Source organism: Agrobacterium sp. InxBP2, assembly GCF_026191755.1.
Lineage (GTDB): Bacteria > Pseudomonadota > Alphaproteobacteria > Rhizobiales > Rhizobiaceae > Agrobacterium > Agrobacterium pusense.
This window is the reverse complement of record NZ_JAINDY010000020.1, coordinates 54,504-107,154: the sequence shown is the minus strand read 5'-3', so window position 1 is coordinate 107,154 and position 52,651 is coordinate 54,504. Positions and strand designations below refer to the sequence as shown.

Here is a 52,651-nt window from a genome sequence, read left to right as displayed (position 1 = left end):
GCAAGCTTTCCGGTCAGGCCGCGTAAAATGCGGCAAAGAATTGCGGATTAGCAATTTTCCGCTTGCCGGGATGTGTGAAAAGCGCCATCCCGCACCTACATGGGTATAAGCTCTGCCCCGGCCGACGGCTCGGAGCGATTTGCCCGAAGATGAATAAGGCGGCTTTCCGCCTTGATACGTTGACAAGCCACCGGACCTTGGCTCCGGCGAGATTGGAGAACGACATGGCAGCGGTTCAGGAAACGATCGATCAGGTCCGCCAGATCGATGTGGACCAGTATAAATACGGCTTCGAAACCAATATCGAAGTCGACAAGGCCCCGAAGGGTCTTTCGGAAGAGGTGATCCGTTTCATCTCGGCCAAGAAGCAGGAGCCGGAATGGATGCTGGAATGGCGTCTTGAGGCTTACAAGCGCTGGCTGACGATGGAAGAGCCGACCTGGGCGCGCGTCAGCTACCCCAAGATCGACTTCAACGATCTCTATTATTATGCCGCGCCGAAAAGCACCCCCGGCCCGAAGTCGCTCGATGAAGTCGACCCGGAGCTGCTGAAGGTCTATGAAAAGCTCGGCATTCCGCTGAAAGAACAGGAAATCCTCGCCGGCGTCGAAAAGCGTCAGGTCGCTGTTGATGCCGTGTTCGACAGCGTCTCCGTCGTCACCACCTTCAAGGCGGAACTGGCGAAGGCCGGCGTGATCTTCATGTCGATCTCGGAAGCCGTGCGCGAGCATCCGGAGCTGGTGAAGAAATATCTCGGCTCGGTCGTTCCGACGACGGACAATTTTTATGCGACGCTGAACTCCGCCGTCTTCACCGACGGTTCCTTCGTGTTCGTGCCGAAGGGCGTTCGTTGCCCGATGGAGCTTTCCACCTATTTCCGCATCAACGAGAAGAACACCGGCCAGTTCGAGCGCACGCTGATCATCGCCGAAGAGGGTGCCTACGTCTCCTATCTGGAAGGCTGCACCGCTCCCCAGCGCGACGAGAACCAGCTTCACGCCGCCGTTGTTGAACTCGTGGCGCTCGATGATGCCGAAATCAAATATTCCACCGTCCAGAACTGGTATCCGGGCGACAAGGAAGGGAAGGGCGGCATCTACAACTTCGTGACCAAGCGCGGCGATTGCCGTGGCAACCGCTCGAAGATCTCGTGGACGCAGGTGGAGACCGGTTCGGCCATCACCTGGAAATACCCGTCCTGCATCCTGCGCGGCGATGACAGCCGTGGCGAGTTCTATTCGATCGCGGTCTCCAATGGTCACCAGCAGATCGACAGTGGCACCAAGATGATCCATCTCGGCAAGAACACGTCGAGCCGCATCATCGCCAAGGGCATCGCCGCCGGTTTTTCGGAAAACGTCTATCGCGGCCAGGTCTCGGCCCACCGCAAGGCGACCAACACGCGCAACTTCACGCAGTGCGACTCGCTGCTGATCGGCGACAAGTGCGGCGCGCATACCGTGCCCTATATCGAGGCGAAGAACTCGTCCGCTCACTTCGAGCACGAGGCGACGACGTCGAAGATTTCCGAAGACCAGCTGTTCTATTGCCTGCAGCGCGGCATTCCCGAGGAAGCGGCGATCGCGCTGATCGTCAATGGCTTCGTGAAGGAAGTCATTCAGGAACTGCCGATGGAATTTGCCGTGGAAGCGCAGAAGCTGATCGGCATTTCGCTGGAAGGGTCTGTCGGTTAACTCTTGCTCGACATCCTCGGGCTTGTCCCGAGGATCTACGGCAAATGGCCTGAGCAGAGACAACCCACTTCCCGGATCCTCGGGACAAGCCCGAGGATGACGGATGAGAGATTTGAGACAAGCCCTGACGGGGCGCACGAGGCGGTCCTTGAAACCGCACCATGAACAGGAACAATATCATGCTTGAAATCATCGACCTGCACGCGAAGATCGCCGATACCGAAACCGAGATCATCAAGGGTCTCAACCTGAAGGTTGCCGCTGGTGAAGTTGCGGCCATCATGGGCCCTAACGGTTCCGGCAAGTCGACGCTGTCCTACATCCTGTCGGGCCGTGAGGACTATGAAGTCACCTCCGGTGACATTCTCTATAACGGCGAAAGCATTCTGGAGCTGGACGCTGCCGAGCGTGCGGCCAAGGGCATTTTCCTTGCCTTCCAGTATCCGGTCGAAATTCCGGGCGTCGCCACCATGCAGTTCCTGAAGGTTGCGATGAACGAGCAGCGCAAGGCGCGCGGCGAGTCCGAGCTGACGACGCCTGATTTCATCCGCCGCGTCAAGGAAGCGGCCGGCGATCTGAAGATCGACATGGAGATGCTGAAGCGTCCGCTCAACGTCGGTTTCTCCGGTGGTGAGAAGAAGCGTGCCGAAATCCTGCAGATGGCGCTTCTGGAGCCGAAGCTCTGCGTTCTCGACGAAACCGATAGCGGTCTCGACATCGACGCGCTGAAGATCGTGGCTGACGGCGTCAACGCGCTGAAGTCGCCGGATCGCGCCACCGTTGTCATCACCCACTATCAGCGCCTGCTCGACTACATCGTGCCTGACAGCGTTCACGTTCTCTACAAGGGCAAGATCATCCGCTCGGGTGACAAGGCTCTCGCGCTGGAACTGGAAAACAACGGTTACGCCGACATCATCGGTGAAGCGGCCTGATCGAAGGCCAGGAGGTGATGTCCATGAACATTCAAGCTACCAACCGGCTGACGCCAGCGGAAACCGCGCTGGTCGATGCCTATACCGCCAAGTTCAGCGAGCTGCCCGGCGATGGCGCCGTGGTTGCCGCGCGTGACGTGCTGTTCGACGATCTGAAGACCGGTGGTCTTCCGACACGCCGCATCGAGGCCTGGCACTATACCGATCTGAAGAGCCTGCTGCGCACGGTTCCGGAAGACCGGCCCGCGCCTGTCATCGAGAAGGCTGCGTCGATTATTGCCGGTTCGCCTGTGGCTTACATGCTGCATGGCACGGCCGATATCGGCAAAGTCGATGGTGTCAGCGTATCGCGCTTTGCCGACAGCCTGCTCGACGGCTCTGCCGCGGCTGGTCTGGCGGAAGCGAGCAAGGATGACACGATTGGCCGCATCAATGGCAGCTTCGTGCGTGACGGCCTCGTGGTCGAAATTCCCGCCGATGCGGAGCTCGACAAGCCGATCGAACTGCAGGCGATCCATGGCGCAGGCCAGGTTCACAGCCGCTTCCCGGTGCGCTTCGGCAAGGGTTCGAAAGCGACCGTCATTGAACGTCACCTTTCGGTGACGTCTGATGCGGCGCTGGTCTCCTCGGTCAGCGATATCGTCGTTGAGGATGGTGCGGAAGCAACCTGGATTCTGTTGCAACAGCAGGGTGCCGCCGATATTCACCTTGGCCAGTTGCGCATCAAGCTCGGCGCGGAAGCCAAGTTCCGTCTCTTCCTGATCAATGCCGGCGGCAAGCTGGTGCGTCAGGAATTGCGCATCGATGTGGAAGGCGAGGGCACTGATCTCATCGTTCGCGGCGTCAACCTTTTGGGTGGCGAAACCCATACGGACGTGACGATGGTTCTTGGCCACAACGTGCCGAACACGACCTCGACGGAAGTTTTCCGCAACGTGGTGTTCGACCGTGCAAAGGGCATTTTCCAGGGCATGATCCGGGTCGCACCGGATGCCCAGAAGACCGACGCGAAGATGGCGTGCAACACGCTGCTGATGTCTGACGATGGCGAGTTCTCGGCAAAGCCGGAACTGGAAATCTTCGCCGACGACGTCCAGTGCGGCCATGGCGCGACGGTTGCCGATATCAGCGACAACCATCTCTACTACCTGATGGCGCGCGGCGTTCCGCGGGCAAAGGCACGGGCGATGCTCGTCAACGCCTTCGTCGCCGAGATCGTCGAGGAACTGGAAGAAGAAAATCTGGTAGAGGCGCTGGAGACGATCATTTCCTCCTGGCTGGAGCATCACGCTTAGTAACCTCTCCGTCGTCATCCTCGGGCTTGTCCCGAGGATGACGTGAAGCAGCGGTAACGGCTGCAAAACCCGGAGCTCTCTAGAAGAGCACCATGAAAGGGCCCGAGAAATGGACCAGACCGCAATGGCGGCCCCTTATGACATCGAAGCCGTGCGCAAGGATTTCCCGATCCTGTCGCGCGAAGTCTATGGCAAGCCGCTGGTCTATCTCGACAACGGCGCGTCCGCTCAAAAGCCGCAGGTGGTGATCGACGCCGTTTCGCATGCTTATGCAAATGAGTACGCAAACGTGCATCGCGGCCTGCATTTCCTCTCCAATGCCGCAACCGATGCCTATGAGGCGGCGCGCGAAAAAGTGCGCCGGTTCCTCAATGCCGGTTCGGTGGACGAGATCGTCTTCACCAAATCCTCCACCGAGGCGATCAATACGGTCGCTTACGGTTATGGCATGCCCAAGATCGGCGAGGGCGACGAGATCGTCATCTCGATCATGGAGCATCACTCCAATATCGTGCCATGGCATTTCATCCGCGAACGGCAGGGCGCCAAGCTCGTCTGGGTGCCGGTTGATGATGACGGCGCATTTCATATCGAGGCTTTCGAAAAGAGCCTGACGGAGCGCACCAAGCTCGTTGCCATCACCCATATGTCGAATGCGCTCGGCACCATCGTGCCGGTCAAGGAAATCTGCCGTATCGCGCATGAGCGTGGCATTCCGGTGCTGATCGATGGATCACAGGGCGCTGTTCATATGCCGGTGGATGTGCGCGATATCGATTGCGACTGGTATGTGATGACGGGTCACAAGCTTTACGGCCCCTCGGGCATCGGCGTGCTCTATGGCAAGGCCGACCGGCTGCGCGAGATGCGGCCGTTCCAGGGCGGCGGCGAGATGATCCTTGACGTCTCCGAAGACAATGTCACCTATAACGAGCCGCCGCATCGTTTCGAAGCGGGTACGCCGCCCATCGTGCAGGCGATCGGCCTCGGTTATGCGCTCGATTACATGGACAATCTCGGCCGTGCCGCGATTGCTGCACACGAGGCCGATCTTGCCGCTTATGCCGCCGAGCGGCTGCGCGAGATCAATTCGCTTCGCATCATCGGCAACGCGCCTGAGAAGGGCGGCATTTTCTCCTTCGAGCTTGAGGGCATTCACGCCCACGACGTCTCGATGGTGATCGACCGGCGCGGCGTTGCCGTGCGGGCCGGCACCCATTGCGCCATGCCGCTCTTGAAACGCTTCGGCGTCACCTCCACATGCCGGGCATCGTTCGGCCTTTACAATACCCGCGCCGAAGTAGACTCTCTTGTCGAGGCGCTGGAATATGCGCGCAAATTTTTCGCCTGATATCGCAGCTTGAAATCAGGATTGAGGTTTAAGACCATGACTGCCGATGCCACTGCAAAGACCCAGGATGCGACCGAAGCTCAGGAAAAGGTATCCACCATTCCGCCGGACGAGCTTGCACGCCTCAGCGACGATGTGATCGCGGCGCTGAAGACCGTTTATGACCCGGAAATTCCGGCCGACATCTTCGAACTCGGGCTGGTCTACAAGATCGATATCGAAGACGACCGGATGGTCAAGATCGTCATGACGCTGACGGCCCCCGGTTGCCCCGTCGCTGGCGAAATGCCGGGCTGGGTGGAGAACGCCGTTGGCGCCGTCGAAGGCGTTTCCGGTGTCACCGTCGAAATGACCTTCGATCCGCCGTGGACGCCGGACCGCATGTCGGAAGAGGCGCAGGTCGCCGTCGGCTGGTACTGATTTGATTTTGACTGGTGTCATCCCTTGATGACATTGTCAGGCGCACTTAAATTGAATTCCATAAGCATCGAGCCTTGAACTCGATTGTCGAAGGAGAATGGGCCCATGGGCTTTGCAATCATGACCATGACCGGGGCTGCTGCCTCGCGCGTTAAAGCGATCGTCGAAAATTCCGGACCGGACGCCAAGGGCGTGCGCGTCGGCATCAAGAAGGGCGGTTGCGCGGGCATGGAATATACCATCGACCTCGTGACCGAGCCGGATGCGAAGGACGATCTGGTGGAATTCGAAGGCGCGAAAGTCTGGGTTCAGCCTTCCGCGGTGCTTTATCTGCTCGGCACGCAGATGGATTTCGAAGTGACCAAGATGCGCTCCGGTTTCACCTTCAACAATCCGAACCAGACCTCTGCCTGCGGCTGCGGTGAATCGGTTGAGCTGAAGCCTGCGGATCTCGCCGCGCTTGCAAAGCAGCGTGAGGCAGAAGCCAGCGTCTGATTGGCTGCACTATCTCTGCGATGGATAGTTAGATATTCTTTTGCACCCAGCGCTCCTACAAACGCGACGTCATCCTTGGGCTTGACCCGAGGATCCATCCCCGCCAAATCGCTTGGGACGTTTGTAGATTCTCGGGTCAAGCCCGAGGATGACGGACGAAAAGTTTCAGGGTTTTTTCCGCAGACTGCGTCTCACGCAAAGTCAACTTCCCAAGGATCATGACTGCTGTTTGAAGGCTTCGATGAAATCGGCCAGCGGATGGATTGATGGCGTGGTCATCAATAGCGGTTCGAGAGCCGCGGCGACCTCCCGGCAATCTTCTGCAGAGAGTGGCCGCAGGCTTGACGTGATCCTGTTATAGTCAGGCGTCCCGCGCGATGCGAGCGAGCGATGGATCACAAACACTTCCGTCTGCCCGACCTGTCGCTCCACAAAAAGGGCAAGCGATCCGCCGTCTGCAGCCGCAGCGCTATCGGATACGGATTTGAACATCGAGACTCCATGCGGTAGATTTCCGGAGAGCCTATCCGATTGACGTCATGGAGCAAGATTGAATGCGGATGGTTTCAGTGAGGGGGTAGCCGGCGTGGGGAATAGCAGTAGCTCGATTGATGTCTGGACACTTGGCCTCGTTGCTGCCGGCATTCTGGTCGGCCTGACGTTGGTTGTCGGTATTCTTTTCCTCTCCTTTTCTTGGGAGGCTAAAGCACGCAGGCGCGTGTCATCAGCCACCACGGAAGGCGTTCAGTTCGAACGAACCGAAGGCGGCGAGTGGCCAACGGTGCGTGGAGACGGGGGCCATCATTGAACGGGCGGTTCACGTGATGAGACCGGCAGGGGAGATCACGGCCACGGCAAGGGGGGCGGTAAAAGCTGCTTTCGCGCACGTCACCCTAGGCGGCGGTGTGGGTCTTCGTGAGGCCGCCGCGATTGATGATTACGCGAGCCATGATGTGCTTGCCGCCCGCCGCGCCGAGGATGAAAAGGACGACTGGTCTGCGATCACGGTGGAAGACGTGAACCTACACTCCGCCAGTCCTGCGTTTTTTGATGCCGAAGCAATGCGGTTTCATCTACCCGCCTACATGATCGCCGATCTCGACGGTTGTTACCGGCACGAGTTCGTGCCCCACCTGCGCGGCCGCCCGGAGAAATTTGCGCTGTTGAACGACGCTCAAAGGCGGGCCGTTGAATTATATTTGCACGCCCTCCTGCAGCGAAACTACCCGCCGTCTTACCAGACCGATGTAGAACAGGCGCTTGAGGAATGGCGGCAAGCCGCAGATCGTTAGGCCGGATTGATCACTCGTGTCTCAGGGCTTCGATCGGGCTGAGACTCGCCGCCCGCCGCGCGGGAAAATAGCCGAAAATCACGCCGATGGCGGCTGAAAAGGCGAAGGCGAGGAAGATGATCGATGGGCTGGTGACGAAAGGCACGTTGAGGAAGCTGACGACCGCGTAGGCGAGGCCGAGGCCGGTAAGGATGCCGACGATGCCGCCGAAGGCCGAGAGCATCACCGCTTCCACCAGAAACTGTGTCAGCACCTGTTTTTCCAATGCGCCGATGGCAAGCCGAATGCCGATCTCACGCGTGCGCTCCGTTACCGAGACGAGCATGATGTTCATGATGCCGATGCCGCCCACGAGAAGGCTGACGGCGGCGACCGCGCCGAGAAGCCCGGTGAGAAGCGTCGTCGTGCCGGTCATGGCCGAGGCGATCTGTGTCATGTCGTTGACGGTGAAATCGTCCTCGCGGCCGATGTTGATGCGGCGGCGCTCGCGCAGCAGGTTTTGCAGGTCGCTCTGCACCTTGGCGGTGGAAACGCCATCCTGCGCCGAAACCATGATCGAGGAAATGGTGGTGGTGCCGCCAATGCGCCGCTGGTGGATTTTGAGCGGCATGATGATCGTGTCGTCCTGATCGTCGCCGAGGCCGGACTGGCCTTTGCGGGCGAGAACGCCAATGACGGGGCAGGAGATGTTGCTGACGCGGATCGTCTGTCCCACAGGGTTTTCCGCACCGAACAGTTCCTGACGCACGGTTTCGCCGATGATGCAGCCGATCTGACCGCCGCGATCTTCGGCGGGCTGGAAGTCACGACCCAGCGCGATCGTCCAGTCCTGGGCGATCAGGTAATCATTGGTGGTGCCGATGACGCTTGTCTGGTGGTTCTTGCCGCCGAAAATGACGGTTGCTGCGGAACTGCGGTTCTGCGGTGCGACGGCGCGTATGCCTGATATCTGGTTGCGGATCGCCTCGACATCGCGGTCATCGAAGCGCTTGGCTTCAGTGCTGGCGCGGCCGGGGCCGAACTGGCCGGGGCGCACGAACAGCATGTTGGTGCCGAGCCGTGACAGTTCCGATTTTACCTGCTCGGTCGTACCGTTGCCGATGGTGACCATGGCAATGACGGCGGCCACACCAATGACGACGCCGAGCACCGTGAGAAAGGAGCGCAACAGGTTGCGGCTGATGGCGCGCAACGCAAGACGCGATGTTTCAAAGAACATCCAATGTCTCCTTATTATCCGCGGCGCTATCGGAGGCGAGGTGGCCGTCGACAAAACGCAGCAGGCGCCCGGCATAAGCGGCGATATCCTCCTCATGGGTTACCATGACGACGGTGATGCCCTTGTCGCGATTGAGCGAGGTTATCAGTTCCATGATTTCGACGCTGGTCTTCGTATCGAGATTGCCGGTCGGCTCGTCGGCCAGAAGCAGCGCGGGGCGGGTGACGATGGCGCGGGCAATGGCCACACGCTGCTGCTGGCCGCCGGAAAGCTCCTGCGTGGTGTGATCTTCGCGGCCTTTGAGGCCCACCTGCGCCAGCGCCTCCATGGCGCGCTCCCGACGCTCTGAAGCTTTCATGCCCCGATAGATAAGCGGTAGTTCGACATTTTCCACCGCAGAGGTGCGGGAGAGAAGGTTGAAGCCCTGAAACACGAAACCGAGCATGTGCCGGCGCAGCAGCGTCAGATGTTCGTTATCGAAGCCGCTGGTCGGCACGCCCTGGAAGAGATATTCGCCAGCCGATGGGACGTCCAGACAGCCGATGATGTTCATCGAGGTGGATTTACCCGATCCCGACGGTCCCATGATGGCGACGAATTCCTTCTCGCGGATCGACAGGCTGACGCCGTCGAGCGCGCGGATCGTCGCTTCGCCGCGACCATATTGCTTCACGACATCACGGAACTCGATGAGCGGCGGCTGTTGCATGCGCTTGTCCTCCGTCAGCCGGCGTTACGGGCCGTTGCGTCGGTAATTACCTGGTCATCGGCTTTCAGTTCGCCAGATTTCACCACGGTATGCTGGCCGTCGGTGGAGCCAGTTTCGATTGCGACGGAAACCGGATTGTTGTTGCGCAGCACCCAGACCGTCCTTTTACCCTGGGCGGCCTGGCCGGCATCGCGGTTTTGCGAGCGGCCCATGCGGGGCGGGCGGAACAGGCTCATCAACCCACCCGCACGCGAAGCGGATTCGCGCGGCGGTGTATAACGAAGCGCGGAATTGGGTACCAGCAGGGCGTCCTTGATCTCTTCAACGATGATATTGGCGGTTGCCGTCATCCCGGGGCGAAGCAGCAGTTCTGCATTGTCGACCGTCAATATGCCCTTGTAGGTCACCACGTTGGATACGGTTTCCGAGGCGAAGCGCACGGTCTCGATCTCGGCCGGGAAGCTGCGGTCGGGATAGGCATCGACGTTGAATGTGGCCTTCTGCCCGGTTTCCACCTTGCCGACATCGGCCTCATCCACCGAGACCTGCAGCTCCATGTGGCGCAGATCGCCGGCGATGGTGAAGAGAACAGGGGCATTGAGCGAGGAGGCGACCGTGGCGCCGGGATCGACGCTGCGGGTGAGGATAACGCCATCGATGGGCGAAACGATCTTGGCCTTGCCCAGATTGACCTCGGCGAGCCGCAGATCGGCTTCCGCCGACAGCACGGTCGCCTCATTGACCTCAAGCGTTGCGGCCGCCGCATCATGGGTGAACTGCGCGGCGTCCAGATCCTGCTGGCTGGAGACGCGGTTCTGAACCAGGGATCGCAGGCGCTCCATGGATGTCTTTGCCGAGCCAAGGTCCGCGCGGGCCTTCAGCACATTGGCCTTGGCGGAAGCGAGCTTGGCGCGGGCGCTCTGCACGTCGGCTTCCAGCTTGTTGGTATCCAGCTCCGCCAGAACGTCTCCGGCCTTGACCGGGGTGTTGTAGGTGACGTTGACCTTGCGCACCGTGCCGGACAGTTCGCTCGATATATCAACCTGATCCGTCGGCTGAACCGAGCCGGTGGAGGTGACGATGACCGAGAGATCGCCCTGACGCGCTGCTTCCGTGGTGTAGCTATAAGCCACACCGCCTGCGCGTGACTGGTAATAATAACCAAGACCGCCGCCAATCAGCACAATGGCTGCTGCCACATAGAGGAACCGACGCGACTTTTTCTTGCGGCCGTTTCTGGTCGTACCCAAAATCTCGCGCAGATCGGGCTGGCTGTTTTTGGTATCGCTGCCACTGGTATTGGCGTCATTCATTCTCGTCACCCGCAAAGTTCAAAATACTACAGAGAGTTGCCGCCGCTCTCCGGTTTGTTCGTCCGTCTGTCGCCGTTATATTCCTCTGATTGTGGGAAGTGACATAGCTTGCCCCAAGGGTGAAGTGAAAACTTGGTAATATTTATGATAGTTCTGGTCTGCTAGAGATAGGTATTCGAAAAGCCGATGCCACAGATGCGGCAGAGGTTTCAGCAGCGACATTCAGGACGATGATGAAATGAACGACAATGTGGTGAAGTTCCGCAAACCGGTGCCGCCGAAGAAGCCGCGCGAACCGCTCGGGCCAAAAGCGAAGAGGGCATTGACGATTGCGGCTGTCATATTGTTTTTCGCCGCCGCATGGGGCTATTTCACGCTGATGGGGCAGGGGTAGAGCAAAGTGCTGGCATAGGCGTTCTGCTTGGGAGCAGGATGGAAGTATGCAAATCGGCTAAAGCGATGGGCCTCCGCCGCTCATTCCGATCACGGGGATTGGCCAAGGCGGTTGTCGGGCGACTACCGTGGCGCCCGACAAGTTGCCCTTAGCCGACTAGCCGCAAACGGGCATTTTCGAACGGATAACCTTCATCATCAATCGCGCGACGGGAAAGCTCCTGAAAGCCGAGCGATCTATAGAAGCCCATCGCCTGCACGTTTTCAGTATAGGCTTCAAGCGAAAGCTCGCCCTTCAAATTCAGCGCGTGCGAAACGAGTTTACGCCCGATACCGAGGCCTTGATGGCACGGGGAAACAAATAAGCCGCCTATGAAAGTGTCGAGCAGGCTGATAAAGCCCGCAGCTTGGCCGTTTAATGTTGCGACCCACGTTTGGGCGCCAGGCAAATATTGTTCCTCAATAAGTGCCTTTTGCTCCATCAAACGACGCTCGCCGATAAACGGATGAGCAAGCAACGAGGCTTCGAGCCAGATGTTGGAAAGTTTTACTGTGTCCGAGGCCTCGAAAGGCCGGATGATAACGTCCTCGAATTTCATGAGAACTCCGCAGAAAAGATATGCAAAAAGGTCCGGCTACCGATACTGGTGCCAGGTGAAGCCGCAAATTGCGGTCGAAATCACAAGCCTCTGCGCATAAATCTCCTCTGCTATTGGTCGGCTTTTAGGGGACAGCAAACAATTAATCAATGACCGCAATTGGCGCTTCTGCGCGATTATGGCCGTCAGCCCTAAGCGGACGGCAAAATTACGCCGGCGCGCGATTTCCATTCCGAAGCAAGAACCGCGTAAATATACTCGTCTCCCCAGACGTCTCGGAAGCGGTCGTTCTGGATCAAATGCGCTTCTCGACGCAGTCCAAGGCGCTCAACAACGCCGACCGAACCCTTGTTCGCAGCGTCCAGCCGCGCGAAGATTCGATGAAATCCGATTGACGAGAAGCCTATGCTGACCATCGCGCCAACAGCCTCCGTTGCATACCCGTTCCCCGCGAATTCTGGATTGAAAATATATCCAACCTCTCCCTGAAGTGCATCAACACTAGCCAGCTTCAACAGGACTTCACCGACCAGTGCGTTGTCAGCCTTTCGCTCGACGGCCAGTCGATAGGTGTCGCCATCCTTCTCAAATGGTGCCGCCAAAATCGCCGAGAACTGCTCTCGCAAAGCATCTCCAGTTGGAGGTGCAGCGTAAAGATACCGGTAAACCTCCTGCAGAGAATGGTAGGCTGAATAGCCGGGGAAATCGCCTCTTGTGAATTCGCGCAGGACAAGGCGGTCGGTCGAAAGCGGTGCACCTAATTTTTGAAGTTGCATCAAGTACCTGATTGATTTTTGTCCCTCCGGGAACTCCGGGGCGGCCTCGTTAAACTCGGCCTCTAGGTAGGTCGTCTTCCGTCGCTTACAATGGACCGACCCCGGCGCAATCCCGCCCGATCGATAACTTGCCGTGGCGGCTGCAAAAGGCGTTTGCCAACGGCATCATATCCAATACCTATCAACACGGCCAAGGGAGTGGATCGCATGAAAGGCTTTCGCGACAGTGTGTTGTTTCCGATCACCGTCTTGATCGGCGGCGTTATCGCGTTTTTTCTCTTTCTTTACCTGACTGGCCACGATCCGGACGAGCGACCTCTGACTTTGGTGGAATGGGTTATCGGCGGCGCGCTGATCGGACCGGGTTTCGGTTATCTCATAAAATGGAGAAGAGCGAAGGATCGCCGGAGCGCAAATAAGGACTGAAACCGTATCTGCGATCGAACCCAAACCAGTCATTTGTGGGGAATTCAAGAAAGCGGTGGCGACCCCTGCAGGACTCGAACCTGCGACCTACTGCTTAGAAGCTAGGTTTTTATGTAATGATTGTGAAAAGCTGAGAACAAACTGCTTCTAATATCTGCTGCCGAAAATCAATACGTTACAATTCGTTTGCAAACTGCTCTGCGTTTGCCTGACTGTATTTTTAAGATAGCGCGCCTCAACCTGTCGTGGCAAGCGCGGAATGAAAAAAGCCCGCATCAAGCGGGCTTCTTATTTGGCGTTGCGCGGTAATCTTCTAGCTTCTTTATGGCCTCCTCGGCGAGGGCGGCCTTGCCGCCAAGGTAGTGGGCATCGAGGATGCCCTCGACGTCTTTGAGGCTATGGCCGGTGATCGCTGCGATCTGCGCCACTGAACAGCCTGCGATCGCCAGCCGTGTGACTGCCGTACCGCGGAGGTCGTGGAAGGTAAGATCCGTGATACTCGCCTTGGCTTTCGCCTTCGTCCAGCTTGTGTTGAACCCGTCGGAGGTCCACGGCCGCTTGTCGCGTTTGTTGGTGAGGATGGTGGGCGAAATCCTCGGCATGCTATCCAGCAGCTCTCGAAGCTCGGCGCCAGCCGGTATCTTGACGCGTGCGCCGGTCTTTCCCTGCTTCACCTTGATGTGCGAGCCGTCGTAGTCGCTCCACGGAGCCTTGAGGATGTCTCCCTTACGCTGGCCAGTCCAAAGCGCCATGATAACTGCAGCTTTGATCTCGTCGGACGCCACAGCGAAAAGGCGCGCCAGCGTTTCTTCGGTCCAGATGTTTTCATTGCGATCGACGCTGTAAATGCGCCCGCCGCGTTCTGCCTGGTTAATCGAGATCCGGCCACGGTCCTTTGCCACCGACAGAATGCGTGCAAGCACCATCCATGCGAAGTCGGCGCTGCGAGGCTTATCAGCCATACTGTCACGCCACTCCTTGAACTTGCCGCGAGCGCGCTTGTCCTGGATAGCGACAAGGCTCATCGTGCCGAAAGCGTCGCGCACCTTGTCGATGTAGCGGCTGTATTCCTTCTGCGACTTCGGGGAGAGGCCGGTAAAGTCCGTTGATGATTTGTACTCCGTGATCAGCCGGTTCATGTTGTCGGTCTGGTCGACGAAACGATCCTTCGTAGCCTCTACGAACGCCCGCATGAGCAACGGGTCGCCCGGTTGCAGGGGACGGCCGGCCTTGTCCTTCAAGAGCGGACCGCCGCGCCAAGCGTAGCAGTATGTGATTGTCTTGCCGCTTGCGAGCCGCTTCTTGACCCTAGCTAGACCTTTGAGCTTTTCGCGCATTCTGCTCGCGCTCCCATCGTTCGAATTCATCCTCGGTATTGTCGTTTGCGGGCTGCAGGCCGCTTATCTCATCGAGCTTAGCGTCAATCGCGCGCTTGTCCCACTTGCGAGTGCCGGCAATAGCTGCCGGCATCTTGTGGGTCGACACCCACAGCGAGAACGTTGACTGCCCTATGCCGAGATAAGCCGCGGCTTCTCTTCTGCCCATGAGGCGAGGGGCGTTGTCATTTGCTGGTGACATGGTCGCCCTCCGATTGCAGGGCGCTCTCCGCCTTGCCTTGAAGCTCGCGAACAATCTCGTAGGCGGCACTTGTTCCCTCATCGAAGGTGTTGGGCAAGCCTTTATCTGCGAAGCCATGATACCAAGCGCCAATCACGAAAATTGCTTCGGCGGCATCTCCGATCGCCTTCGCCCTTGCCTCCATCTCGCGCTTCTGTGCTTCGGATAGGAGTTGGCGGAGGCGGGTGATCTCGGCCACAAGTACCCTATCCTCTCCGTCGCGTAAGAATTGTTTTACAGGTGGCGCGTCTCTGTAGCGGCACAGTATTTTGTTTGTCCAAGGTTCTGGATCTGAAATCTTTTGCTCGATCATATCGTCCACGTCTCAGCCCTCCTGCTTTTCGTGGGCTGCGGCGAGAACCTTGTGGATTTGCGACTGAACATCTCCTTCCAAGGTTTCCGTAGCGCAATCCCAATTAATCGACTGCGGATCAACTTTTAGAACCTCGCAAAGCTGTGTCATCGCAAAATCAATGCCAGCATTCCATCGCTCGTCTTGCGCTGGGTCGTCGCGCCAGTTTTCCTCCGCCACGTCCTGCACCTGTGCGGAGAGGGCGGGAAGCACGCGAGACAACGCGTCGTGAAGAATGTCGCCGTTCGGTCGCTCAAGACCCATGCGCTCCATTTCTGCCGCTAGGGCGTGGGCGAGTGGTCCTGCCTTCACGGCCACGGATGGCGCGGGAGGGGCAGCTTCAGGCCGTGGCGCAAGGTAAGAATCGTCTCCTTTAAACACTGCGCCTGCTTCATTCAGCAGATTGAGCGCAACCTCGGCCCAGAGATCGAGACGGTTGAGGTTCCACTTTTCACTCTGCATGGTGTTCGCCTCCTGTGCTGGCGAGGGCGGCCGCAGGCTGTTGCCAAACCCTGTTCACGGATTCCAAGAGAAGCTCTGCACAAGAAACCTCCACGCTGACGTCGTGCTTGGTGCCGGAACTCATCTCGATGATGATCGAAGCTATATCGCTCGGACTATTCATAGGAGAGTAAAAGCGCAGCGACGCAGGGACGTATCGAATAGACGTGGCGGAAATCAGGTGAATGGGGACGCAAACCTTCCTTCCGAACGGAGAGGCCACCTCGAGAAAGTCATTGTATTTCCCCTTAACAACTCGGACCGGCGGCTCGTAGGATAGAGAGCGCTGCACGGCATCTGCATCTTCCTTCATCTTCTTTTTTTGCATCTCTTCGCGTTCTTCGCGCATGAGCTCATACTCTGACTTGAGGGTGACGGCGGAATTTTCGCGCTTCTTCCAAAACATCATCTTCTCCTCCCGTTATCATTAGCCGCGACGAGCTCACGCAGCTTGGAGGCGATAACGCGATTGCGGCCATCCTTCCTGCGCTCGTGCCATTTGGCGACTGCGACGAGAACGGTCGTTGGTGCGGTTGCGGATGAAAGGTTGGCTACGACTTCAAGACCGTCGCCGTCGTACGGGGCAGGGGTGTAGGTGGTGTCGCGTCTTCTCGACATGTTTGATCTCCTCAAGTGGTGTGGTGGTTGGTGGTGTCAGTAAGCCCAGATCAGCACTGCGGTGATGAAGAGCGACAAAGCCAGAAAACTGGCTATGTCCTTCAACAGGTCGGCGTGCTCTTCTGTGATGATCTGCTGGACGGTCGGCTGCTCGATGACAGCCGCGCTCATTCGCCGACCTCCAGCGCCTCGACGCGGCCGACGCGAACGAACACTTCAAAGGTGCCGCCATGCTCTTTGTGGAGGCGTGCGGCTTCAACCATCGCTGAATCGTAGGAGGGATGCTCAAAGGGCCACATGCACGGACGAATTCGTCCAGTGCTGTCGCCGCGGCGGAATACGAAGTGGCCACCGCCGACTTCCTCGCCGTTGCGCGGCTTCTTGGGGAAGCGGCGCATGTATTCGTATTTCGTCTTGGGCTTGCCGTGCTTCTTGGCCGTGTGGTCCGGGCGCTTCATAGGCTCGTCGGACTGGGCAACAGCACCGTGTGGTGCAACAGCGATATCGTCGAATTCTTCGGGACGCGGTCTGTACATGGTGTATCTCCTCTTGTGGTGGCCAGCTTGGTTTGCTGGGTACAAGAGGAGATATAGAACGATACCGGTGCGTCGTCAACCGTTAAAACGGTAAACCGTTATTTCTGTGCGTAGTCAATTTTGTGGATCGAGACGACGTCGTCGCGCGGGTATTTGATTTCCATCGGGGGATTGAACTGGCACACGACCAGAAAGCTTGGCTCCCACCGCACAAACTCTTTGATAAAACCGCGAGGAACGCCATCCTCTTCGTTCGGCGCCAGCTGCACGATAACGTCATCGCCGCGCGCGATTGGCTTTGGCGGATTGGTCCATACCGTCTCGCCTGGCTTGTAACGCGGATACATGCTCTCGCCGTCTACATAAGATGCATATGCCTCGGCGACGCCCGCCAGGTGAGGCGGCCTCCATTCCCAGCCCATGATCTGCCCGTTGAACTCAAACTCACCGTCCGACCCTCCCTTCGACCTGCCTAGAACAGGCACGTCACGCTCCCCGGACGGCGGTTTAGGAGCGGCAATGATACTACCGGTATTAATGACAGGGGCAGTTGCCTGACGCAACGCGGGAATCATGCGCTCGGTCTTTTCCGACTCGGTCGTTGCCTCAGCCATAAGGTCGAGAAACTCCGATTCGCGCAGCCCAAGAGACCCGGCAAGCTTCTGCCAGTTACGCATCATAGATATCTTACCCTTCTCCCAATCGGAGACGGTTGTCTGTTGCGCACCAAAAAGGTTGCCGAACGCCTTCTGCGTTAAGCCCATTTCCTTGCGCTTAGACCTTATGATGTCGCTCAACTTTGCCATGCGCACCGGTATAACGGAAAAATATCAAAAAATAAAACCGGTTTAGAGTTGACACTAAACCGGTAAAGCGGTAGAACCAAAATCAACAGCGGCCAAACAAGAAGCCGACAGGGCAACAGACCCCAAGACGAACCTGCAGCATGAAAGGGAATGCGCATGTTTAAGGATTGCGAAAGAAGACGATCGACGACCCAAGCGCTGATCGGCATGAGCGCCATGACGGCGAGAAGAAGATGGGAGCATGAAGCTCCCGACCGCAGAAGAAGATGGCGGCCAGTGACCGGGCCGCCGTAAACGCCAGCAACCAACTGGCGATAACAAAACCAATAATGCCAGAAGGGGAGACGACTATGAGAAAGACCGCAAACAATGACTTCGAAAACTTAGCGCCGGTGGAGCATGAAGCTCTGCCGGCGTTGTCGTGCATGCAGCGAAAAACGAAAAGGGGCGTAATGAGCCGGCACCACCCGTAACTCCGCCCCTTCTCCGTACTAACACGCCGAGGAGACCTTCGCCGTAAGGCGGGATCAAAGCGCGTATTCCATATCCGCCACCACAGCGGACAATCAATCTCCTACACAAATTTGTAGGAATTGTCAAGCGGCATTCCGAGCCACCACCTCGCTATGCTGTAACCACCCGCTCCGAAAGGACGATGACATGAACAGCTTCCACGTTCTTCACTTCAAGCTGCGATCCATCGTAGCGGCCAAGCTGAACGGCGCCGTTGCTCATTCCTTCGAAGCGCCCGATCCAAGCGAATCCGCCAGAATGGGCCAGAACGTCGTCACCAACGGCGGGCCAGCGGGAGGGGTCGAGCCACGCCTTTACGCCGACGTGGAAGACGGGCTCCATCACTTTCGTGTCAATGATGATCGCGTACCTGCCTTCAGGAATACGTTTGCGGCCATCGTTGATTGGTTCGAATTTGAATTTGCCAGCTTTGCGGTCGGAAATCTTGCCGTAGGTACGGGCAACCGTAATCGGCGTGATGGACGGGGCTGTTTCGGCCGCCTCGCGAGCCATCTCCGCCACATCTTCTTCGGAGACACCGAGGAAGGCGGCAATCGCCGGGAATTGTCTTGGTCTCGGTATGACGCCAGCTTTCCAGGTGCTGAAGGTCTGCTGAGGCACGCCTAACTCTTCGTAGACAGCGCGATCCTTTACGGCTCTCCGCTTCTGTTCTTTCAGTATCGACTGCAGGAGGCGCGACTTAACTTCAGGCATGCATCCACCTTGGTGAAATCTTGACAAATTTGTAAAAATAGTTTAGTTTCATAACCCTGTCGCTTTGTCAACCACAAGGCGGCCACCACCCAGAGGAGACGACATGACGCTTATCACCAGCACTATGCTGGCGGATATGCACGCGCGCCGTGAAAACGGTGAGAGCGTCGCAGATATCGCCGCCAGATACAACGTCAAGCCAATGGCAGCATACCAGCGGCTTCGGCGCACATACGGCTTGCACAAGCAGCGGGACTTCATTCCTGCCAACGACAACAATTCCGAACGAGCCACGCACCTGGCGCCGCACAACGGAGGCTGCTCCACGCTTTCCGGCCTCATGCCGGTTTCGCTCCCGCGCGTTCTTACAGCCGCAAATGACAATGATGAAGATCTGGCGGCCGGGCAGGCGGTCAACGATTACGCGCTGCGTAGTGAGCGGGTGGCGGCATGACCTGCGATTGCGAATTCTTCAATTTCGGCGATCCGGTCCGCAACAGACAAAACCCTCATCTCACTGGCGTCGTCATTGGCGATCGCAACTGGGGCAGCGAGTACCAGGTGCGCCTTGCTGACGGCGCCTCGACGATCTGGTGGCACGGCTTTGAGATCGAGCACGATCCGGAGGGCGAGCCGCCAGCAAAAGAGGATGACGACACCAACGTCGTCAAGGTCGACTTCACACAACGGCGCGCGATGACCGCCGAGACAACAACGGAAGGAGCAGCGTGATGGGTGAGCAGAGATTCAAGGTTGGTGACTGGGTTCGCCGTGTACAGCCAAGCGACTGGCCGGAACAATACGGCGCGGTTGGCTGCATCTACAAGGTGCTGAAGGTCGGCAGTTACGGCATTGCTGTTACTGCTGGCGCAGGTGATGCCGATGCAACTTCATTCGAACCCTGGCAGCCGCGCGTTGGCGAGCGAGTGCGCTACACCGGGAAGAGCGCAGTCTATAGCGAGAAGGAGCTGGTTGGACTGGAAGGCGAAGTCTCCGAATTGAACGACAATCTTGTCAACGTTAAATGGGACAAAGCGATTGTCGATGGCATTCGGACCGGCGGCGCGAAGTACATCGAGAACATCGAACCAATCCTCACCGCAGCCGCACCAGATAAGCCCGCCACCCTCAAAATCGAGGCGGGCAGGTTCTACAAGACGCGCGACGGCCGGAAGGTCGGGCCTATGGCGCGGTGGTCGTATTCAGCTGAGCATCCATGGGAGCAGCAAGGCGGCAGCAGCGTATTCACTAAAGGCGGCGACATCTGGCGCGACGACGGCACCAGCGAATATGATGTCCCACCACTCATCGCCGAATGGATCGACGAGCCCGTGGCGAAGCCCAGCAACGACAACGCGCAGCCGAAGTTCAAGGTTGGTGACCTTATTCGCCACAAGACCCTCAAGTTTGAGGGCGTCGTGAAAGAGGTTGTCGACCAGCGCACAGTTCGCACGCACTGGACGAAAGAGGGTTGGGGTGCGACCGACCCCATAGATAGCATCGAACTAATCACCACCACCACCACCACCACCATCGTCGCCCTCATCGAAAACGGCCAGCCCAAGCCATCCTCAACGCCGCATGTACATTCCTCCACCGGCGCAGCCGAAACGGAAGCCAAGCGCCTCGCGGCGAAGTTCAAGGGCAAGAAGTTCGGGGTGTTTACGCAGACCGCCACGCATGAAGAAGCCGCGCCGGTCTATGACCACAAGTGGCAGAACATGGCGGCGCTGGGCCTCAAGATCGACGCGATCAAGGAGCTGCGGGCTGTTGCCGGGCTCACATTGAAGGGCGCCAAAGACGCCGTCGAGGCGTGGATCGAATACGAAAACGCCGCCTAACCAACGCTAGCGGCTGGCCACCAACCAGCCGCACTTCACCACAACGAGGAGACTATCATGAAGGATGCTTTCGCAATCCTTGGGGCGACGCTCATCGCGCTTGTGCCGCTCAGCGCCATCGTAGCTGCAGTCGCAGCTTGGGTGACGCACGTCTACGTCTGTATTCAGGCAAGCGCGTGGATCCTGCTGGCCTTTGGCTGCGTCGTGGCACCAGTCGGCATCATCCACGGCGTCGGCGTTTGGCTGGGGGCGTTTTGATGACGTCCCCCTGGTACACCGAATCCATCACGGCACCACCGCTCGACCACGTGCCGGTCCCGCCGACACCGCGCAAGTACGTAAAGCGTGGACTGAAACGCGGCGGCATCGCCGCACTCACCGCAGCAGCGGCCGTAGGCCTCATCATGCTGTTTCCTTTCGCTCTCGTTGCGATCGCCGTGCTCGGCGCATTCTGGTGGCTGTTTTGCCGTCTGTTCGCGCGCTGATGTCTAATTGGCGATGGCTGATCGTCATTGCAGCCGCCGCCTACATCGCCGCCATCATTTTCACCGCACCACCACACTGAGGAGGCCTTATGGCTATTTCACTTTCGTCCCTGAAGTCGACGAAGAGAGCAGACCCGCCTGTCATTCTGCTTTACGGCGTCGACGGCATAGGCAAGACCAGCCTAGCTGCCGAATTCCCTGACGCGCTCTACCTGCCGACCGAAGGCGAGCGCACTCCGTCTGACGTTGAGCTCGTCACGCCCGGCACCATCGAGAGCTTCGACGAACTGCTCGACGTCTTCGGCGAACTGCTCACCGAGGAGCACGACCGTAAGACGGTTATTATCGACAGCCTCGACGGCCTAGAGCCTTTGGTCTGGGCAGCTACGTGCCGCCGCATCGGCGTGGCATCGATCGAGGAGCCTGGCTACGGTCGCGGCTACATCGAAACAGACACAGAGTGGAACGAACTCATGGCAGCCGTTGCTGCTCTGGCTCGGCGCGGCATTTGCGTTGTGATGCTGGCGCACCCTGAAATCGTGCGCTTCGACAGCCCTGTCACCGATCCTTACAGCCGCTACCAGCCGAAGCTGCACAAGCGCGCCAACGCTCTGGTCCGCGAGAAGTCGGATATCGTCGCGTTCATGAACTACCGCATCTCCATCAAAGAGAAGGAAGTCGCGCGGCAGACGAAGGTGGCTCACGCTGAGGGCGGCAAGGAACGACAGATACATCTGGTCGAGGGCGCAGGCTTCAACGCCAAGAATCGCTACTCGATGCCGGACGCCGTGCCTTATCGAAAAGGGCAGGGCTATGCCGAGCTGGCAAAGCACTTCCCGGCACCTACGGGAGTGGCAGCGTGACCATGTTCCGCGGCGAATCGTGGTTTGCGTGGCACCCAGTGAAAGCACGTACACGCTCAGGCCAGCTCATTTGGGTCTGGCTAACTCATGTCTGGCGCGACCAGACATCGACGCAATTCGGTAGCGGGCCTTTCCGCTACTACCTCCGCTAACCACCACACCACCACCACAAGGAGACTACGCATGGCATCACTTGGAAAGACGTATGTTTCTGGCGACGTCGATACAACGCAAAGAGACTATGAAGACCTGCCTGCAGGCATCATGCAGTTCGAGATTGAAGCTTCCGAGATCGTCGAGACTGGACCAGAAGACGCGCGCACCGGCGTCGGCTTGAAGTACACCGCTGCAGTTCTGGCGCCAGAAGCGGTGAAGGGCCGAAAGTTCTTCGGCTTCATCAACTTGGAAAACAAGAACCCGACGGCGCAAGAGATTGGCCAACGGGAATTCGGCGCGCTTCGCCGCGCGCTCGGCCTCGACAATGTCAGCGACAGCGAGGAGCTCCACTACATCGCATACACGGTCAAGCTTGGCCTGGGCAAGCCGAGTAAGGACGGCAAGTACCCTGCGCGCATGGAAGTGAAGCGTTATTACTTTCCCGACGAAGGAAACGTCCCAGCCCCGGCTATCGACGCCAACCAGCCTGCGCCACAGCCAGCGGCCGCCAACGACAACCGCCGCACCACCGCCAGCAACGACAACAAGCCTGCCACTGCGGCCGCCGGCACGACGCGTCGGCCTTGGGGGAGCAAGTAAACATCAACGCGGGCTGCCTCACCAGCGGCCCGCTATTTCACCAAGTTTGAGGAGATTTGCATGACGAATTACAAGGCGGAAGCCAGAAAGATCACTGAGAAATGCTACCCGATCCCCGGTGCTTTCGCAGCCGGCGGAGCGGTGACGAGCGTCTTCACCAATCGAGACATCAACGACGTCGATATCTACTTCAAGAGCCGAGAGGCGTTCGAATACGCTGTCGCGGACGCTTACGAAAACGGTTTCTGGTGCGTCTCAACTACAAAGCGCGCCGTGACGTTTGCAGAAAGCGGCGGCACTCCTATCCAGTTCATGCACTTCGATTTCTTCCCGACGGCGAAAGAAATCTTCGACGCGTTCGACTTCACGGTCGTGATGGGCGCGCTGGATTTCGACAGTGACGAATTCTCATTTCACGACGACTTCCTGAAGCACAATTCACAGCGATTCCTGCGATTCCATCCCGGCACCCTATACCCGCTGGCGTCGGCGACGCGCGTCCTCAAGTATCAGGATCGCGGCTACACGATCGGCAAGGGCGATATCCTCAAGATCGTGTTGGCAGGACGTAAGGTGAAGATCGACACGTGGGAGGAGCTGAAAGACCAGATTGGCGGCGCTTATGGCGAGAAGGTTGTTCTCGGTACGGAAGGCACGCCTTTCTCACTCGATGCGGCCATCTCCGCCCTTACAGTTGATGATGAGGGCAAGGAATCGTGGGTGGCAAACGACAACGAAGAGCAGCCAGCCAGCGCGATCGGTTTGTTCAGGAAGATCGCTGAGCTGAAAGGGGAGCAGTTCGACGCGGCTCGATACGACGAAGGCGAGGATGGTCTGGGCTATCCTATCGGCTACGAGCCGCCGAAGAAGCCGTCGCCGTTCTCTTTCGCGGCCTAACAGCCTGCCTGCCGCTCACCACGGCAGGCACCACCACACATCGCGCGGAACAACCCGCGACCAGAGGAGACACCAATGCACCTTGTCATCCACAAGGAAGACCTCACGCGCGCGCTTGCCGCCACGACTAAGGTCGTCGAAGCAAGATCCACCATCCCTATCCTGTCGAGTGTCCAGCTTGCAGCCGCAGGCGATGGCCTCGCGATCACTGCAACCGACCTCGATATCAGCGCCACCGCAGGCGTTCCTGCTGAAGTCGCTAAGCCCGGCAACATTTGCGTCAGCGCCAAGCTGCTCAACGACATCGCCCGCAAGGCGACCGGCGACATCACTATGTCTCTGGAAGGTGATAAGCTTTCGGTGAAGCACGGCCGCTCGCGCTTTTCGCTTTCAACGCTGCCTGCAGAAGACTTTCCGACGCTCGGCGAAGACAAGTTCGATGCCGAATTCGAGATCGATCTGGCCGCACTGTTTGCGCCGGTGTCGTTCGCGATCTCGACCGAGGAGACGCGCTATTATCTGAATGGCGTGTTCTTCAAGGGCGGCAGCAAGTCGGAAGCCGTTGCCACCGACGGCCATCGTCTCGGGCGTCATATCGGCCCGGAGCTGCCGACCTTCGATGGCATCATCGTGCCCCGCAAGACCGTCGGCCTGCTTCCAAAGGGCAAGGTGCAGGTCGCCGTCAGTCAGCAGAAAATCCGCATCGTGTCGAACGACGTGCGCGTCACGTCGAAGCTGATCGACGGCACATTTCCTGACTACGAGCGCGTCATTCCGAAGAGCAACGAGTGCGTCATCACCGTCGATCGTGACGCGCTGATGAAGGCTTCCGACCGCGTTTCGACCGTGTCGTCTGAGCGCGGCCGTGCCGTGAAGTTCAGCATCGCACCAGGCAGCATCGCGCTTGCTGTTGCGGCTGGCGAGGCGTCGGCAAATGACGAAGTCGAGGCGGAATACAGCGGAGAGCCGATGGATATCGGTTTCAACGCGGCATACGTCCGCGATGTCCTGAACGTACTTCCGTCTGGACCGGTCAAGCTGGCTTTGCAGGATGGTGGCACGCCGGGGCTGATCACGTCCGACGGCTTTGAGGGGTTGACGCTCGTTTGCATGCCGATGCGGGTGTAGCCGATGGCGCTGACCAGATTGACACGAGAACTTTCGGTCAACACCGACCACGTCGCCAGCGTCCACTGGGATCGCGGATACGGCAGCACCCAACTTGTCATCACTATTCAGGACGGCACAAAGCACTTCATCAAGGACAGCTCTGGATATACCGGCGGCGATGATTGCTACGCTATCGAAAGGAAGCTGCTCGATGCTTGATATCCCAATCAGTGCAGCAAAGCGCATCGCCGACGATTATGGCTACGACCAAGTCGTCATCTATGCCCGTCGCTGCCACGACAGCCCAGAGCCGCACGGCGAGCACATGACCACCTACGGCAGGACGGTCGAGCATTGCGGCGTAGCGGCGCGAATGGGTGACGTGCTCAAGAAGTTTATGGGGTGGGGCGTTTAATGGCCCCATTACCTCGCGCAGAATCCAGCACAGTCAGAGCAATATACAAAGCCTACGAAGCCGCGGCCTCGTCATGGGACAGCCTCGGCATATCCGTCGGTGAGGCCAACAACCCATGTGATCGCGCTCTTTGGTATGCCTTTCGCTGGGCATCGCCGCTTGAAAAGCATCACGGCCGTCAGCAGCGTCTGTTCGAAACTGGCAACATAGAAGAGGACAGACTCGTTGCCGACCTGGAACGCATCGGCGTCGATGTCTATGGCCAGCAGGACAAGATCAGGCTGGTGCAGGGCCACGTCCGCGGCAAGTGCGACGGCAAGGCGATGGGCGTTGTTGAGGCGCCGAAGACTGAGCACCTGCTGGAGTTCAAATCGAGCAACGCCAAAGGCATGAAGGAGATCATCAAGAAGGGATGCAAGGAAGCCAAACCGCTCCACTACGGCCAGTGTCAGCTCGGTTTACATGCCTTCGGCCTGTCGCGATGCCTGTATCTCGTCAGCTGTAAAGATGACGACACGCTCTATGCCGAGCGCATCGAATACGATCCGGAGTTCTGCCTGCGTCTACTGGCGCGGCTTGAACGCATCATCAATTCGCCAGAGACGCCGTCGCGCATCAATGACGCCGCAGACTGGTTTGAGTGCGCCTTCTGCAAACACAAGCCTGTGTGCAAGGAGAGCGCATGGCCGCGCGTCACATGTCGGTCCTGCATCCACTCGTCGCCGGAGATGGGCGGCGATGGCCATTGGTCATGCGCACGGTGGGCAAAGCCGATTTCGTTCGACGAGCAGAAGCAAGGCTGCCCTACGCATCTGACGATCCCGGCTCTCGTGCCTGGTGAACAGACAGATTGCGACGAGGAAGCCGAGACAATCACTTATGTGCTGCGAGACGGCACGACATGGATTGATGGGGCAATCAGCCAATGAGTAGTGCTTATTTGAATTTACCAAAGTCTCGGAGCGAAGCTGTAGAGGCAGGAGAAACCCATTATTTCACTGGGATTCCTTGCGCAAATGGTCACGTCTCACCACGAAGAGTTTTAGGATGTAAATGCCTAGAGTGCGCTCGTGAAACAAGCAGAATTTGGCACGCCAAAAACTCAGAATTAATCAACAGCAAGAAAAAAATTATACGATCTCAGAACGTAGACAGAGAGAGGGCCAGAAATAAAAAGTGGAGGGAGGAAAAGGGGAGGGAGTACTATCGTCAATATTACCATGAACACCGCTCCAACGATCCCAAGTACCGCGTAGACAGTGCTATTTCCAGAGGCATCAGTAAATCAATAATAGTGGGGTCAAAGGCCGGTCGCAAGTGGGAGTCATTAGTCGGTTACTCTGTGAACGAATTGATGGCTCACCTTGAAAGGCTTTTTCTACCCGGAATGTCTTTTGAAAATTACGGATGTTGGCAAATAGACCACAAGATTCCGAAGAGCGTATTTAATTATGAAACTCCTGACGATGTAGACTTTGCACATTGTTGGGCCTTGGACAACCTTCGCCCGATGTGGGCTGAAGAGAACAGAATAAAAAGTGACCGACTTGATCAGCCGTTTCAACCAAGCCTGATGCTTCGTGCAGCTAACGACAATACACCTACGATCGGTGCCACCATCACTGCGGATTGACCACACCACCTGAGGAGACCACCATGCCGATTGTAGCGCGCACCCCGCTTGTCGCCGCCAATGATAATAATCCGCGCAGTCCCGAGTTCGACCGCAAGCTGTTGGCCTATGAGCCTGCATTGCGGAGATTGGCGCGAAGAATCACCAAGAACGAAGACGCGGCCGACGAGCTGTTTCAGTCGGCAATGGTCGTCATGTTGCGCCGTCATCGCGAATGCCGCCTTGAAACCTTTTGGACGTGGGCCGTCCTCTGTGTTCGGGGTACGGCGCAGGAATTCGTTCGCACAAATTCCACCAAGTCGCGGTCCGCTGAGGTCTGCAGTCTCTCCGCGTTCGAAGAGCTGCCGGGTTCTGCTGATCCGCACCAGGAGGAGGGCACCGACTTATCGCGCGTTGTCTCCCTGCTGGAAGGCCGGAATGGCACGATGCTGATGCGCAGGGCGATGGGCGAGACGCTTGAGGCCATCGGCAATGACCACGGCCTCACCAAAGAGCGCGTTCGCCAGATCGTCATCAAGGAGCGGGCGAGGGTGCTTGGGCTGCTGCGGGAGGCTGGTTAGTCCAAAACGTCGAATCCTGTCGAGGCAAACGCAACTCGAACCCGCTTCGATCCATGCATGCGATAATGGACGATGAAGCCTAGTACAAATCCGCCCTGCTGGTTCTGGTCGAGAAATCTGACGTTGAAAACGCTTGTGGATACTGCAGGCATATCACTCGAGAAGCGCCCAGCGAGACGGAAAGGAACGTCAAATACGTGCTCACGCTTTTTCTCGATGACTACGTCGTAAAGTGCGGCAACAAGATCGCGAACTTCTTCCGCCCCACGGTGGATAAGCACCCAGTCAGGGTACTCCAACCTGATGCTTTGGACATAGAGCGGTAGCCGATTGTGGTTGACTATCTCGATGGCGACCCTGTGGCGGTAGTTTTTCCCATCGTCTGGTAGCTGATAGGCGCTGAATACAGGCTCTACTTCTCCGAGAACCGCGTCCGCTTGTCTTTTGGCTTGGCGCGCCGACGAAAAAGCAAAAGCAGCCGCTAGAATTGCGGCGAGCGCAGATAACCCTGCAATCCAATCGTTTATGTCAAGGTCTGGAATCTCGTATGCTCCAACTTCGCCACTACCAAGAAGAAGCAGAAAACGCCGTTTTCGACTATTGGTCAACGACGGCTGGCAATCCGCTCGTCGACCTTGCGACCGGCTGCGGTAAGTCGCTGCTCATGGCTTCGCTCATCAAGCGGCTGGTCGAAGGCTGGCCAGACATGCGCATCCTTGTCGCTACCCATGTCGCCGAACTGATCGAGCAGAATTACCTCGAGCTGCTTGGCATCTGGCCTTTCGCGCCGGCAGGTATTTTCTCCGCCGGCCTTGGACGCCGTGACGCGCGCAGCCAGATCATTTTCGCCGGCATTCAGACCGTGCACAGCAAAGCTGCGCTCATCGGGCATATAGACGTGCTGATGGTGGACGAGTGCCATCTTATCCCCGCCAACAGCAACACGATGTACGGTCGCTTCATAGCGGCGCTGCGCGCCATCAATCCGGATATGAAAATTCTGGGGCTCACTGCGACGCCTTACCGGCTGGATACAGGCCGACTTGATGAAGGCGATGATCGGCTCTTCGACCAGATCGTCTACACCTATGGCATCGCCGACGGTGTTGCTGATGGCTATCTGGCGCCGCTTTCGTCCAAGGCCACAGCGACCACCTTCGACATGAAGGGCGTCGGAAGGCAGGGCGGCGATTACAAGCAGTCCGCATTGCAGGCTGCCGTGGACAAGATGGACGTCACGCGCTCCGCCGTAGACGAGATCGTTGCGAAAGGCGCCGACCGGAAATCTTGGCTTTGCTTCTGCTCCGGCGTCGAACACGCCGAGCACGTGCGTGACGAGATTCGTTCACGCGGCATCTCCTGCGAGATGATTAGCGGCGAAACCCCGAAGGATGAACGCCGGCGCATCATCGAGGACTTCAAGTCCTACAAGATCCGCGCGCTGACCAACAACTCGGTGCTGACCACAGGGTTTAACCACAAGGGAGTCGACCTTATCGCGGCATTGCGCCCGACGTTGTCAGTTTCGCTGTACGTGCAGATGATGGGCCGCGGCACTCGCGTGATATACGCGCCTGGCATGCCTCTCGGCACGCCTCAGGAGCGCATTGCGGCAATCAAGGCTGGTCCGAAACCGTCATGCCTCGTACTGGACTTCGCTGGTCTCGTCGACAAGCACGGACCGGTCGACATGGTGCAGCCAAAGACGCCGAACAAGGGCGACGGCGAAGCGCCAGTGAAGGTGTGCCCGTTCGACGTAGAGGACAAGAACGGTCGCTTGGGCTGTGGCGAGAAAGTGCACGCCTCCGCACGTACTTGCTCTTGCTGCGGCTATGAGTTCGACATCGATGACAGCCCGAAGATTACGGCGACGGCTGCTGATACGCCGATCATGTCGACGGCAGAACCAGAACCCCGCACCGTCACCTCGCGCTGCTTCTACTACCACGAAGGCAAGGGCGATAAGCCGCCGTCGGTGAAGGTCAGCTACATGGTCGGAATGACGGCGATCAACGAGTGGGTTTGTCCGCAACATAGCGGATTCCCGAAGTCAAAGGCCGACCGGTACTGGCGCGCGCATGGCGGCAAGATGCCATTTCCCAAGACAGTTCTGGAGTGGATCGAGCGGCAGTCGGAGCTGGCCGAAACGGTCGAGATCACGGTGAAGCCGCGCCAGAAGTATTGGGATGTTGTCGGCCACATGGTTGGCGCGGCCAACGATAATCGCGTGTCACCAGCCAATGACAATGCGCTGGAAGAAGAGGATTGGCGGGTGTTAGTTGAAGATGATATTCCATTCTAGGTTTAGAGTTTGTGGGGGTGGAGAATGGATTCGGGTTGGCTAAAGGTATTTGATCTTTCCGGGCCCACTGTTTTGGCGTGTTTCGCCACGTGCGCTGGCGTGACCTATGGCTACGAGAACGAAATACTTCTCTTGTCATTCATGCCGGTGGCATTCGTGGTCATCGCCAACATTGGTATCTTTTTCTTCGGCGCCCTGACTCTAGTTTGGATCGTGAGATGGATACGTGATGTTATTCTCTGGTTACGATACGAAATCACATTTTCTCGAAACGTCGTCGATCAACTGGATTCCCTTTCGGACAACGAGAGGCAATTCCTTCGCAGTCTTCTGGCGAATAACGAGTCTCACTACACGACTAGCCTAACCAGCCCAGTCACAGCAACCTTGATACATAGAGGGTTAGTGAGACGGGGGGTTGGCCAACACAGCATGATCGATTTCCCCCATTACGTACCCCCAAAGGTTTGGAAGGTGATTAGAAAAAACGCGGACAGAGTTTGAATTCTTGACAAATTTGTAAAAACAGTATAACTTCAAACTCTACGCCACACCAATGGCGTCACCACATTGAGGAGATACGAATGAGCGAGAGAAGATCCGCCAACGACAACTTCCTAGCCTCCGACGTCGCCAACCTCGAAGCGCTCTTTGCCGACATGCTCGCCGCTTATCCCGAGCTCGAAACGGATGAAGAACTTCGCGCAGACATGCTTGAAGGCGAGACCAACTTCCACGCCGTCCTGACGCGCCTCGTCAACGGCGAACGCGACGCCGACAGCCTGGCGAAGGCCGTGGCCGGACGCATCTCCGACCTGCAAGCGCGCAAATCTCGCGCCGAGCGCCGCAAGGAAGCCATGCGCAGCCTGATGTTCAAGTTGCTGAAAGCCGCAGGCGTGCCGCGCGTACCGCTGGCCGAAGCTACGATCTCTATCGGCAAGAAGGCCGCTGCAGTTGAGATCGTCGATGAGGCGTTGCTGCCTAAGGCATACCTTCGCATTTCGACGTCGCCGGACAAGGCCGCCATCAAGGAAGCGTTGCAGGCTGGCAAGAAGGTTCGCGGCGCGAAGATGGGCGATGCGGGTGAGCAGTTGTCAGTGAGGGTGGCTTGATGGAAACGAAAACATTGGATCATAGAACCATCAACGCGGTCCTTGAGGCGTTAAACACGCCGATACGAAACGCGACGGAGGCATGTGCCATCGTTCGTATCTTAGCAGAAACGCACGGCCTTCAGAGACGTGACGATGAAAACTTATCGGACGGCGAGTATCGGCGTAATGAAGATCGGGGTCCGCTGGTTTCGCATGCCATCAAAGCCATTCAAGATCTTGAAGATTGGTGTCACGTCAATGAAGCAAACTGGTCAGGCTGGGGCGAGATGATTGTGCCAGAAGGTGCCAAGCGGTGGACTAAGCAGGCTAAGTTGGCGCAAGACTTGCTCCGCGATAATGTGGCTCCGGCTCCATGACCAAAACCATCATGATTGCCCACGGTAGCGCAGCAGTTCAGGCCGCGCGCATCATCGCGGCAGTGGCGAGGGAGCGAGATAAGTCATCTGATATCTTTGTAGGAGATCCAGATGCTTTGCCCGTGCTCTTTCAGCGACCTGAGGTGGAATGCAAGAACCCGTCAGAAATACGTCCCACGAGCCTCTAATGCCAGCTGTGAGCGTAGCCCTGATAAATTCGCCATTGGGGTCCGCGTACGAGACAATCTCGTTTCGCAGTTCTTCCGCGGTCTTCTTTTCTTTCATAATCGGTTCCTTCTGAATCGGTGCAGAAGTTATAACATAACGACACCCGCCGCGCCACCAACGCGGCTCCCGCTTCGGCGTGAACACCACAGTCTGAGGAGACAATATGAACCCGCTACCAGAGGGGCGCTTCGGCGCGATTCTTGCCGACCCGCCGTGGTCATTCGGAACCTACGCCAACGACAATGTAGCTCCCGCACGCGGTGCGCAGCCTTATGCCGTGATGTCGCTTGCCGATATCGCGGCGCTGCCAGTTTCCGACGTCGCTGCAAAGGACTGCCTGCTGTTCATGTGGACGGTCAGCCATCTGCAGCGTGATGCCTTTGATGTCGCTGCAGACTGGGGCTTCAAGCCGGTATCGCTCGCCTTCATCTGGGATAAGGGCCGCATGGGCATGGGCTACTGGACCAGGCAGGAGGTCGAGGTTTGCCACCTGTTCAAGCGTGGCAAGCCGAAGCGGCTGAGCCGCGGCGTTCGCTCTGTTATTCGCGCGCCTCGTCGTGAGCATTCGCGCAAGCCTGATGAGCAGTACGGGCGCATTCAATCCTTGGTCGCCGGTCCATACCTCGAGTTGTTCGCGAGACAGGCGTGGCCGGGTTGGTCGGCTTGGGGGAATCAGGTCGGGAAGTTTGATGTGGCGGAGGCAGCGTAATGGCCAAGCTCACCAAAGCTCAAGCTAAGGCCCACGCGCAAGCCTGCGATCTGCTGACCAAACCAGTGCTGACTGAAGACGACAAGGACTTCGTCCTCAAGAACTGGAATGAGGGCGCGAACCATGTGAACGGCGCTGCAGGCGCATTCTTTACGCCGTATGACATGGCGTTCGATTTCACGATTGATGCCATCGGGCAGGGAGGATACGGCGGGCGGATCATCGATCTCTGCGCGGGCATCGGCATGCTGTCCTATGCGTGCTGGCACCGCAGCCACCAAAAGGCTCTCATCACCTGCGTGGAGCGCAATCCGGATTATCTCGCGGTCGGTCAGAAGATCCTGCCGGAGGCAGAGTGGATTCTTGCCGATGTGCTGAACGTGCTGGACATGGGCCTGGGTCGTTTTGATGTCGCAATTAGCAACCCGCCTTTCGGTAAAATCAAACGGAACGGCAGCGCTCCTCGATACACCGGCGCGGAGTTCGAATTCCACGTCATCGATATCGCCGCTCATCTGGCTGACTCTGGCGCGTTCATCGTGCCGCAGATGTCGGCTGGCTTCAACTACAGCGGCCGGCCTTCTTACGAGCGCCAGAAGGACGGCAAGGCGGTAAAATTTCAAGAGCTGACTGGCCTTCACTTCGAGGCTGGCTGCGGGATCGATACAGCTTTCTACATCAACGACTGGAAGGGTGTTTCGCCAATGTGCGAGATCGTCTGCGTGGATTTCAATGCGATTGGCCAAGGCGATCCATTGGCTTGCATAGATGACGAAACTGTCGCGGCTCCGAAGGCTTCTAACGATAACGTGCCGGCGCAAGCGGACTTGTTTGGAGTGGCAGCATGACCAAACTCCCAACCACCCCACGCCAGCATACGCCGACGGTCGACGCCGACCACAATCCAACCACCTGCTTTGTATGCGGCATGCACGCTTTCGGTATCGGTGTGAATCCTAATCCAAAACATGACCCCCACTATATCTGCCGGAGGTGCGCCGTGGGCATCGACAATTACAAGAAGATCGATCGCCTCGACGATTACGAGCTGCGTGCCCTTGACGCCGGCGTTGATGCCGTCGGTGAATATATCGCCGAGCATGGCGTGACGGACCTGGCGCACTTCGACGAACTCATGCAGCGGATGATGGTCAAGGCTGCTTGGGAAGGGTGTGCGCGAGGGCTGCGGGCGGCGTTGAGCGAGGCGCCATTTTGATGGAGGGCAAGATGCAGCATGCAAATGACAACCACACTGGCCTGCGTTTTCTGTCGGTTTGCTCCGGCATTGAAGCAGCCTCGGTTGCTTGGCATCCACTCGGATGGAAGGCTGTGGCTTTCTCGGAGATCGAGAAATTCCCGTCGGCCGTACTCAAGCACCATTACCCTGACGTTCCGAACCTTGGAGACTTCACCAAGATCGATACCAGGACGCTCGGTCGCGTTGATATTCTGGCCGGTGGCACACCTTGCCAAGCGTTCTCCGTCGCTGGGTTACGCCAATCTCTCGCCGATGCGCGAGGCAACTTGTCACTCGATTTCGTGAGGCTTGCGCATGAGCTTGCAGCTAACAATGGACTTCGGAATGTCGTCTGGGAAAACGTCGTCGGCGTTCTCAGCACCAAAGACAACGCTTTCGGCTGTTTCCTCGCCGGACTTGTGGGCGCAGATTCCGCCATCGAACCACCGAGAAGAGGCAAGTGGGCGCGTCACGGTATGGTCTCTGGACCTAAAGGACGGACCGCGTGGGCTGTCAAAGATGGGCAATTTTTCGGAGTGGCCCAACGACGCCGCCGTGTGCTCGTTGTCGCAGATTTTGGAAACGGGGCAGATCCCGCAGCGGTTCTTTTTGAGCCCGAAAGCATGTTCAGGGATACTCCGCCGAGCCGAGAAACGGGGAAAAGTATTACCCACCCAGTTGCACCAAGCCTTGTTAGCAGCGGCAGAGGAATAGAGCGAACAGGAGACACGCGTGGACAGGATCCGGTTGTTGCGGTGCTGCGTGGCCACTCCGATTATGGCCCAGGCACACCCACGCTACGAGCAAAAGGCGGAGATTGCGCCGGAGGCTCGGAGGCGCTGGTATTTGCCCCTGAAATCGCGCGTTGCGACGCAACGCGCGAAGGTTCGTCACAGGACTACGAAACAACGACTATGGTGGCCGTGGGTGTTACCGGCGACGTTGCTCACACACTCAAAGCCGAAGGTGCTGATGCCAGTGAAGATGGCACGGGGAGAGGCACGCCGATTGTTGCTTTCATGGAAAACGTGCGAGGCGAATTGCGAACGTCCGACCAAACAGATTCACTTACTCGTGGCGGTGGTAAGCCGGGGCAAGGATACGCGGCCGCACTCGTAGGCTCAGCCGTCAGACGCTTAACCCCCGTCGAATGCGAGCGCCTTCAAGGCTTCCCAGACAACTACACCGACATACCATGGCGCGGCAAATCTAACTCTCCTGACGGCCCACGCTACAAAGCGCTAGGCAACAGCTGGGCAGTTCCAAAGTTCGTGTGGCTCGGGCAGCGCATACAGAAACTGATGCCAGCCAACAGCAATCAGGAGACCCCCATTGCAAACGCCGCTTGAACTAGCGCAACATTACGTCGCCTTGGGCTGGCCGGTCTTTCCATGCCGATCGCACGCAGAAGAGCATGTCGACCAGGCCACCGGCGAAATCATTACGCTCGGCGAAAAAACGCCTTTGACGCCCAACGGCTTCAAGGGCGCAACGCGCTTTCCGCGCATCATCGAGAGATGGTGGTCGGATTGGCCGGATGCTGCCGTTGGCTTGCCAACTGGCGAAAAGACGGGCTTCTTCGCGTTGGACATCGACAATAAGCCGGGCGGCGCGAATGGCTTAGACTGGCTGGCGGAGATGGAAGCCGAGTACGGCCCGTTGCCCGACACGGCGCGCGTGACGAGCCCGAACGGCGGACTGCACATCTACTTCAAGTACGTCGTGGGCACCCGAAACCGCGGTGCACTTGGTGCTGGCGTCGATATCCGGTCCGAGGGCGGCTACGTGCTGGCCGCTGGCAGCACGATGGCGAATGGGCGCTCCTACAAGTGGAAAACAGACACGCGCGAAATCGCGGACGCGCCGGCTTGGCTGCTTGACCTGCTGCTGCCGAAGTCGGCGCCAGCCCACACGCAATACAGCCTGTCGGCGGCCACGAACAACGCTTACGTGGATGCGGCCGTCGATCGCGAGCTCGCTGAGCTTGCCGGCGCCCCGATGGGCACGCGTAACAATGCACTCAACGACGCGGCGTTCTCGATCGGTACAATCGTCGGCGCGGGTGCGCTCGGCGAGAATGAGGCGCGCGCTCTGCTGCAAGACGTCGCTCGCGGCTGGGGCAGGGACTGGTCACGATGCTGCAAGACGATTGAGAATGGCTTGAAGGCCGGCATCCAGAACCCGCGCCACATTCCGGAGCCAGACTTCCCGGCACACGACAACACGCGTCTGGTTGACATCACGCGCATGATCCAACGCGGGCTTGAGAAGGGTAGGCTGCGCGAGCAAGCGGCTGCGGTAGAAGCGGATGTCGTGGCGGAAGCAGTGCCGCAGGCAGAAGAGTCGCCGGTCGGGGACATTGATCCCGCCAACGACAACGCGCCTCCGTCATCACCAATCACCGCCACTGCCTTCAAGTGGATCGACCCCAAAACACTGCCGCGCCGTGAGTTCGCATATGGCTCGCACTTCATCCGCAAGTACGTGTCTGTCACGGTGTCGCCGGGCGGTCTGGGCAAGACGTCCAGCAGCATTGCCGAAGCGCTGGCCATGGTATCGGGAAGGGCGCTGCTTGGCACGAAGCCGCCGAAGCGTCTCCGCACGTGGATATTCAACGCCGAGGATCCGCGCGACGAAATGGAGCGGCGCATCATGGCTGCGTGCATCCACTACAAGCTGAAGCCTGCAGACCTTGAGGGGCATCTCTTCCTGGACAGCGGCCGCGAGCAGGAGCTGTGCGTCGCCATCGAAGACAAGAAGGCCGGCGTTCGCATCCAGCAGCCGATCGTCGAGGCAGTGGTTGAGCAGATCGAACGCAACGGTATTGATGTGATGATTGTCGACCCGTTTGTGTCCACGCACGGCGTCAACGAGAACGACAACGGCGCGATCGACAAGGTGGCGAAGCTGTGGGCCCAGATTGCTGACTACACCAACTGCTCAATCGACATCGTGCACCACCTTCGCAAGGTGGCGGACCGCGAAGCGACTGTCGAAGACGCGCGCGGCGCAGTGTCACTAATCGGCGCGGCGCGATCGGTGCGCGTTCTCAACCGCATGTCGGAAGAACAGGCGGGAGAGGCCGGCATCGATAAGGCTGACCGCTTCGGCTACTTTTACACGACCTATGGCAAGTCCAACCTGACGCCGCTGTCGCATAAGGCGGAGTGGCGTCATCTGGTCTCGACACCACTTGGCAATGGGACAGGCCTTGCTCAGCCGCAGGACTTTGCGCCGGTGGTGACGGAGTGGCAGTGGCCGAGCGCCGAGGATGTCGCTGGAGACCTGACAGAAGACCAGCGTGCGTCCATTCTGGCGGCCGTGAGCGCGTCCGACTACAAGAAGTCACCGAAGGCCAAGAATTGGGTCGGAGGCGCTGTAGCGTACGCCGTGGGGCTGGATTTGGACGATAACACGCAGCGCAAGCGTGCGGCCAGCCTTGTGACTGCTCTGATGCGTGAAGGCGCGCTTGTCGAGCGGGAGGAGCGGGACCCAGTTAGGCGGGAGCTGGCGGTGTTTGTGAGGGCGGCTTAGGGGGCGAGAATTGGCTTTATTTCCGTCTCGATGGGGAACGCTAACAGGTTCTGTGAAAAATAATGCAACTTTAGCTTGATAGGCCGTGGCGTGTACTTGACTGTTGTATTGAATTCTGTACGCGTAGTATAAGTTGTAATGGCAGGCAAAATCCATGAAATCACTTCGCGTCAAACAGATCACCAACAAACTACTTACTCTTTTCGAACCGCACTTGGATTTAACCGATATCGGTCAATCTGACTCGCAGCGACAGCAAAAAATTTTGTCGCGGTGTCTTGCGGCATACGGGATCGTTATGCGGACTGGCTGCTCCCCAGAGGACGCTGCTCATAGTGTCTGGGATGGTAGTGACGACAATGGTCTGGACGCGGTATTTTATGACGCATCGGAAAAGCGAGTGGTGATTGCCCAATCGAAATGGATCAGCGCGGGAGGAGGGGAGCCGTCGGCATCAGACATCGCTGTGTTCGCTAACGGCGTTCGCGACTTGATAGAGCAAAACGAAGAAAACTTCCATGCGCGGCTACATGGAAAGCTTAATGACATAGTTGCCGCGATCATGGAGCCTGGCACGACAATAGAGATAGTGCTGATCTCAACCGGCGCAGACGACATAGCTCATCATGGGCATGCGAATATAGACCGTGTTTTGAATGAGCTCAACGAGCCACAAGCAGAACCGATGGCCACCAAACACGTCATTGGTTTGAACGCAGTGTACGATTCGTTAGCGAGTTCATCAATTGGATCTGCAATATCTGTAACAGCCAATCTTTTGGACTGGTCATATGTCGCGCAGCCTTACCTAGCATATTTTGGTTTGATTGATGGTCTGCAACTAAAGGCTTGGTGGGATACCTACGGCAAGCGGATTATCGCGAAAAATATAAGGCACAACTTAGGGGCAACGGACGTCAACGAAGCAATACGCGAAACGGCAGAGACCGCACCAACTGATTTTTGGTATTTTAACAACGGCATCACTCTTATTGCGGAAGAACGGAAGATCGCCCCAGCTGCCGCCGCGTCGCGTTCATCTGGTAACTTTGAGTTCAAAGGTGTCTCGATTGTAAATGGTGCCCAGACGATAAGCACACTAGCGCGCGTTGCGAATGAAGATAATTTGGGAAAAGTTCGCGTTTCTATTCGCGTTGTAGTTCTGTCTGGTGCGCCGGCTAATTTTGGCGGTGAAGTTACCCGAACCAACAACCTCCAGAACAGAATTGAAGGCCGCGATTTTGTCGCGCAAGATCCTCAGCAGAGTAGAATTCAGCAAGAAATGTCGATGGAGGGGATAGATTATCAGTTCCTGAGAAGCGAAGATGCAAGTCTTATCAAGGGTAGTAGCTCGTGCGAGCTTATTGAAGTTACCACCGCGCTCGCGTGTGCTGCCGGTGACCCTGCTCTCGCTGTGAACATTAAGACTGGTATTGGGCGCTTTTTTAATGACCTCACCCGCGGTCCTTATAAGTCCGTATTTAATCCGCTTACAAGCGGTGCGAAAGCCTACAACTCAGTTGTCGTTCAGCGTCAGATCGACAAATGGATTGATGCTAAAAAGAAATCGATGAGTAAGAAGAGTGGCTATCCTTGGGGGGTCCTCGTGCATGGCAATCGTATTGTGGCAGCTGCAGTTTTCAAGCTGATTGGCACGAGTAAATTAGACGTCACCATTGAACAGTTTGCTCACGAAATTGAAGCGCTCAGTATTTCCAAGATTTGCGAAGAGGCCTACTCGGCCATCGTCGAGGTACTAAATCAAGAGTTTCCCGACCGTGTGTTGGCGGTTCTTTTCAAGAGCCCATTGCGATCAAAAGAAGTTTTTGATCATGCTGTTGATGCAGCATCAAAATCTCTATCGAAGCCATCCGCGTGTTAAAGATCGAGAGCAGCAAATGGGTGAGGCGTACGTCTCACGGATTTGAGGCGGCAACTAGACAGCTGCTTGATGGGTGGATCGAGGCGACTACGAAGTATTGCGACGCAATGGAAGGACGCGAAGCACCGTTCTTCTTCAACGAGCGCGCCAACATATCTATGCTAGCCGCCGCTTGTTGGTTGAAGGGTGGCATCGCGTTAGAGGAATACTCAGCGCCAAAATTCGTGGAAGAGCGAGATTCAAACGGGCGCTGTGATCTGTATGTGTTCTTGGCCGGGGAAAATATCGAGATCGAGGCGAAGTCTGTTAAACGGCGACTACCGGTGAACGCCGCGTCATTGGCTCTACACTTGCGCACGAAACTCGACGAAGCAATCGACGACGCGAAAAAGCTTCCTATGCAGAAGTCGTTTCGCCGTGCAGCTTGTGCGTTCTATGCGCTGAGAGTGGAGGCGTCGCGATACGCTTCGAGCGAACAACTGAAAGAGAAGTTCGCTGGTGAGCTGGGTAGATACAAAGAAGGCTTAATGGCGTTAGAACAGTGCTCTGCGGTTGCGTGGTGTGTGCCTCGGTCAATTGGGCGCCTTCGTGTCTCGCCAGATTCTGATGAGTTTGTTTTTGGCTGCATTCTCGCGTTATCTTTCCTAACTTGACGGGAACCAAATTCGACGTCGAGAGTTATGTGACCAGACAGCTTACGCACTGACCACGGATGTACTGGCAGAGGCGATAGCTACAGGAAGGCTGGGGCAGTGATGCACCGGCCTTTTTTTGTTCAGTCGGGCGCCATTTGGACAGGCGCACCCAAACCTATGTCGTCCTCATCGGCACTTACCAGCGCGGCAGCGAAATATGGATAGAGGGGCAACTTTTGTTTGTCGGGCGCCTCCGAGATTAGCTTATCTACCCAAGCCTGATTGTACGTGTAGTCTTTGTGGGCCGCGTGATAAATGCAAAACTGCTTGTCGGTTCGATCAGGCTTTTTCGCACCATTTGCCGGCCGCGCCTTATGTTTTTTCCAGGCGTCTGTATGCGCCTGCATGCTGAATTTTTTTCCCGCAGCCTTAACTCTCTTAACAACGTCACCCGGCTTCAGAGGATACATTTCGTCAGCAACGCGATACTTTTGAAGTACGTTATGAATGTCTTTGCCCTCTTGAGAATCAGGGCTGACAAACTGGATGTGCGCCTTGCTTTTTGATGCGCTGTCGAGGGTGTATACGACTTTGAACTGATATTCGATATCGTTCAATTCGGCTTCTGTTTTGCCTTCAGTCAAACTAGCGTCCAGAGCAGCAATGTTCGGCGGGATGTCGTAGCTATGGATCTGAGACGCCTGATCAATCGACATCTTTCCAAACTGGAGTGCTACGGATAAATCGTTCTGGAGGCTAACCCTCTCTCCATGCCAGTCAACAATCGTCTTATCGAAATTCAGACAGCATGCCTGGAAGATCGCAAGCCAGTTCCCGTCACTGCGACCAAATAACCGATGCTCAACCTCGTCTCGTATCGCTTTCACCGCCTTAAGGTTGGCCTTGATCCCACTTGATAGGGGACAGTCGCCCTTTTCGAGCATGTGGCTCAACGCCCATGTACTTCCGTCCGAATTGATCGGGTTAATGCCCTTCTTCTCGTAGTAATCGTGCATAAGGTAACACCATGCGATGTTCGCCAGCACGGAGAAAACCTCGGTCTTGAAGCGATACGATGCGTTGTTGAATATAGATACTGCAAGTATCATCGCCTCGCGCGACCTGATCAATTTCTCGTCGGTATAGGGATTGAGCCCAGTCACAGGATCGAAGCTGCGCTTCATCTGCTTATACTTCGCGACCTCGTCGGCTGATGCCGGCTGTATATCCTCATTCCTGACAGGGCTAATGCGTCCGAAGTTTACCGTCGGGTTGCGTCCGTGGTTGACCAAGATATGGATGTCTTGATTTCTTTCCCCGTCGTTAAGCATGGCTTTAACCAGACGCTTTTCTTCGTCTGTGAGCGCCGCCCCGGTAAGACGCTTAGCCATAAATGCACCCCTTATTTTTTGCCCTCCTGATACAACCAAATCACCACGCACAATTCAACTTCTAATACCGCCCGGATAGCGCATTTTTTATCCGTGCAGTAACTGTGCACATCCGGGCGGAGACACCTGCACAGCGCTGCCCGGTTAGTGCACGTTTAGTAGGGTATATATTTATATATACCCCTACACGTGCAACCGTGCAGGGCGGTGTGCCGCGCGCACGGTTCTCAAGATGATTTATTCGGGCAACGTGCACCGGGCAGAAGGTCGGTCCGGGTGCAACCTGCCTTAGCTGACGTACCCCAAAAAATATTTCACTCCACCTGCTGACGTTTTCGACCCTCTTGCTGAAAGTATGTCTGTCGCCATCACCACTGTCGGGCCACCGACACGCACCACCAGGAGGAGACCGGCATGCGAACCAACCAGCCGACAAAGGCCACCAGCCAGACCACCCGCATCAACGGCAGGCGCGTAGTGATCCGCACATCGGCCAAGGGCAAGGTCTCCGTAGTCGATGCGCCGATCAAGGAAAGCGAAGGGCAGGCTGCCCAAGTGCGCGCCCTGAGGTCGCTCCCAGAGTACGGACGTCAGTTCCTGCTCGCTGGCGACATGAACAGCGCGAAGCGCGGACCACGTGCCCAGGCTGACGCTATCGCAACCGGTATGACGCCAGGCGAAGCTGATCTGCGGATATACCTCAAAGGCGGTAAACTGCGGATGATTGAGAACAAGGTTGGCAAGGGCCGGCTATCGCCGGCGCAGGTTGATCGACATGCATCACTCGCAAGACTGGGACATCTAGTTGAGGTGGTGCGGTTCACGTCCGCAGCAGAGGCGGCCAGCAAGGCGGTAATGCTGGTCAAAGGATGGCTGGCCGATAACGACAACCGAGAGGATGCCTAAATTGGCCGTTCGCGGGATAGGCGCACCGAATATACTAGTGATCGGAGATGGAAACATTAAATGGCAGGCGCCTGCTCAACGCAGTCCACTGGATAGAAAATATGAGGATCCACTTCACGACGTCCGAGCCTTAGCCCGCAGATCAAGAAAGATGCTGGCTGTAAACGATAACATCGAGAAGAGCGCTCATGCCGTCTACGTCGTTTCGGATATCGAGGGGAAAGTAACGAAGATTGGTCGAGCGTATTGTCCGTCCAGCAGGCTCTCCAGAATCCAGACAGGCAACCCCTACGAGTTGTTCCTTCACAGAGTGTTCTGGGTAGACCGTGGCAGAGATGCGGAAGAGCTGGAGCGTCGATCGCACGAATTAGCAGGCTCACACGGCAGGCTCATGGGGGAATGGTTTGCCTGCAATGTAGTTCAAGCACATGCACTAATCGCCAAGGCCCTTGACGAAATGAACATCGACTACGTCGCCATAACGCCATCAACGAAGGGGATCCAAGCATGACCCGACGCGCATCTCTCGCAGAGCAACTAGCCGCCATTCGTCGCGCCGTAACAGAGCCAGATCATGTTCCAGAGCCATTGCAAACGAACTGGTCTACAACCGTCGCAAACGACAACAACCCCGAAGATGTGGAAGGCCTGAAGCAGGACAAGCTTTGGGACATATCCCCATCAACCGGGGAAATCATGCGCCAGGTTGAAAACTTCGAGAAGGTCAAAAACGACAAGGGGCAGACAGTTCGTTGGGGTTCTCTTAGGTTTAGCGACGGTACGCAGACTGAGCAAGGTTTCAAGGTAACTGCGAATGGAGAAGTGGTTGCTCACCAATTCATCGTGCCTCCAGGTGGCATGCTGGGCACGACAGACAAGGAGCGCGTGCAGCGCGGAGGAGACGAAAACCCAGAGGACGCCACCAGCACGAGAAACTACTTCTCTGGAAAAAAAACTGAATTCCGTCCAGCCGGCTTGTTCAATGCGCTCCGATCAAAGCCAGTCAAGCGCACGAAGCGAAAAGACAGGACGGGCCCGAAGACGAAAGCCGAAGAACGCCAGTGGTTGGCCGATGCGATCGCTGGAACCGCAGTCATGCCGGAGGTGAAAAAGATATCGGATGGTTTTCCTGCTTTCCCTTCCAATCTGGCTCAGTTGTTCCCTGGCTTGGTAAAGGTTTGTACTGGCAGTAGCGGATCACAAGCATGGAACGACGTAGCCACACTGCGAGAGGACCGCGAAGAATGGTTCAAGTGGGTCGATAGTCTCAAGCCCAAGGACAGGGCGGTGATTGAAACGGCCAAGACTGCCAAGACATTTGCGGATGTCGGTGAGGCGATTGGTCAGTCGCAAGAGTACGCGCGCCGCAAAGGTGGCCGCCGAGCGATGATTGCAGCAAATGACAATCTGATGGATGCAATTAAAAAATATGCCGGATAGGGTCCATAAAACGTGTTCTCGCCACCTGTATAGGTGAAGGGGTTGAAAAGCCCTGCACCTTTCTGGACGCACTGACGTTGCGACAGAGCCTCGGCCAGCGATGAGCCGGGGTTAACTATCACGTGGAGTAGAGCAGTTCGGTAGCTCGCCAGCCTCATAAGCTGGAGGTCGTGAGTTCGAACCTCACCTCCGCAACCAATCAGCAGGACAGGCCGTGGACGCGTAAGCCCTGATATCCAAACGGCACACCGTATGGGCGCCGCCTGCTTCCCAATCCCATGCGCGTTCTCCTCCGCTTGCATGGTGATCGTGCGGCTGGTTGTAGTGTGACCCTGTTAGCGACAGCTTGACAGGTCGTGCACGCTCCCAGCCGCTTTGAGTTTCACAGCCCCGCGTCTGTCCTGCGCAGATGCCACTGAATGACCGCTTGTGTTTCCCGATGGGAGCAAGCGCCATGGGTGGATTGGGCAGCCCTTGGGCAAGGCAAACATTCTAAGCCGGCATAGCTCAGTAGGTAGAGCGCCTCCTTTGTAACGAGGATGTCGTGGGTTCAATTCCTGCTGCCGGCACCATTTATCTGTGTGTAGCTCAGTCTGGTCAGAGTACCGCACTTGGACTGCGGGAGCCGCTGGTTCGAATCCAGCCACGCAGACCAACCGCTAGGCAACGCCAATGCCCAAACCCTACGGCCGCTCAGCCGAGGCCGCGCTCTACCGGCGCCTTTATCATACAGCTCGGTGGCAGCGCTTACGTGAGGCGCAGCTCGCTGCCGAGCCATTGTGCCGGTTCTGCCTAGCCATTGAGGATGTCACCGAGGCAACGGTGTGTGACCATATCGAGCCGCATCGTGGCCAGCTGGACCTGTTCTACGACCCAAGCAATCTGCAATCGTTGTGCGCTCCATGCCACGACAAGCTGAAGGCTCGCATCGAGCGAGGCCAGCAGGCTGTGGTCATCGGCGTTGACGGATATCCGGTTGAGGTCGGTGGGTAGGGGTGCCACGAAAGTCGCCGCCAGCCCGCCGCAGGACCGCCGTGGTAACGCAATTCAAATGCAAACACAGATTTTTGCCTAGCGCGTGCGCAAGCGCGCGTGCGCGAGGGGATTCCGCATGTCTGAGAAGAAAAGCCGCGTCGACAGCGTTGATGAGGCCATAAGGATTGCCTCTGCGGCATCCGAGGAGATCCAGTTTCCCGAAAACGTGCCGCTCGACGACGGTGACGTCCCATTTTTCAAGAACGTCATTGCCGAATACGCCCGCGCCGATTGGTCGGCTCACCAGCTTGAGATTGCCGCGATGCTTGCTCGCACGATGGCCGACCTTGTGAGGGAGCAGGACATGCTCCGCACCGAAGGTTCAGTCGCAGTCACCGAGAAAGGCACGCCCGTGGCGAACCCGCGCAAGTCCGTGGTCCAGATGCACGCTTCTTCCATTCTTTCGTTCCGCCGATCGCTGGCGCTGCATGCGCGCGCCGTACAGGGCGAGGCGAGGGACGCTGCGAAGCGACGCGACCAGGCCAAGGAGATTGAGACGGGCGCGAGCGTGGATGACGAACTCCTAGCCTGATTGAGGTTGTGAATGCTTTCTGAGGCCGTGGTCGGCGCCATCAAGTGCGGCCCGATCCCGGTTCTGCGCGACTGGCGCGGACTGCCGACGTCGGAGCTGACTCGCGGCGAGAAGATGTGCCGCTTCATCGAAGAATACCTGGTCGTGCCAGAGGGCGCGCTGGTCGGGCAGCCGATAAGGCTGCTGGACTTCCAGGTAGCCTTCATCCTGTCCGTCTATGACAACCCAAACGGCACGTCGCGAGCGTATTTGTCGATCGCACGTAAGAACTCCAAGACCGCCACCATCGCCTGCCTGTTGCTCGGCCACGTTATTGGCCCTGAGGCGTTTCCAAACAGCCGCATCATGTCGGGCGCGCGTTCTCGCGACCAGGCTGCGGAGGTTTTCAACTACGCCAGCAAGATGTTGATGATGTCGCCGCGCCTGAAAGGGCTGTATCGCATCGTCCCGTCCGGCAAGATGATTGTCGGCCTTCGCAAGAACGTCGTCTACCGCGCCAGCTCGGCGGAAGCGAAGAGCGCGCATGGCGGTTCGCCACTAGTAGCCATCCTGGATGAGGTTGGCCAGATCAAAGGCCCGCACGACGACTTCGTTGAGGCGATCGTGACGTCGCAAGGCGCCTACGGCGATAAGGCGATGATCTTCGCTATCTCAACACAGGCAGCGACTGACGGCGACCTCTTTTCGCGATGGCTGGACGATGCAGAGACATCAAAAGCACCGCGAACGGTTTCGCACCTCTACACGGCTCCGGCTGATTGCGACGTCCTCGACGAGGAAGCGTGGAAGGCCGCGAACCCTGCGCTTGGTAAGTTCAAGTCCGTTTCATCGGTGCGAGACGACGCGGAGCGCGCGGCACGAATGCCGACTGAGGAGGCCAGCTTCCGCTGGCTCCATCTCAACCAAAGGATCGATGCCAATGCTCCGTTTGTGTCGCCGGCTATTTGGCGAGCGTGCAACGCTCGAGTTGTGGACTTTGATGGTCTCCCTGTATTTGGTGGGCTCGACCTTTCTGAGGTGAGCGACCTGACTGCTCTGGTGCTCATGGCGCCGAAGGAGCAGGAAGGCAAAACCATCTGGCACGTGAAGCCGACGTTCTGGCTGCCCGGCGACGGCATACGCGCGAAAGCTAAGGCCGACCGTGTGCCGTACGATGTTTGGCACAAGGATGGACATCTCGAAGCCGCTCCAGGCAGAACCGTCGACTACGAGTTTGTTGCGCATTACCTGCGCGACCGGTTCGAAGAGATGGATATCCGCAAGATCGCTTTCGACCGATGGAATTTCAGGCACCTGAAGCCATGGCTGCAGAAGGCCGGCTTCACGGACGATCAGCTAGAAGGCGACGGCGCTGTTTTCCAGCCTTTCGGGCAGGGCTTCCAGTCGATGTCCCCGGCACTTCGCGAGCTTGAGAGCATCATCCTCAACGGCAATCTGGCCCACGCCGACCACCCGGTGCTTACGATGTGCATGATGAATGCCACCGTCAAGGCGGATCCTGCTGGAAATCGAAAGCTCGTCAAACACAATCGCGAACGCCGCATCGACGGCGCAGTCGCCTTGGCAATGGCAACGGCGATGGCCGGAACCTACGAGGGCGGCGATAGCGGCAACCTGGACGACTTCGTCAACAACATCATCTCTGTCACCTGGTGACGGGCAACCTAGTGGTGAGGCCTGATGGGCTTTTTTGAGAGATGGGTCGGAAGGCCTATCAAGCTCACCGACGGCGAGTTCTGGCGAGGCTTCTTTGGCCTCGGCACCACGTCCGGGGAGACGGTCACGATTGAGAGTGCCCTGTCGCTTGATGCGGTTTGGGCATGCGTCAACCTCGTGCAGAACGCGGCCGGCACGCTTCCTTGCATCGTTTACGGCGAGGACGGCGTGACGGTCGATAAGAACGCTCCGCTTTACGAGCTTCTGCACGACATGCCGAACATGGACGACACGGCGCCAGAGTTCTGGTCGATGGCGGCGATGTGCTTGCTGTTGGACGGCAACTTTTTCGCCGAAAAGAAGATGAACGGCGAGCGCCTGGTGGCGCTCAACCCTCTTCACCCCTTGAGCGTCGATGTGTGCCGGTCGAAAGACGGCCGGAACACGCGCTACTACGAGGTGACGGAAGACGGCAAAAAGCGCCGAGTGCCCGAAGGCAAGATGTTTCATGTCCGCGGCGTCCGACTGCCGGGCTGTGATCGCGGCATGTCGCCGATTGCCGTTGTGCGCAATACAGTCGGCAGTGCATTGGCGGGCGAGAAGGTCGCTGGCCGGATGTTCAAGAACGGCCTGCTTTCGTCGCTCATTGTCAGCTCGGATCAAATCCTGAAGCCTGAGCAGCGCAAGCAGATATCCGAAACACTCACGCAGTTCGCCGGCGCCGAGAAGGCTGGCGGGGTGACGGTATTGGAGGCCGGTTTCAAGCCGTATCCGATGTCGATCAACCCAAAGGACGCTCAGTTCCTTGAGGCGAGGCAGTACAGTGTAGAGCAAATTTGCCGCATCTTCGGTGTGCCGCCCGTTATGATCGGGCACGCCGCCAACGGTACCACGACATGGGGCAGCGGCATCGAGCAGCTGATCCTACAATTCACCAAGACCTGCATGCGTCCGATGCTCAAGCGCATTGAGGCGGCAATCTATCGTGACCTGCTGGATGCAAAGACCAGGAAGACCACGAAGGTGAAATTCAACATGGAAGAACTCTTGCGCGGCGACAGCACGGCGCGAGCAGAATTCCTGTCGAAGATGGTCACGAACGGCATCTACCTCGTCGATGAGGCTCGATCTTACGAAGACAAGGCGCCAGTGGATGGCGGCAACAAAGCCATCGTGAATGGCACGATGACGCGCCTCGATACGCTCGGCAAGACCGAAACTCCGGCACCAACGCCAGCAGCGCGCGCTGCATAAGGGAAAATCATGAAGTTTGAACACCTGATTTCGGCCTTTCTGGCCGAACCTTGGGCTATTCAGCGCGAAAAACTGGGCGTTTTGGCTGATGTTTTGGTGGCGCGGGCCGAAGGTGAGAAACTGTTTTCGTCCGAGTTTGCGGCATCAATCGACGATGCTCGAGCCAAGGAAATTGCTGAAACCAGTGGCAGCGTCGCCGTAATCCCGGTTTATGGGGTTCTGGCCGATAAAATGGACCTGTTTTCCGCTATGAGCGGCGGGACTTCCTATGCCGGTATCAAGAAAGCGCTGCACAAGGCGCTTTCGAACGAGGATATCAAGGCTGTCGTGCTCGACATCGACAGCCCCGGCGGGACGGTCCCAGGCACAGACGAGCTCGCAACCGAAATTCGCAAGCTACGTGGCGGCGAAAAACCGATCATTGCGCAGGTTAACAGCTTGGCCGCAAGTGCGGCTTACTGGATTGCGGCGTCGACAGACGAAATCGTCGTAACGCCTTCCGGTCGAGCGGGTTCGATCGGCGTCTACACTGCGCACGATGATCTGTCGGCTGCCCTTGAGCAGCGAGGCATCAAACGCACGTACATTTCAGCCGGCAAGCACAAGGTTGAGGGAAACGAGACCGAGCCGCTCGGCAAGGACACACTGGCCCATGTGCAGGACGGTGTGAACCGATCCTACAATCGCTTCGTCGCAGCCGTCGCCGAGGGGCGAGGCGTGACCGTCAGCAAAGTCGAAGACAATTATGGCCAAGGCCGCGTGTTCTACGCAGAAGCGCTGATGGACCGAGGTATGGTCGACCGCATTGCGACACTTGACGAGACTTTGGCCCGCTACGGTGCCGACGTCGAGCCTGCTCCGGTGAGGCGCATCAAGGCCGCGAATGCCGCAAAGGCTGATGCAGCGCAGACGCTGGTCGAGAAGATGTCCGCCGGCGAACAAATCACAAAACGCGAGTTCGAAAACGGCATCAGGGGACTGATGGGGTTGTCGGGCTCTGAGGCAGAGCGGGCCGCTCGGCTCTACCTCAAAGATGGTCAGGGGGCTCCTGACGTCGATGCGGATGCTGCTGCTTTGGCAGCCATTGACCGGCTCATCGCCGAAGCAAAATCACCACTCATTCGATAAAGGAGCCACTCATGGCTGATAATCAACTTGCCGATAAGATCGGCGAGCTCGGTACTTCGCTTGCGTCCATCAAGGAGCAGGTCGGCAATCTTGCAACCGACTTCACTTCGAAGCTTGCTGCGAACGGCGAAGTTTCCGCTGAACTGAAGGAAAAGACCGACAAGGCACTTTCCGAACTCGGCGACGTTACGACCCGCCTCGGCGACCTGGAAAAGCGCGCCGCTCGCGAGAAGGAAAACGGCGAAAACGAGCAGAAGTCGCTCGGCGAACTGGTCGTTGAATCGGCTGGATTCACCAATGGTGACCTGCAGGGCGGCGCCCGCGGTTCTATCCGCGTGAAGGCCGACCGAGCCGCGATTACCACGGCGAATACTACCGTCGGCGCAGGCCGCTCGCCTGGCACTTCGCTTGTTCCCGGTGACCGCAGGCCCGGCATCATTGCGCTTGCCGATCGTCAGCTGACGATCCGTGATCTCGTGCTTCCTGGTCAGACCTCTTCCGGCAACGTGGAGTATGTCAAGGAAACCGGCTTCACCAATAACGCAGCGCCTGTCGCAGAAGGTGCCGCGAAGCCTTATTCTGACCTGACTTACGATCTCGCGTCGGCACCTGTCCGCACGATCGCTCACCTCTTCAAGGCTTCTCGCCAGATCATGGACGACGCACCGGGTCTTCGCTCTATGATCGACGGTCGTGCGCGCTACGGTCTCCGTTTTGTCGAGGAAAACCAGCTGCTGAACGGCTCTGGCACCGGCCAGAACATTCACGGTCTCGTCCCGCAGGCGACTGCATTCAATCCGGCGTTTTCTGCCGCTGACGAAACGGGCATTGACCGTCTCCGTCTGGCTGTTCTGCAGGTCGTTCTCGCCGAGTATCCGGCAACCGCGTTCGTTCTGAACCCGATCGACTGGGCGAAGATCGAGCTGACCAAGGATGCCGGCGGCAACTACATCATCGGCAATCCGCAGGGCTCGCTCACTCCGACGCTCTGGAATCTGCCGGTCGTTTCGACGCAGGCCATGGCCGCAGGTGAGTTCCTTACCGGCGCGTTCAGCTTCGCAGCTCAGATCTTCGACCGCATGGATATCGAAGTCCTGCTGTCGACCGAGAACGACAAAGACTTCGAGAACAACCTTGTGTCTATCCGCGCTGAAGAGCGTCTGGCGTTCGCCGTCTATCGTCCTGAGGCGTTCGTTACCGGCGATGTTGAAGGCGCGTAAGCTGGATAAAAACAGCTGAAACTCTTATCTACTTAGAGGGGCGTAACGGCGGGATTGCAGTCTCACCGTTACGCAAACAGCTGAGAACATAAGGGTTCAAAGATGCTTGCGACTATCGGTACTTCCGGTAATGGCGCCGCTCAAAGTTTGCGCACTAAGTCCTGCCCAGATTGCGGTTCTGCTGTTTTTGGTAAAACGCTGCACGTACAATACTGCGAGGCCTGCAAAGTCTCTCGAAAGCGTGCAAAAGACGTAGAAGCATCGGAACGCAGACGGCGCAAAAATGGCGTCCCCAAGGTAAAAGGGGAGACCTTTTGTTGCCAGCTTTGCGGCTCGTATTTCGTAGCTACATCGAAAAGCCGAGCGCTTTATTGCGAGCCATGCAGGCCAGATGCAGGCAGAGCCCGATCTCGGGAAAGATCGAAATCCCGAAGCAGCGATCCGCACCGCAAGGAAAGGTTCAACGCTTGGTACAGAGACCAGCGCAGGCGGCCAGAAATCGCTGTATCTCGGCATATGAGCACGATGATTTCGCGAGGTTTGGCAGCAGGAAAATCTGGCAAAAGCTGGCGCGACCTTGTCGACTACTCGCTCGAGGATCTTATACGGCATCTTGAGCGCCAGTTTCTCCCCGGCATGTCTTGGGAAAATCGCAGTGACTGGCACATCGATCACATCGTGCCGAAGTCGAGTTTCGAATTCAGAACAGCCGATTGCAAAGGCTTTAAGGCGGCTTGGGCGCTGACCAATCTGCGGCCACTTTGGGCGTCGGACAATGTCCGAAAGCAAGCGAAACAAATTTACCTGATCTAGGCCCCTTAAGGGGCCTTTTTCTTAGGGAGTGAACATGACTGATTTTCTGGAAGTGAAGGCCAAGCGCACGTTCGCTGTTGGCAAAGAACTGAAGACCAAAAAGAGCGATCCGTTCAAGGTCGAGGCAGGCGAGGCGAAGCAGCTCGAGGCGCAGGGTCTTGTCGATATCATCAGCGAGGCAAAGGCTGAAACCTCTACAGAAGACGACGCCGCGGATGAAGCCGCTGACAAGCCCGTGATTTCCTCTGCTCGTTCGACGAAGAAGAAGGACAAACCCGATGCTGTCAACGAAGGTTCGTAAGCGCAGGGTCGCGTCCTATATCGGCGCCGGTATCGTCAACGGTATTGGCTCACCGGTGAATTCTGTTGCACCTGCCATCACGGGCACGGCACAGGTTGGCCAGACGCTGACGTCGACAACCGGCACATGGTCCGGCTCGCCGACTTACGCGCGGCAGTGGTTCGCTGCTGGCGTCGCGATTTCTGGCGCCACTGCGGCTACCTATGTGCCGGTCGCCGGCGACGTTGGTAAGGCCATCACGGTTCGCGTCACGGCCACCAATGACAAGGGCAGCGTGCACGTCACAAGCGCGCCTACTGCCGCAGTAGTGGCGGCCTGATATGGCAGAGCAGAGTATCAAATTCATTGGCGATATGGAGCGATTGGTGATCAAGCCGGGGGACCGATTTGTCATCAAATGCGACCAGAATATCTCTCCAGAAACGAGACGCGCTATCGCTGAGGCTGCTCGCGGTTTCTTCGGTGACAGTGCCAACGTGCTGATCCTCGATAGAGGGTTCTCGCTCGGCGTGATCGGAGGAGACTGATATGCCAATCGTCGATCTCGAAACCGTAAAGAAGCATCTCCGTGTCTTTCATGATGATGAAGATACGGAGATCGGCCTCTATCGGGACGCCGCTGAAAGCATCGTTACGCAGCATCTTGATCGCGAAGTCGTAGCTGCCGGTGAACCACCCACGGCCGCCGAGGGCATTACAGCAACGCCCGCAATCGTGTCGGCGATCCTTCTCGTGACCGGCGATCTCTACGAAATGCGCGAGCCGGACCCCAAGGCAACAGGCGACGCGGTCCTTCCGCGTGCAGTGCGGATGCTTTTGGCACCGTGGCGTGTCTGGCGAACAGTGGCAGATGACTATGTGGCTCCGCTTCCATGAACCGTTCGACTGGCGCCAGCCAGGTTTCACGATCGCCTATCCAGTCGGCCTCTACAACGTCACGCGCAAGTGCGCCGCGACTGCAATAGCGGCCGAGGCTGCCGAACCCACCAAGGATCGACCGAATGCCAAAACGCAAGAGGGCGGGCGCGGGCTCGCTGAGTGAGCGCATCGGCTTTGAGGCCGAGGTTGAGGGCGATGATGGATATGGTGGCGTAGTGGTCGGCTTTGCTGAGCAATTTGTGGAGCCAGCCCGCCTTGAGCCGCGCGTCGGCAACGAAACTGTCATCGCCAGCCGTCTCCAAGGAATGCAGCCGTTCACCATGACTGTCCGCAGCAACGAACGCACGCGCACTATTACGCCGGCTTGGCAGGCGCGGAACAAGCGCACCGGCGTGGTCTACGCGATCAAGGCTGCGGTCAATATCGACGAACGCAACCAGTGGATCGAGCTGCTTGTGGTGCAAGGGGAGGCGGGGTGACTATTCTAGGACTCGCTAAACTGAACCGTAAGCTTGCGAAACTGCCGGCTGCTGCCGAAAAGCGTATCAAGGAGGCGATGGGGCAGGGTGCCGACGAGATTGTCGCCCTCATGAAATCGCTTGTCGCCATCGATAGCGGCGAACTTCGCGATTCTATTGGCTGGACATGGGGCGATGCTCCAAAATACAGCCAAAAGATTGCCACCGTGAAGTCCGGTGACGGCAAACTCGTGATCACGATTTATGCCGGTAACAGCAAGGTGCGCTATGCCCACCTCGTCGAGTTCGCGACCAAGGCGCACGAAAATGCTGGCCAGTTCCCCGGTACTCAGCATCCGGGCACCAAAGCACAACCGTTCTTCTTCGTCTCTTACCGCGCACTGCGCCGTCGCACGAAATCACGCATCACACGCGCCATCAATAAATCGGCGAAGGAGGTGGCAGCGAATGGTTGATCCCACCCTCGAGCTTCAAGGCGCCATTAT

General features: G+C 57.6%; 71 protein-coding genes and 3 tRNA genes (2 of these 74 only partly in view). 56 read left to right on the top strand and 18 right to left on the bottom strand.

The annotated features are described in order from the left end of the window. The 7 genes from K7A42_RS03470 to sufA form a co-directional block, all read left to right on the top strand. Window positions 1-26 carry the final stretch of a cysteine desulfurase family protein gene (locus K7A42_RS03470; RefSeq protein ID WP_282454865.1) on the top strand. Its footprint begins 1,144 nt before the window's first position, so only the last 26 of its 1,170 coding nucleotides appear in the window; its start codon lies off the left edge, out of view; the stop codon is at window positions 24-26. Window positions 27-224: 198 nt separating this feature from the next. Beyond that, the gene (sufB, locus tag K7A42_RS03465) at window positions 225-1,694 is read left to right on the top strand and encodes a Fe-S cluster assembly protein SufB (RefSeq protein WP_006698793.1); all 1,470 of its coding nucleotides are present in this window, start codon (window positions 225-227) and stop codon (window positions 1,692-1,694) included. Window positions 1,695-1,873: 179 nt separating this feature from the next. Further along, window positions 1,874-2,629 (top strand): Fe-S cluster assembly ATPase SufC, encoded by a 756-nt coding sequence (sufC, locus tag K7A42_RS03460; protein ID WP_003522658.1) that lies wholly within the window; start codon window positions 1,874-1,876, stop codon window positions 2,627-2,629. A 23-nt stretch (window positions 2,630-2,652) separates the two neighbouring features. Continuing rightward, window positions 2,653-3,924, top strand: a complete 1,272-nt coding sequence (gene sufD, locus K7A42_RS03455; RefSeq protein WP_282454864.1) for a Fe-S cluster assembly protein SufD — start codon at window positions 2,653-2,655, stop codon at window positions 3,922-3,924. A gap of 109 nt (window positions 3,925-4,033) precedes the next feature. Further along, window positions 4,034-5,275 carry a cysteine desulfurase gene (locus tag K7A42_RS03450; protein ID WP_162719177.1) on the top strand — a complete coding sequence of 414 codons (1,242 nt, stop codon included), beginning with the start codon at window positions 4,034-4,036 and terminating at the stop codon, window positions 5,273-5,275. Between the two features lie 36 nt (window positions 5,276-5,311). Then, on the top strand, window positions 5,312-5,695 hold the full coding sequence (locus K7A42_RS03445; protein ID WP_004442386.1) for an SUF system Fe-S cluster assembly protein: 384 nt from the start codon (window positions 5,312-5,314) through the stop codon (window positions 5,693-5,695). A 105-nt stretch (window positions 5,696-5,800) separates the two neighbouring features. After that, complete coding sequence (gene sufA, locus K7A42_RS03440) at window positions 5,801-6,190, top strand: Fe-S cluster assembly scaffold SufA (RefSeq protein WP_004442383.1); 390 nt, start codon at window positions 5,801-5,803, stop codon at window positions 6,188-6,190. 216 nt (window positions 6,191-6,406) lie between these two features. Here sufA and K7A42_RS03435 read toward each other — a convergent pair whose 3' ends face one another. Beyond that, entirely contained in the window at window positions 6,407-6,682 is a 276-nt protein-coding gene (locus K7A42_RS03435; RefSeq protein WP_282454863.1) for a hypothetical protein, read from the bottom strand. A gap of 94 nt (window positions 6,683-6,776) precedes the next feature. Between K7A42_RS03435 and K7A42_RS03430 the strand changes: the two genes are divergently transcribed. Together K7A42_RS03430 and K7A42_RS03425 are read left to right on the top strand one after the other, a co-directional pair. Next, the gene (locus K7A42_RS03430; RefSeq protein WP_282454862.1) at window positions 6,777-6,998 is read left to right on the top strand and encodes a hypothetical protein; all 222 of its coding nucleotides are present in this window, start codon (window positions 6,777-6,779) and stop codon (window positions 6,996-6,998) included. A gap of 16 nt (window positions 6,999-7,014) precedes the next feature. Beyond that, complete coding sequence (locus K7A42_RS03425; RefSeq protein ID WP_282454883.1) at window positions 7,015-7,482, top strand: DUF6714 family protein; 468 nt, start codon at window positions 7,015-7,017, stop codon at window positions 7,480-7,482. Between the two features lie 10 nt (window positions 7,483-7,492). Here the strand turns inward: K7A42_RS03425 and K7A42_RS03420 are convergent, their stop codons facing one another. From K7A42_RS03420 to K7A42_RS03410, 3 genes are read right to left on the bottom strand one after another with little or no spacing between them, the layout of a single operon-like run. Then, window positions 7,493-8,701 carry an ABC transporter permease gene (locus tag K7A42_RS03420; protein WP_004442376.1) on the bottom strand — a complete coding sequence of 403 codons (1,209 nt, stop codon included), beginning with the start codon at window positions 8,699-8,701 and terminating at the stop codon, window positions 7,493-7,495. Beyond that, window positions 8,691-9,410, bottom strand: a complete 720-nt coding sequence (locus tag K7A42_RS03415) for an ABC transporter ATP-binding protein (RefSeq protein WP_282454861.1) — start codon at window positions 9,408-9,410, stop codon at window positions 8,691-8,693. Before K7A42_RS03415 ends, K7A42_RS03420 begins: the two co-directional genes overlap by 11 nt. A 14-nt stretch (window positions 9,411-9,424) precedes the next feature. Beyond that, complete coding sequence (locus K7A42_RS03410; protein ID WP_282454860.1) at window positions 9,425-10,723, bottom strand: efflux RND transporter periplasmic adaptor subunit; 1,299 nt, start codon at window positions 10,721-10,723, stop codon at window positions 9,425-9,427. Between the two features lie 238 nt (window positions 10,724-10,961). On the opposite strand from K7A42_RS03410, the gene K7A42_RS03405 reads away from it, so the two are divergent. Next, window positions 10,962-11,117: a hypothetical protein gene (locus tag K7A42_RS03405; RefSeq protein ID WP_006698800.1), complete on the top strand. Its 156-nt coding sequence runs from the start codon at window positions 10,962-10,964 to the stop codon at window positions 11,115-11,117. Window positions 11,118-11,265: 148 nt separating this feature from the next. On the opposite strand, the gene K7A42_RS03400 is transcribed toward K7A42_RS03405, so the two are convergent. Together K7A42_RS03400 and K7A42_RS03395 are read right to left on the bottom strand one after the other, a co-directional pair. Continuing rightward, the gene (locus tag K7A42_RS03400; protein WP_006698801.1) at window positions 11,266-11,715 is read right to left on the bottom strand and encodes a GNAT family N-acetyltransferase; all 450 of its coding nucleotides are present in this window, start codon (window positions 11,713-11,715) and stop codon (window positions 11,266-11,268) included. A gap of 191 nt (window positions 11,716-11,906) precedes the next feature. After that, entirely contained in the window at window positions 11,907-12,491 is a 585-nt protein-coding gene (locus tag K7A42_RS03395) for a GNAT family N-acetyltransferase (protein WP_107339305.1), read from the bottom strand. Window positions 12,492-12,698: 207 nt separating this feature from the next. Here K7A42_RS03395 and K7A42_RS03390 point away from each other — a divergent pair, with 207 nt between their 5' ends. Further along, window positions 12,699-12,917, top strand: coding sequence for a hypothetical protein (locus K7A42_RS03390; RefSeq protein ID WP_022556464.1), 219 nt, complete (start codon window positions 12,699-12,701; stop codon window positions 12,915-12,917). 275 nt (window positions 12,918-13,192) lie between these two features. Here K7A42_RS03390 and K7A42_RS03385 read toward each other — a convergent pair whose 3' ends face one another. The 10 genes from K7A42_RS03385 to K7A42_RS03340 form a co-directional block, all read right to left on the bottom strand. Then, the gene (locus tag K7A42_RS03385; protein WP_282454859.1) at window positions 13,193-14,254 is read right to left on the bottom strand and encodes a tyrosine-type recombinase/integrase; all 1,062 of its coding nucleotides are present in this window, start codon (window positions 14,252-14,254) and stop codon (window positions 13,193-13,195) included. After that, the gene (locus K7A42_RS03380; protein WP_282454858.1) at window positions 14,226-14,495 is read right to left on the bottom strand and encodes a helix-turn-helix transcriptional regulator; all 270 of its coding nucleotides are present in this window, start codon (window positions 14,493-14,495) and stop codon (window positions 14,226-14,228) included. The genes K7A42_RS03385 and K7A42_RS03380 overlap by 29 nt, the downstream gene beginning before the upstream one ends. Further along, the gene (locus tag K7A42_RS03375; RefSeq protein WP_282454857.1) at window positions 14,479-14,856 is read right to left on the bottom strand and encodes a hypothetical protein; all 378 of its coding nucleotides are present in this window, start codon (window positions 14,854-14,856) and stop codon (window positions 14,479-14,481) included. The genes K7A42_RS03380 and K7A42_RS03375 overlap by 17 nt, the downstream gene beginning before the upstream one ends. A 3-nt stretch (window positions 14,857-14,859) precedes the next feature. Beyond that, window positions 14,860-15,348, bottom strand: a complete 489-nt coding sequence (locus tag K7A42_RS03370; RefSeq protein ID WP_282454856.1) for a hypothetical protein — start codon at window positions 15,346-15,348, stop codon at window positions 14,860-14,862. Next, a complete protein-coding gene (locus K7A42_RS03365; RefSeq protein WP_282454855.1) occupies window positions 15,338-15,796 on the bottom strand; it encodes a hypothetical protein in 459 nt (152 codons plus the stop codon). Before K7A42_RS03365 ends, K7A42_RS03370 begins: the two co-directional genes overlap by 11 nt. Next, entirely contained in the window at window positions 15,793-16,005 is a 213-nt protein-coding gene (locus K7A42_RS03360; RefSeq protein ID WP_282454854.1) for a hypothetical protein, read from the bottom strand. The genes K7A42_RS03365 and K7A42_RS03360 overlap by 4 nt, the downstream gene beginning before the upstream one ends. A gap of 36 nt (window positions 16,006-16,041) precedes the next feature. Beyond that, window positions 16,042-16,176, bottom strand: a complete 135-nt coding sequence (locus K7A42_RS03355) for a hypothetical protein (protein WP_282454853.1) — start codon at window positions 16,174-16,176, stop codon at window positions 16,042-16,044. Further along, window positions 16,173-16,541, bottom strand: coding sequence for a hypothetical protein (locus tag K7A42_RS03350; protein ID WP_282454852.1), 369 nt, complete (start codon window positions 16,539-16,541; stop codon window positions 16,173-16,175). Before K7A42_RS03350 ends, K7A42_RS03355 begins: the two co-directional genes overlap by 4 nt. A 98-nt stretch (window positions 16,542-16,639) precedes the next feature. Further along, window positions 16,640-17,338 carry a LexA family transcriptional regulator gene (locus K7A42_RS03345; RefSeq protein WP_162249029.1) on the bottom strand — a complete coding sequence of 233 codons (699 nt, stop codon included), beginning with the start codon at window positions 17,336-17,338 and terminating at the stop codon, window positions 16,640-16,642. A gap of 633 nt (window positions 17,339-17,971) precedes the next feature. Then, the gene (locus tag K7A42_RS03340) at window positions 17,972-18,574 is read right to left on the bottom strand and encodes a hypothetical protein (protein WP_282454851.1); all 603 of its coding nucleotides are present in this window, start codon (window positions 18,572-18,574) and stop codon (window positions 17,972-17,974) included. Window positions 18,575-18,677: 103 nt separating this feature from the next. On the opposite strand from K7A42_RS03340, the gene K7A42_RS03335 reads away from it, so the two are divergent. From K7A42_RS03335 to K7A42_RS03270, 14 genes are all read left to right on the top strand, one after another. Next, window positions 18,678-19,028: a hypothetical protein gene (locus K7A42_RS03335; protein ID WP_282454850.1), complete on the top strand. Its 351-nt coding sequence runs from the start codon at window positions 18,678-18,680 to the stop codon at window positions 19,026-19,028. Further along, window positions 19,025-19,306, top strand: a complete 282-nt coding sequence (locus K7A42_RS03330; protein ID WP_282454849.1) for a hypothetical protein — start codon at window positions 19,025-19,027, stop codon at window positions 19,304-19,306. Before K7A42_RS03335 ends, K7A42_RS03330 begins: the two co-directional genes overlap by 4 nt. Further along, window positions 19,306-20,415 carry a hypothetical protein gene (locus K7A42_RS03325; protein ID WP_282454848.1) on the top strand — a complete coding sequence of 370 codons (1,110 nt, stop codon included), beginning with the start codon at window positions 19,306-19,308 and terminating at the stop codon, window positions 20,413-20,415. The genes K7A42_RS03330 and K7A42_RS03325 overlap by 1 nt, the downstream gene beginning before the upstream one ends. Window positions 20,416-20,472: 57 nt before the next feature. Next, window positions 20,473-20,673, top strand: a complete 201-nt coding sequence (locus K7A42_RS03320; RefSeq protein ID WP_282454847.1) for a hypothetical protein — start codon at window positions 20,473-20,475, stop codon at window positions 20,671-20,673. Next, window positions 20,673-20,900: a hypothetical protein gene (locus K7A42_RS03315; RefSeq protein WP_282454846.1), complete on the top strand. Its 228-nt coding sequence runs from the start codon at window positions 20,673-20,675 to the stop codon at window positions 20,898-20,900. The genes K7A42_RS03320 and K7A42_RS03315 overlap by 1 nt, the downstream gene beginning before the upstream one ends. Before the next feature lie 89 nt (window positions 20,901-20,989). Next, a complete protein-coding gene (locus tag K7A42_RS03310) occupies window positions 20,990-21,763 on the top strand; it encodes an ATP-binding protein (protein WP_112964590.1) in 774 nt (257 codons plus the stop codon). A 183-nt stretch (window positions 21,764-21,946) separates the two neighbouring features. Next, complete coding sequence (locus tag K7A42_RS03305; protein ID WP_282454845.1) at window positions 21,947-22,519, top strand: hypothetical protein; 573 nt, start codon at window positions 21,947-21,949, stop codon at window positions 22,517-22,519. A 60-nt stretch (window positions 22,520-22,579) separates the two neighbouring features. Next, on the top strand, window positions 22,580-23,416 hold the full coding sequence (locus K7A42_RS03300) for a hypothetical protein (RefSeq protein WP_282454844.1): 837 nt from the start codon (window positions 22,580-22,582) through the stop codon (window positions 23,414-23,416). Between the two features lie 75 nt (window positions 23,417-23,491). Further along, on the top strand, window positions 23,492-24,544 hold the full coding sequence (gene dnaN / locus K7A42_RS03295) for a DNA polymerase III subunit beta (RefSeq protein ID WP_282454843.1): 1,053 nt from the start codon (window positions 23,492-23,494) through the stop codon (window positions 24,542-24,544). A gap of 3 nt (window positions 24,545-24,547) precedes the next feature. Then, entirely contained in the window at window positions 24,548-24,745 is a 198-nt protein-coding gene (locus K7A42_RS03290) for a hypothetical protein (protein WP_282454842.1), read from the top strand. After that, window positions 24,738-24,941, top strand: coding sequence for a hypothetical protein (locus K7A42_RS03285; protein WP_282454841.1), 204 nt, complete (start codon window positions 24,738-24,740; stop codon window positions 24,939-24,941). Before K7A42_RS03290 ends, K7A42_RS03285 begins: the two co-directional genes overlap by 8 nt. Beyond that, window positions 24,941-25,870: an oxidoreductase gene (locus K7A42_RS03280; protein WP_282454840.1), complete on the top strand. Its 930-nt coding sequence runs from the start codon at window positions 24,941-24,943 to the stop codon at window positions 25,868-25,870. Before K7A42_RS03285 ends, K7A42_RS03280 begins: the two co-directional genes overlap by 1 nt. Next, on the top strand, window positions 25,867-26,574 hold the full coding sequence (locus tag K7A42_RS03275; RefSeq protein WP_282454839.1) for a hypothetical protein: 708 nt from the start codon (window positions 25,867-25,869) through the stop codon (window positions 26,572-26,574). Before K7A42_RS03280 ends, K7A42_RS03275 begins: the two co-directional genes overlap by 4 nt. Before the next feature lie 23 nt (window positions 26,575-26,597). Further along, window positions 26,598-27,134 carry a sigma-70 family RNA polymerase sigma factor gene (locus K7A42_RS03270; protein ID WP_282454838.1) on the top strand — a complete coding sequence of 179 codons (537 nt, stop codon included), beginning with the start codon at window positions 26,598-26,600 and terminating at the stop codon, window positions 27,132-27,134. Here K7A42_RS03270 and K7A42_RS03265 read toward each other — a convergent pair. Next, window positions 27,131-27,742 (bottom strand): hypothetical protein, encoded by a 612-nt coding sequence (locus K7A42_RS03265; RefSeq protein ID WP_282454837.1) that lies wholly within the window; start codon window positions 27,740-27,742, stop codon window positions 27,131-27,133. The genes K7A42_RS03270 and K7A42_RS03265 overlap by 4 nt on opposite strands. Between K7A42_RS03265 and K7A42_RS03260 the strand changes: the two genes are divergently transcribed. The 11 genes from K7A42_RS03260 to K7A42_RS03215 all read left to right on the top strand — a co-directional run bounded on the left by K7A42_RS03260 (window position 27,682) and on the right by K7A42_RS03215 (window position 39,150). After that, complete coding sequence (locus K7A42_RS03260; protein ID WP_282454836.1) at window positions 27,682-29,436, top strand: DEAD/DEAH box helicase; 1,755 nt, start codon at window positions 27,682-27,684, stop codon at window positions 29,434-29,436. The two genes, K7A42_RS03265 and K7A42_RS03260, sit on opposite strands and share 61 nt — an antisense overlap. 24 nt (window positions 29,437-29,460) lie before the next feature. Beyond that, on the top strand, window positions 29,461-29,940 hold the full coding sequence (locus tag K7A42_RS26085; RefSeq protein ID WP_416220894.1) for a super-infection exclusion protein B: 480 nt from the start codon (window positions 29,461-29,463) through the stop codon (window positions 29,938-29,940). A gap of 80 nt (window positions 29,941-30,020) precedes the next feature. Next, window positions 30,021-30,548, top strand: a complete 528-nt coding sequence (locus K7A42_RS03255; RefSeq protein ID WP_282454835.1) for a siphovirus Gp157 family protein — start codon at window positions 30,021-30,023, stop codon at window positions 30,546-30,548. After that, window positions 30,548-30,907, top strand: a complete 360-nt coding sequence (locus K7A42_RS03250; RefSeq protein ID WP_282454834.1) for a hypothetical protein — start codon at window positions 30,548-30,550, stop codon at window positions 30,905-30,907. The genes K7A42_RS03255 and K7A42_RS03250 overlap by 1 nt, the downstream gene beginning before the upstream one ends. Window positions 30,908-31,298: 391 nt before the next feature. Beyond that, window positions 31,299-31,844: an MT-A70 family methyltransferase gene (locus K7A42_RS03245; protein ID WP_282454833.1), complete on the top strand. Its 546-nt coding sequence runs from the start codon at window positions 31,299-31,301 to the stop codon at window positions 31,842-31,844. Beyond that, window positions 31,844-32,692 carry a methyltransferase gene (locus K7A42_RS03240; RefSeq protein WP_282454832.1) on the top strand — a complete coding sequence of 283 codons (849 nt, stop codon included), beginning with the start codon at window positions 31,844-31,846 and terminating at the stop codon, window positions 32,690-32,692. The genes K7A42_RS03245 and K7A42_RS03240 overlap by 1 nt, the downstream gene beginning before the upstream one ends. Continuing rightward, on the top strand, window positions 32,689-33,060 hold the full coding sequence (locus K7A42_RS03235) for a DUF6511 domain-containing protein (protein ID WP_174067222.1): 372 nt from the start codon (window positions 32,689-32,691) through the stop codon (window positions 33,058-33,060). Before K7A42_RS03240 ends, K7A42_RS03235 begins: the two co-directional genes overlap by 4 nt. An 11-nt stretch (window positions 33,061-33,071) precedes the next feature. Next, window positions 33,072-34,430 carry a DNA cytosine methyltransferase gene (locus K7A42_RS03230; protein WP_282454831.1) on the top strand — a complete coding sequence of 453 codons (1,359 nt, stop codon included), beginning with the start codon at window positions 33,072-33,074 and terminating at the stop codon, window positions 34,428-34,430. Continuing rightward, window positions 34,414-36,615 (top strand): bifunctional DNA primase/polymerase, encoded by a 2,202-nt coding sequence (locus K7A42_RS03225; protein WP_282454830.1) that lies wholly within the window; start codon window positions 34,414-34,416, stop codon window positions 36,613-36,615. Before K7A42_RS03230 ends, K7A42_RS03225 begins: the two co-directional genes overlap by 17 nt. Window positions 36,616-36,769: 154 nt before the next feature. Beyond that, complete coding sequence (locus tag K7A42_RS03220) at window positions 36,770-38,497, top strand: AIPR family protein (protein WP_282454829.1); 1,728 nt, start codon at window positions 36,770-36,772, stop codon at window positions 38,495-38,497. Window positions 38,498-38,604: 107 nt separating this feature from the next. Beyond that, window positions 38,605-39,150: a hypothetical protein gene (locus K7A42_RS03215; protein ID WP_282454828.1), complete on the top strand. Its 546-nt coding sequence runs from the start codon at window positions 38,605-38,607 to the stop codon at window positions 39,148-39,150. 122 nt (window positions 39,151-39,272) lie between these two features. Here the strand turns inward: K7A42_RS03215 and K7A42_RS03210 are convergent, their stop codons facing one another. Beyond that, a complete protein-coding gene (locus K7A42_RS03210) occupies window positions 39,273-40,523 on the bottom strand; it encodes a DUF3644 domain-containing protein (RefSeq protein WP_282454827.1) in 1,251 nt (416 codons plus the stop codon). 414 nt (window positions 40,524-40,937) lie between these two features. Here K7A42_RS03210 and K7A42_RS03205 point away from each other — a divergent pair, with 414 nt between their 5' ends. From K7A42_RS03205 to K7A42_RS03110, 20 genes are all read left to right on the top strand, one after another. Further along, window positions 40,938-41,429 (top strand): VRR-NUC domain-containing protein, encoded by a 492-nt coding sequence (locus K7A42_RS03205; RefSeq protein ID WP_282454826.1) that lies wholly within the window; start codon window positions 40,938-40,940, stop codon window positions 41,427-41,429. Between the two features lies 1 nt (window position 41,430). Beyond that, a complete protein-coding gene (locus K7A42_RS03200) occupies window positions 41,431-41,940 on the top strand; it encodes a GIY-YIG nuclease family protein (protein WP_282454825.1) in 510 nt (169 codons plus the stop codon). Next, window positions 41,937-42,869, top strand: a complete 933-nt coding sequence (locus K7A42_RS03195; RefSeq protein WP_282454824.1) for a hypothetical protein — start codon at window positions 41,937-41,939, stop codon at window positions 42,867-42,869. The genes K7A42_RS03200 and K7A42_RS03195 overlap by 4 nt, the downstream gene beginning before the upstream one ends. Window positions 42,870-42,990: 121 nt before the next feature. Then, window positions 42,991-43,067 (top strand) — tRNA-Met (locus K7A42_RS03190). Window positions 43,068-43,365: 298 nt separating this feature from the next. Further along, a tRNA-Thr gene (locus K7A42_RS03185) sits at window positions 43,366-43,441 on the top strand. 5 nt (window positions 43,442-43,446) lie between these two features. After that, window positions 43,447-43,524, top strand: a tRNA-Pro gene (locus K7A42_RS03180). Window positions 43,525-43,541: 17 nt separating this feature from the next. After that, window positions 43,542-43,862 carry an HNH endonuclease gene (locus tag K7A42_RS03175; RefSeq protein ID WP_282454823.1) on the top strand — a complete coding sequence of 107 codons (321 nt, stop codon included), beginning with the start codon at window positions 43,542-43,544 and terminating at the stop codon, window positions 43,860-43,862. A gap of 118 nt (window positions 43,863-43,980) precedes the next feature. Continuing rightward, window positions 43,981-44,436, top strand: coding sequence for a terminase small subunit (locus K7A42_RS03170; protein ID WP_282454822.1), 456 nt, complete (start codon window positions 43,981-43,983; stop codon window positions 44,434-44,436). A 12-nt stretch (window positions 44,437-44,448) separates the two neighbouring features. After that, the gene (locus tag K7A42_RS03165; RefSeq protein ID WP_282454821.1) at window positions 44,449-46,092 is read left to right on the top strand and encodes a terminase large subunit; all 1,644 of its coding nucleotides are present in this window, start codon (window positions 44,449-44,451) and stop codon (window positions 46,090-46,092) included. A 24-nt stretch (window positions 46,093-46,116) separates the two neighbouring features. Continuing rightward, window positions 46,117-47,346 (top strand): phage portal protein, encoded by a 1,230-nt coding sequence (locus K7A42_RS03160; RefSeq protein ID WP_282454820.1) that lies wholly within the window; start codon window positions 46,117-46,119, stop codon window positions 47,344-47,346. Window positions 47,347-47,355: 9 nt separating this feature from the next. Then, a complete protein-coding gene (locus K7A42_RS03155) occupies window positions 47,356-48,474 on the top strand; it encodes a S49 family peptidase (protein WP_282454819.1) in 1,119 nt (372 codons plus the stop codon). A gap of 11 nt (window positions 48,475-48,485) precedes the next feature. Continuing rightward, entirely contained in the window at window positions 48,486-49,694 is a 1,209-nt protein-coding gene (locus K7A42_RS03150) for a phage major capsid protein (protein ID WP_282454818.1), read from the top strand. Between the two features lie 516 nt (window positions 49,695-50,210). Continuing rightward, window positions 50,211-50,507 carry a hypothetical protein gene (locus tag K7A42_RS03145; RefSeq protein WP_282454817.1) on the top strand — a complete coding sequence of 99 codons (297 nt, stop codon included), beginning with the start codon at window positions 50,211-50,213 and terminating at the stop codon, window positions 50,505-50,507. 34 nt (window positions 50,508-50,541) lie between these two features. Beyond that, window positions 50,542-50,808 carry a hypothetical protein gene (locus K7A42_RS03140; protein WP_282454816.1) on the top strand — a complete coding sequence of 89 codons (267 nt, stop codon included), beginning with the start codon at window positions 50,542-50,544 and terminating at the stop codon, window positions 50,806-50,808. Next, window positions 50,786-51,127: a hypothetical protein gene (locus tag K7A42_RS03135; RefSeq protein WP_282454815.1), complete on the top strand. Its 342-nt coding sequence runs from the start codon at window positions 50,786-50,788 to the stop codon at window positions 51,125-51,127. The genes K7A42_RS03140 and K7A42_RS03135 overlap by 23 nt, the downstream gene beginning before the upstream one ends. A 1-nt stretch (window position 51,128) precedes the next feature. Beyond that, window positions 51,129-51,335, top strand: coding sequence for a hypothetical protein (locus K7A42_RS03130; protein WP_282454814.1), 207 nt, complete (start codon window positions 51,129-51,131; stop codon window positions 51,333-51,335). A 1-nt stretch (window position 51,336) separates the two neighbouring features. Further along, on the top strand, window positions 51,337-51,684 hold the full coding sequence (locus K7A42_RS03125) for a head-tail connector protein (protein ID WP_282454813.1): 348 nt from the start codon (window positions 51,337-51,339) through the stop codon (window positions 51,682-51,684). A gap of 125 nt (window positions 51,685-51,809) precedes the next feature. Continuing rightward, on the top strand, window positions 51,810-52,166 hold the full coding sequence (locus K7A42_RS03120; RefSeq protein ID WP_282454812.1) for a head-tail adaptor protein: 357 nt from the start codon (window positions 51,810-51,812) through the stop codon (window positions 52,164-52,166). Beyond that, window positions 52,163-52,621: an HK97 gp10 family phage protein gene (locus K7A42_RS03115; RefSeq protein WP_282454811.1), complete on the top strand. Its 459-nt coding sequence runs from the start codon at window positions 52,163-52,165 to the stop codon at window positions 52,619-52,621. The genes K7A42_RS03120 and K7A42_RS03115 overlap by 4 nt, the downstream gene beginning before the upstream one ends. Next, window positions 52,614-52,651 carry the start of a DUF3168 domain-containing protein gene (locus K7A42_RS03110; RefSeq protein ID WP_282454810.1) on the top strand. The gene runs 361 nt beyond the window's last position, so 38 of the gene's 399 nt are visible here — the first part of the coding sequence; the start codon lies at window positions 52,614-52,616; its stop codon lies off the right edge, out of view. The genes K7A42_RS03115 and K7A42_RS03110 overlap by 8 nt, the downstream gene beginning before the upstream one ends.

Excerpts from the sequence above, each read along its gene's own strand:
- sufB (WP_006698793.1), top strand. The coding sequence starts at position 225 with ATGGCAGCGGTTCAGGAAACGATCGATCAGGTCCGCCAGATCGATGTG.
- sufC (WP_003522658.1), top strand. The coding sequence starts at position 1,874 with ATGCTTGAAATCATCGACCTGCACGCGAAGATCGCCGATACCGAAACC.
- sufD (WP_282454864.1), top strand. The coding sequence starts at position 2,653 with ATGAACATTCAAGCTACCAACCGGCTGACGCCAGCGGAAACCGCGCTG.
- K7A42_RS03450 (WP_162719177.1), top strand. The coding sequence starts at position 4,034 with ATGGACCAGACCGCAATGGCGGCCCCTTATGACATCGAAGCCGTGCGC.
- K7A42_RS03445 (WP_004442386.1), top strand. The coding sequence starts at position 5,312 with ATGACTGCCGATGCCACTGCAAAGACCCAGGATGCGACCGAAGCTCAG.
- sufA (WP_004442383.1), top strand. The coding sequence starts at position 5,801 with ATGGGCTTTGCAATCATGACCATGACCGGGGCTGCTGCCTCGCGCGTT.
- K7A42_RS03435 (WP_282454863.1), bottom strand. The coding sequence starts at position 6,682 with ATGTTCAAATCCGTATCCGATAGCGCTGCGGCTGCAGACGGCGGATCG.
- K7A42_RS03425 (WP_282454883.1), top strand. The coding sequence starts at position 7,015 with ATGAGACCGGCAGGGGAGATCACGGCCACGGCAAGGGGGGCGGTAAAA.
- K7A42_RS03420 (WP_004442376.1), bottom strand. The coding sequence starts at position 8,701 with ATGTTCTTTGAAACATCGCGTCTTGCGTTGCGCGCCATCAGCCGCAAC.
- K7A42_RS03415 (WP_282454861.1), bottom strand. The coding sequence starts at position 9,410 with ATGCAACAGCCGCCGCTCATCGAGTTCCGTGATGTCGTGAAGCAATAT.
- K7A42_RS03410 (WP_282454860.1), bottom strand. The coding sequence starts at position 10,723 with ATGAATGACGCCAATACCAGTGGCAGCGATACCAAAAACAGCCAGCCC.
- K7A42_RS03405 (WP_006698800.1), top strand. The coding sequence starts at position 10,962 with ATGAACGACAATGTGGTGAAGTTCCGCAAACCGGTGCCGCCGAAGAAG.
- K7A42_RS03400 (WP_006698801.1), bottom strand. The coding sequence starts at position 11,715 with ATGAAATTCGAGGACGTTATCATCCGGCCTTTCGAGGCCTCGGACACA.
- K7A42_RS03395 (WP_107339305.1), bottom strand. The coding sequence starts at position 12,491 with ATGCAACTTCAAAAATTAGGTGCACCGCTTTCGACCGACCGCCTTGTC.
- K7A42_RS03390 (WP_022556464.1), top strand. The coding sequence starts at position 12,699 with ATGAAAGGCTTTCGCGACAGTGTGTTGTTTCCGATCACCGTCTTGATC.
- K7A42_RS03385 (WP_282454859.1), bottom strand. The coding sequence starts at position 14,254 with ATGCGCGAAAAGCTCAAAGGTCTAGCTAGGGTCAAGAAGCGGCTCGCA.
- K7A42_RS03380 (WP_282454858.1), bottom strand. The coding sequence starts at position 14,495 with ATGTCACCAGCAAATGACAACGCCCCTCGCCTCATGGGCAGAAGAGAA.
- K7A42_RS03370 (WP_282454856.1), bottom strand. The coding sequence starts at position 15,348 with ATGCAGAGTGAAAAGTGGAACCTCAACCGTCTCGATCTCTGGGCCGAG.
- K7A42_RS03365 (WP_282454855.1), bottom strand. The coding sequence starts at position 15,796 with ATGATGTTTTGGAAGAAGCGCGAAAATTCCGCCGTCACCCTCAAGTCA.
- K7A42_RS03360 (WP_282454854.1), bottom strand. The coding sequence starts at position 16,005 with ATGTCGAGAAGACGCGACACCACCTACACCCCTGCCCCGTACGACGGC.
- K7A42_RS03355 (WP_282454853.1), bottom strand. The coding sequence starts at position 16,176 with ATGAGCGCGGCTGTCATCGAGCAGCCGACCGTCCAGCAGATCATCACA.
- K7A42_RS03350 (WP_282454852.1), bottom strand. The coding sequence starts at position 16,541 with ATGTACAGACCGCGTCCCGAAGAATTCGACGATATCGCTGTTGCACCA.
- K7A42_RS03340 (WP_282454851.1), bottom strand. The coding sequence starts at position 18,574 with ATGCCTGAAGTTAAGTCGCGCCTCCTGCAGTCGATACTGAAAGAACAG.
- K7A42_RS03335 (WP_282454850.1), top strand. The coding sequence starts at position 18,678 with ATGACGCTTATCACCAGCACTATGCTGGCGGATATGCACGCGCGCCGT.
- K7A42_RS03330 (WP_282454849.1), top strand. The coding sequence starts at position 19,025 with ATGACCTGCGATTGCGAATTCTTCAATTTCGGCGATCCGGTCCGCAAC.
- K7A42_RS03325 (WP_282454848.1), top strand. The coding sequence starts at position 19,306 with ATGGGTGAGCAGAGATTCAAGGTTGGTGACTGGGTTCGCCGTGTACAG.
- K7A42_RS03320 (WP_282454847.1), top strand. The coding sequence starts at position 20,473 with ATGAAGGATGCTTTCGCAATCCTTGGGGCGACGCTCATCGCGCTTGTG.
- K7A42_RS03315 (WP_282454846.1), top strand. The coding sequence starts at position 20,673 with ATGACGTCCCCCTGGTACACCGAATCCATCACGGCACCACCGCTCGAC.
- K7A42_RS03310 (WP_112964590.1), top strand. The coding sequence starts at position 20,990 with ATGGCTATTTCACTTTCGTCCCTGAAGTCGACGAAGAGAGCAGACCCG.
- K7A42_RS03305 (WP_282454845.1), top strand. The coding sequence starts at position 21,947 with ATGGCATCACTTGGAAAGACGTATGTTTCTGGCGACGTCGATACAACG.
- K7A42_RS03300 (WP_282454844.1), top strand. The coding sequence starts at position 22,580 with ATGACGAATTACAAGGCGGAAGCCAGAAAGATCACTGAGAAATGCTAC.
- dnaN (WP_282454843.1), top strand. The coding sequence starts at position 23,492 with ATGCACCTTGTCATCCACAAGGAAGACCTCACGCGCGCGCTTGCCGCC.
- K7A42_RS03290 (WP_282454842.1), top strand. The coding sequence starts at position 24,548 with ATGGCGCTGACCAGATTGACACGAGAACTTTCGGTCAACACCGACCAC.
- K7A42_RS03285 (WP_282454841.1), top strand. The coding sequence starts at position 24,738 with ATGCTTGATATCCCAATCAGTGCAGCAAAGCGCATCGCCGACGATTAT.
- K7A42_RS03280 (WP_282454840.1), top strand. The coding sequence starts at position 24,941 with ATGGCCCCATTACCTCGCGCAGAATCCAGCACAGTCAGAGCAATATAC.
- K7A42_RS03275 (WP_282454839.1), top strand. The coding sequence starts at position 25,867 with ATGAGTAGTGCTTATTTGAATTTACCAAAGTCTCGGAGCGAAGCTGTA.
- K7A42_RS03270 (WP_282454838.1), top strand. The coding sequence starts at position 26,598 with ATGCCGATTGTAGCGCGCACCCCGCTTGTCGCCGCCAATGATAATAAT.
- K7A42_RS03260 (WP_282454836.1), top strand. The coding sequence starts at position 27,682 with ATGCTCCAACTTCGCCACTACCAAGAAGAAGCAGAAAACGCCGTTTTC.
- K7A42_RS26085 (WP_416220894.1), top strand. The coding sequence starts at position 29,461 with ATGGATTCGGGTTGGCTAAAGGTATTTGATCTTTCCGGGCCCACTGTT.
- K7A42_RS03255 (WP_282454835.1), top strand. The coding sequence starts at position 30,021 with ATGAGCGAGAGAAGATCCGCCAACGACAACTTCCTAGCCTCCGACGTC.
- K7A42_RS03250 (WP_282454834.1), top strand. The coding sequence starts at position 30,548 with ATGGAAACGAAAACATTGGATCATAGAACCATCAACGCGGTCCTTGAG.
- K7A42_RS03245 (WP_282454833.1), top strand. The coding sequence starts at position 31,299 with ATGAACCCGCTACCAGAGGGGCGCTTCGGCGCGATTCTTGCCGACCCG.
- K7A42_RS03240 (WP_282454832.1), top strand. The coding sequence starts at position 31,844 with ATGGCCAAGCTCACCAAAGCTCAAGCTAAGGCCCACGCGCAAGCCTGC.
- K7A42_RS03235 (WP_174067222.1), top strand. The coding sequence starts at position 32,689 with ATGACCAAACTCCCAACCACCCCACGCCAGCATACGCCGACGGTCGAC.
- K7A42_RS03230 (WP_282454831.1), top strand. The coding sequence starts at position 33,072 with ATGCAGCATGCAAATGACAACCACACTGGCCTGCGTTTTCTGTCGGTT.
- K7A42_RS03220 (WP_282454829.1), top strand. The coding sequence starts at position 36,770 with ATGAAATCACTTCGCGTCAAACAGATCACCAACAAACTACTTACTCTT.
- K7A42_RS03215 (WP_282454828.1), top strand. The coding sequence starts at position 38,605 with ATGGAAGGACGCGAAGCACCGTTCTTCTTCAACGAGCGCGCCAACATA.
- K7A42_RS03210 (WP_282454827.1), bottom strand. The coding sequence starts at position 40,523 with ATGGCTAAGCGTCTTACCGGGGCGGCGCTCACAGACGAAGAAAAGCGT.
- K7A42_RS03205 (WP_282454826.1), top strand. The coding sequence starts at position 40,938 with ATGCGAACCAACCAGCCGACAAAGGCCACCAGCCAGACCACCCGCATC.
- K7A42_RS03195 (WP_282454824.1), top strand. The coding sequence starts at position 41,937 with ATGACCCGACGCGCATCTCTCGCAGAGCAACTAGCCGCCATTCGTCGC.
- K7A42_RS03175 (WP_282454823.1), top strand. The coding sequence starts at position 43,542 with ATGCCCAAACCCTACGGCCGCTCAGCCGAGGCCGCGCTCTACCGGCGC.
- K7A42_RS03170 (WP_282454822.1), top strand. The coding sequence starts at position 43,981 with ATGTCTGAGAAGAAAAGCCGCGTCGACAGCGTTGATGAGGCCATAAGG.
- K7A42_RS03165 (WP_282454821.1), top strand. The coding sequence starts at position 44,449 with ATGCTTTCTGAGGCCGTGGTCGGCGCCATCAAGTGCGGCCCGATCCCG.
- K7A42_RS03160 (WP_282454820.1), top strand. The coding sequence starts at position 46,117 with ATGGGCTTTTTTGAGAGATGGGTCGGAAGGCCTATCAAGCTCACCGAC.
- K7A42_RS03155 (WP_282454819.1), top strand. The coding sequence starts at position 47,356 with ATGAAGTTTGAACACCTGATTTCGGCCTTTCTGGCCGAACCTTGGGCT.
- K7A42_RS03150 (WP_282454818.1), top strand. The coding sequence starts at position 48,486 with ATGGCTGATAATCAACTTGCCGATAAGATCGGCGAGCTCGGTACTTCG.
- K7A42_RS03145 (WP_282454817.1), top strand. The coding sequence starts at position 50,211 with ATGAGCACGATGATTTCGCGAGGTTTGGCAGCAGGAAAATCTGGCAAA.
- K7A42_RS03140 (WP_282454816.1), top strand. The coding sequence starts at position 50,542 with ATGACTGATTTTCTGGAAGTGAAGGCCAAGCGCACGTTCGCTGTTGGC.
- K7A42_RS03135 (WP_282454815.1), top strand. The coding sequence starts at position 50,786 with ATGCTGTCAACGAAGGTTCGTAAGCGCAGGGTCGCGTCCTATATCGGC.
- K7A42_RS03130 (WP_282454814.1), top strand. The coding sequence starts at position 51,129 with ATGGCAGAGCAGAGTATCAAATTCATTGGCGATATGGAGCGATTGGTG.
- K7A42_RS03125 (WP_282454813.1), top strand. The coding sequence starts at position 51,337 with ATGCCAATCGTCGATCTCGAAACCGTAAAGAAGCATCTCCGTGTCTTT.
- K7A42_RS03120 (WP_282454812.1), top strand. The coding sequence starts at position 51,810 with ATGCCAAAACGCAAGAGGGCGGGCGCGGGCTCGCTGAGTGAGCGCATC.